This is a genomic window from Paenibacillus amylolyticus (genome assembly GCF_001570725.1).
In the GTDB taxonomy this organism is placed as follows: domain Bacteria; phylum Bacillota; class Bacilli; order Paenibacillales; family Paenibacillaceae; genus Paenibacillus; species Paenibacillus amylolyticus_A.
On sequence record NZ_BCNV01000008.1, the window covers coordinates 1 to 57,671 of the forward strand.

Genomic DNA, 57,671 nt, shown 5'->3' on the forward strand with positions numbered 1-57,671 from the left:
GGGCAGGTTGCCTACGTGTTACTCACCCGTCCGCCGCTAACTATCAGAGAAGCAAGCTTCTCTTCAAGTCCGCTCGACTTGCATGTATTAGGCATGCCGCCAGCGTTCGTCCTGAGCCAGGATCAAACTCTCCAATAAAGTATTGAAAAGAGCGATAAGCTCATTTTGAATCTGACGAGATTAAAAATCTCATTTGTGCTCCAGCCGATTCAAGCCAAGGCTTATTTCTAACTTTCGCGTTCATTCTGCAAGCAGAATGTTTACTCACTCGTTGTTCAGTTTTCAAAGATCAAACTTGTTTTGTTACCGAATGTCGTTCTCTTCAGCAACTCTTATATATTACCATGTCCAAACCAACTTTGCAAGCTCTTTTTTTAAGTTTCTTTCGAAGCTTATTTCATTCGCTTGCCGCACCGTGTAAACCGTGTTTTCTTGGCCGGAATTAGAATATACCATGTACAGATAAGGAACGCAAGTCTTTATTCGAAAAAGATTAATTCTTATAAACTTAGTATCCTATTATTCCTTTTAACAAGTATCTCCTTATAGCCGTCCAAAATCATACATCTGCGCACTTCCTTTGATGAATCGGAGTAATTAACTTACATGCGCAAAAGGTTCCCCGTATACTCCCTATCCAATTATAAAGAAACTCATGTTGTTTAGAGTACAGACTCATCAGGTTATAGAAACTTATTAACCGATGATTTCATTGGATAAACAACCAACACATCATAGATCATTATATTCATTCCTTCTATATAGAAGGAAAACATTTTTGGAATTCTTTTATCCCAAGAAAAGAATACAAAAAAAAAGCGAAAGCTCAGGGTATAATCCCGTTGCTTCCGCTTCTTTCATTTATAAGATAATAAACGTATCTCAGATAACTCTTCGTTACACCTAACGGACTCTTACTCTCCGCCAATAAATACGTATCGACAGATTACGATGATCGCTAAGATCCACATGAGCCAGTGAATTTTCACTTTGCGCTCTGTCACCAAGTTACTGAACACCGCCAGAATCACATAAGATACGATACCAGCAGAGATTCCGTTCGCAATTCCGCCTGTGAAAGGCATCAATACAATGGTAAGGAACGCTGGGAAAGCTTGCAGGAAATCATCCCACTCGATGCTGCGCACTTGACTCATCATAAGCACACCCACAATGATCAATGCCGGAGCCGTTGCAGCGGATGGAACAACTAGCGCAAGTGGCGCGATAAACAGGGCCAAAATGAATAGCAAACCTGTCGTAACGGAAGTCAGTCCTGTACGTCCACCTGCCTCAACGCCTGAAGCACTTTCAACATATGCCGTAATGGTACTTGTACCCAGTGCAGCACCTGCGCTGACACCAACTGCATCGACGAGCATCGCTTTACCGATGGTTTTCTCGCCTTTTTTCTTATCCTTCATAATGCCCATACGTGTTGCAGTACCTACCATCGTACCGAACGTGTCGAACAATTCAACGAAGGTAAAGATGAAGATAATCTCAAACAATCCGAGACTGATAGCACCTTTCAAATCCAGCTGTCCAACCGCCAGATCACTGAAGTTAGGCAACCAGCTTGCGCCTGAAAGACCACTCAGATTCGTAACGCCCATCGGAATACCAATCAGCGTTGTTGCTACGATCCCGATCAATAGAGCGCCTTTGATACGCATAACCATCAATATAGCAATAAGGAGCAAACCAATCAGTGCAAGCAATGCATCATGATGCGTTATAAAGTTCCCTAATGATAGATTAAAACTGCTACCTGGAATCGGCTGACTCAGATCTGCGTCTGGTGCAACATTAACTGTTACAGCCACGAGATTAGCAAGTTTGAAACCGATAATGGTAATAAAGAGACCGATACCTACCGTAATGGCCATTTTGATCGACTGTGGAACTGCTACAAGCAACATTTGCCGAATCTTCGTCACGGTTAAAATAATGAACACGATACCGGAAAGGAATACCGCTCCGAGAGCAGCTTGCCAAGTAATCGCTCCATTCGAACTTAGAACGACAGTCATGAAGTACGCATTCAGCCCCATACCTGGTGCAAGTGCGATCGGAATATTCACGAACAATCCCATAATAATAGTCATTAATCCGGCGCCGACGGCTGTTGCAAAGAATACTGCATTATCCGACATCCCCGCCCCGGCTTGACCCAAGAACAACGTATTCACAAAAAGAATGTACGCCATTGTCATAAAGGTAGTGAGACCCGCAACAATCTCCGTTCTAACGTTTGTTCCGTTTTCTTTTAATTTAAAGAAACGATCCATAATTCACTAACTCCCCCTTAGAGATGTTGAAGCCATATTGAAAAACGACAAATGACCCTGATGAAGATTCTTCACCCAGGGTTCAGCTGACAAGGAGCGGCACGATGCCTTTACTAAGAACAAAAAAAATTCTAATGTGCGGTGATGTCCCCGCAATCATGTAGAATTCATGTGCTTAGCCTTCTCCTCTTCGTAGCCAGATCATTAGGGTGATCTCGTAGAGACTCCCGAGCCAATTCTCGGGATTATACGAATTAGTATGCGCTATTTGTTTGTTTCCCATCACTATTTTAGGAGGGCAGTATGTTTTTGTCAATGAGAAAAACGAATATTAATCTCACCCTTATATAATATCGTTCGTATTATTTAACAGATTGAACCAGTTCAGCGGTTTACAACCCAATTGAATACGCTTTTTTCGACGAGATCTCAAGGGAATATGTTCATTCTGTCAGACTGCAATCAGCAAATTAATATAAAAAACTACCCTGATCAAAGGGCAAGAAGACCTCTGATCAGGGTAGTTTTTGTTTCTGATGCGATTAAGCTATCAGGTGAGTCATGATTTTGGAATAACGATGTCTGGTATTCCGAAATCATATAATGATTAGGTATATGGAGCAAATTGCGACATGTTCCGGAGCTACTTTTTGCCGGATCAGTCCTATGTTAATTACATCTCTGTCTGCGGAGCATTCTGTATCTCTTGCCGTTCCTGATTCGTGTTCGTTGTTACGTCAGAGGATAACTCTTGGTTTCTGGTCTGATCGGAAGAAGCATCCGCTGCCTCTAAGTTCACAAATGGAAAGTCCCCCGAACCGGAAGCCAGGTCTTGCACACCTGAGCCGCATCCTGCCAGCATCACCATCAGAAACGCACTTCCTATGCCCATCTTCCATTTGCTCATATAGTCGGTTTTACGCATACATTCAATTCTCCCTTCAGTAGCCATATAGCCTTTAGTATGTACTTATTGTACAGGCTGGACCTGAAAGGATCATGAAGTGAACTTTAAAATGAGATGAATTTCGAGACTCCAATCAAGTATCAGGTAGAGGCTAATTATTTTGATCTAATGAAAAGTTACTGACTACCTCTACAAACTTAACTATCATTATAAAATTACCGATATAAAACAAGAAAATTACGTATTATGGAGGTTATGAGATGTATTTTGGAAAAAAATTAGTTATGGGAGTGTTGTCTTTTCTATTGATAGCGGGATGTCTTTCTGGCGCTGTCGTAGCAAAGGATTCGAAAGCCAAGGGGTTTTCTATTGATGTAACAAGCAATTCAACCCTAATACCTGGTCAGGGTATTTCGGTGAACGTTGGAATTCTCAACCCTGGCGCCCCTCATGAAAAGGGAGACGTCCAATCAGCGACTATCGTTTTGAGCTATGATGAGAATATTTTTACAACGGATGAAGCTGAAGTACTACGGTTTGACGAAACACTAGGAAAATACATATGGAGAGACGATGCCTTTATCATTCCTACCGACTATTTTGAATCCAAGGATTACACGATCCAAAATCCAGAACCCGCAGATCTTGACCCTAATGACGGTAAACAAGAAATTATTATTTCGATTTCAGCCAAAAATGGTAAATCGATTAGTTCTTCCTCCGGCGAAGCATTTATATCTTTTTATCTAAAAACTAAAGAGGACAGTTTGAATAAACAAACGTCTATTGAAGTTTTACCTGCTATGACTCTCTTGGTAAATCATACTGGAGAAACGATTCAGAGTTATAACACAACACCAGCAAATATCTTCGTTTCTATTCCAAAGAACATTTTCGTTGTTGCAGGGACAATGCGACCTGACTTTCTACCATTCATTTTCAGTTTAAATGATGGCAACGAACTGAATGCACTTGCATACTTTGAAAATGGAGATGCTGTCTATGTAACGGATATGGTCACATGGCATTCAACAAACACAGAAGTATTACAGCCCCATGGAAACGGCAACATTCAAGCTGTAGGCTTAGGAACCGCCTCAGTAAAGGTCACATTCGGTTCTATAACTGGTGAGAAGAAGATTAAAGTTGTAACACCTGCTACTGCCGCCATATTGAATGCAGAGCCTGAGCCATATGCTACCGTAATTAGATCAGATTCCAAGCCAATAGAAGTTCAAATTATTATAAATGGCAAAATAATTGCAGATTCAGGTCGCATCGTTAGTGGGTCAGTATACATTCCTTTACGTGCTATCAGCGAATCCTTCGGTGTTGTCGTAGGCTATGATTCCTCCAAGAAGTTACCAGTGCTCTATGGCAGTCCCCTGACACAGTCCAGAAATATCTCGGGAACTTCATATGTTAAAGCAAAGGATCTCCCGTCTCTTCTTGGCGCAAACATTAAATGGAGCAATGCAACTAAGAAATTGTATATAGAGTATCCTTCCAAACCTTAATACTCAACATAATAGCTTGAGCACAAAAAATACTCTTCTCTATTTGCTGAAATTCACAGATAGAGAAGAGTATTTTAATTATGCATTTAAATTTATATTACCTTCTACTCCCACTCGATCGTTGCAGGTGGTTTGGAAGTTACGTCATAGACGATACGGTTTACGTTATCAACTTCGTTAACAATCCGTACGGAGATTTTCTCCAGCACATCCCAAGGGATACGTGCCCAGTCTGCAGTCATACCGTCGATGGATGTTACGGCACGGATACCTACAGTGTAGGAATACGTACGCGCATCACCCATAACGCCGACACTCTTCATGTTCGGCAGGGCTGTGAAGTATTGCCAGATTTCGCGGTCGAGACCGGCTTTGGCAATTTCTTCACGCAGGATGTAGTCGGAATCACGAACGATGGTAAGTTTCTCTTCAGTAACCTCGCCAAGAACACGGATCGCAAGACCCGGACCAGGGAACGGCTGACGGTGAACAATTTCGTCCGGCAGGCCACACTCGGTACCGACTTTACGTACTTCATCCTTGAACAGCGTGCTCAGTGGCTCGATCAGTTTAAAGTTCATGTCTTCAGGCAGACCGCCCACGTTGTGGTGGGATTTGATCGTCTGTGCAGTCGCTGTACCACTTTCCACGATGTCCGTATACAGTGTACCTTGTGCCAAGAATGCAAAATCATCGAACTGCTTGGACTCTTCGTCAAATACGTAAATAAACTCGTTACCGATGATTTTACGTTTTTGTTCTGGATCATCCACCCCAGCCAGTTTGGACATAAAGCGCTCTTGTGCATCAATTTTGACAACTTTCATGTCAAATTTGCCGACAAACGTCTCCATTACACTTTCTGCTTCGCCTTTACGCAACAGACCGTGGTCGATAAACATACACGTCAGTTGATCACCAATGGCTTTGTGAAGCAATGCAGCTACAACGGAAGAATCTACACCGCCGCTAAGCGCACACAGAACTTTGCTGTCGCCCACTTTTTCACGAATGTCTTTGATCGTGTCATCGATGAATGTCTCCATCGTCCAGTTGCCTTCGCAACCACAGATTTCGAACAGGAAGTTACGAATCATGTCGTTACCGCGAACAGAGTGACGTACCTCCGGATGGAACTGAACAGCATACAATTTACGCTCATCGTCGCTCATGGCAGCGATTGGCGCACTTTCCGTGCCTGCATCCAGTTTGAAACCTGGAGGAAGTGTAACCACGTGGTCACCGTGACTCATCCATACGGTATGTTCGCCTTCAATGCCTTTTGCCAGTGTAGACCCAGCAGCAAACTCAAGGTCTGCTTTACCGTACTCTCGCTTCTCGGAACGTTCTACTTTACCTTCAAGCTGTTGAGCCATAAGCTGCATTCCGTAGCAAATACCGAAGATCGGCAAGCCCAGATCATAAACACCTGGGTCCACGTGTGGAGCGTTCTCAGCGTATACGCTGGACGGACCACCCGAGAATACGATTCCTTTTGGTGCCATTTCTGCGATCTTTTCCGCCGGTGTATTATACGGCAAAAGCTCGCTGTATACGCCAAGATCCCGGATTCTTCTGGCGATTAACTGGTTGTATTGGCCCCCAAAGTCAAGGACAACCACAATCTCATTCTGCTTATTCATAACCGTGCCTCCCTCAATTCAATGAAACTAATTATACGCAACGACAAAACATACCGTCAAGGAAAGGCGAAACTCCTTTTTTCGACATCTCAAAACAAGGGTTACCGAATGTCTCAGAATATGAAATTTCGAATAGAAAGCTTGACAGCAAGATGCTGGTTCAAGTGTATGATCGTGGAAAGACGCCTCGTTCTCAGCATAGTGAGAAAGGCGTCTTATGTATGGCATGCAACGATCAACAAACACTGCACAGTAAACCATAGAATAGATATGCCAGTGGTGAGCATCATCCGTCAACAACCTGCCAAACTGTATGGGAAAGCGATAGCGAGAGATAACTCCACGGCAGGTTGTGTGGCGCCCTTGTTGTAACATCCTTGTGTTACAACGTCTGCAAGCGCTGGGCCAGACGAAGTGCCCGACGCAGGAAGTCCAGACTGTCCGCGCGCAGCGGACGGTCTGGCCCGTACAGCAGCCGTTCCCAGTCGGCTGCAAACCGCGCGATGTCCGCGCCGTCCACGCCTGCGGCCAAAGCCGGTGACGCTGCATATTCACGCAGCGTCATGCCCGGCGGCCGCGGGCCGTACCGGCGCGCGAGCGCGGCCCAGACCGGAGCGGCGGCACCCAGCAGCCGCTCGCGGTCTGGGAAGCTGCTGCGTGGCCACGCCAGCAGCAGCCTGATCCGCAGCGCGGGGCGTAGCCGCCGCATGCGGACTGTGGCAGCGGCGCCCAGCAGGGCCGCTGCCACAAGGGCTGCCGCGAGCCATGGCTCCGCGGCAAGGGCCCGTGCGCGGGCGATCAGCCATGCGCCCGCGTAAGCCACTCCGCCGTTAGTCATCGGCGGAGTCACTTCACCTGCCTGCTGCCCGGCGAGCGCTGCAGCATCTTCGCCCACGCCTTGCGCCATGGTGAAGCCTGGCGTGGCCTCGAACGGCATCCAGCCTGCACCCGGAAAATACACTTCTACCCAGGAATGTGCATCTCCTTGGGAAATGATGTACTGACCGGGTATTTCCGGGTCAGCTACGCCCGAGCCAAAGCCTTTCACCCAACGTGCGGGAATTCCCTCTGCACGCAGCAGCACAATCATGGCTGTCGAGAAATGATTACAATACCCCTGCCGTGTGACGAATAGAAAATCGTCCACAAAATCTGTTCCTCGCGGTGGCATACGGGTATCTAACGTGTATTCCGCATGAGCAGCCAGATAAGTTTTCACGGCTTGCACAGCGTCATAACGCGTATCACTTCCTTGCATGATTTCCTTGGCGAGACTCTTCACTCGACCCGGGAGTGTCGCGGGTAATTGCAGATATGTTCTCCGAATAGAGGCCGGATCTTTCCCTTTATCCGTCTCCCCAAGCTGACGTAACTGTTCAGGCGATGCCACTGGAACCATGATGTCCGCTGTATAATGTTTAACCGTCTTATCATTCCCGGAGCCTGCGAGCCACAACGTTGCGGAATCTCGATTAGACAGCAAAGAGAGCAAGTTCTCCTGATTATCCTTATTCTTATCCTGGAACGATACGTTAACCGGTATGCCCCCGGTAAAAAGTGGATTCGGTCCCTTCCACTCTCGCTGCATCGTAACGGTTTGACGAATGCGACTCCAATAGGTTGGATTCTCCCATCCATCTGTTCGCAGCAATCCGGCCGGACTCGCCATTTCGAAGCTTTGACCAGGATCACTCCAAGTACTACCGTTATAATATGAACGGGTCTCTCCCCGCCAATACGTCACTTCCGGACTTTTCGCCGTAAAAAAGATGGAATTGCCCTGCACCAAAGGTGCTCCCATTGGCGCATCCGCTGTGCTATATCCAGTGACCGCTGTTGCAGCAGGGATACTATTGTTCTGTGTATAACCTGCCCAGCGAGCTAAGCGTTCACCCATCTGTTCCAGGGATATACGTTCCGGTTGAGGTATGGAAGCGAACTGACCAGGTAATGCAGAGCAAAGTACCATACCTGCAGAAGCCACAATGGTTACAACACTCCAACGACCATAGGGACTGCCGCGATAACTCGGGGTAGTTACTCCTCCGTTAAGACGAAGTAGCTGAAGCAGCGCCTGAATAAGAATAATCCATAGGACAGACCTTATCACTGAAGCATATACATCCAGCCCAGCAAAGGATTCAAGCAGAAGCAAATAGAGCACCGTTGCACTGCCAAACAGCATAACGCTACGACGGTGCAATACAAGGGATTGTACCGAAGCCATGAGCATGCTCCAGCCGCACATCATGAACAAACCTCTCGTTTCTGTACTAATCGAATGAAATCGCCAGTTATTCATAAACGTGTCCATATCCGCTGAAAGTATTCCCGGGTATGCAACTGCCCAACGGGCAGGATCACTTCCTCCGTACATCAGACATAGCGCAGCGAGTGCAATGACCAATCGGATCAGTACTCCCGTGACCCAGCCTGTACGAATTAACCCCGCGAGCAGCAAAGCTCCCGTTAATCCCGCCATCACGGACAAGAACCGTTCACTGCCCTGCTGATTCGATGACGTCACAGGATATATCCATTCCAGAGACAGTATGAGTAAAATGGCTGAAATAAAAAATTTGTACAGGACAGGTACTGCAACATGACCTTCATCCTTTACATCGGTAACCATTGTCTGGTTCACAGCTTGATATATAGAATGAGCCGATCCCATATTGGCTTCTACGGACTCCCTGTCTACCGCAGTAGAATTCGGTCGATCGTTTCCATTATGCTCCCACATCCGTTACCTCCGCCTTTCCCATTGAAGATAACGCGCTCTCTGTGACCGAATGGATCGGCACCCCGCTGTGACGAAGCTGCTCCAAACTCAAACTGTCATATCCCAATCCATTCATCGACCTATCGGTTGGTCCTAACTGGGTCGATTCAGTCAGCTGCACCTCTACGCGGTAACCCAACCCAATTGCAGACAAGATCCATTCTGCTAGAACCTGATCCAGCTTACCTGTGAGAACCACAATTCGCGACCCGCTCGCCAGCCCATCCAGCATCTCCGTTCCGAGCGAAATCGAGACAGATTCTGCCTTGGATATTCGTGCCCCCGCAAGCTTGTCCAGTCCATGATTCTCATCATTCGTATGGAATGGTCCCTGTTGCCTGTAATCTTGTGGGTCATAGCTCTTATTGCCACCTTCCATCCACAGATGATAAGGAATGTCATCCCGTTCAGCGGTATGAACCCAGCGGGCAGCTGCACGAACCACACGTTCAAAAGCAGGTGAATCCATGATCCCCGCCTGTTTCACGTCATAACCCGACGCGGCTTCATATACAAGGATGCCCAGCGAAGCTAAATCTGTGGTTTCGGGCAAAAATGTCTGAAGTCGACCCGTTTTGGCTGTACTTTTCCAATGAACACGTCCCAGCGGATCCCCCTGCTGATATTCACGGAATTCAGGACTACGGTTTCCCTGACTGTTTCTTCGTTCAGACAGCGTCCCTTCGAGCATCGCTGCGAATTCTACCGAATCCCCCTTCCCCCAAGCCGTTGCTTGAGGAACAACAATCAAGGGCGTGTCGCCTGTGGTCTCTGCCGAGAGCGTATTCCAGCCAAAGATATCTCCCCAGTACAATCTTCCCGTATCCCATCTATAGACTCCTCTGCGTAAACCAGAACATTCATATTGATAGGTAAATTGACGCCGTGTTCCCGGAAAAATCAATTTGCGATGAACACCTGCAGGTGTGTTCTCACACAGAACGATCCATAACAATGGAATACGGCATTCGAATTCCAGCTCGACCAGAACCCGCACCTGCTCGCCTGCCTCAATCCGGTTCGTGTGCATTTTCCGATGGATGTGAATACGCCGTGGTCTGAACCAATGGAGAAGCAGACCTCCTGTGAACATCAAGAAAGCCATAACGGATAGAAACAACGCCGCTTTCCCTCCATGCCACTGATACAAGGAAGCAAAAGCCACCACCAAGACAGCACTCACAATCCGTTGTCCCAGCGCAGTCATTGCCTGCGTCCCCTTCCCTGTGATGCCATTTGTACAGGTACCGGGACCGATGACAACGCTTCTTCAATGACTTGTACTTGCCCCCAAATCTCCGCTCTGTTCTGGGCCTTTAATTGAATACGATGGGAAAGAACAGGCACAGCCACCTCTTTCACATCATCCGGAATGACATAGCTGCGTCCTTGAAGATAGGCAAATGATTGCGCAGCAGCCATCCAGGCCAATGTTCCACGCGGGCTGATGCCCAGTCTTACCGCCGGAAGGCTGCGAGAGGCCACAGCAACTGCCACCAGATACTGTTTAACAACCGGATCAACATGTACTTGTTTGACTTCACGCTGCATGGCTACGACCTCTTCAGCAAGCAGGACAGGGCGAAGCTCATCAAGCTCTTCTCTACCTTGCATGCGGGTTAACAATTCCAGTTCCTGCTCTGGATCGGGATACCCCAGTCCAATCCTCATAATAAATCGATCCAGCTGCGCTTCAGGCAGACGGTACGTACCCTCGAACTGTAACGGATTCTGTGTAGCCAGCAGAAAGAATGGGCGTGGCAAGGCATAGGTTGTGCCATCAACCGTAATACGTCGTTCCTCCATTGCCTCCAGCAGGGCAGACTGAGTGCGGGGTGAAGCCCGATTTATTTCATCAGCCAGTACGATGTTGGACATGACGGGTCCGGGCCGAAACTTGAATTCAGCTGTATGCGGGTGGTAGATTGAAGTGCCCGTAACATCTGCCGGCATCACATCGGACGTGAACTGAATCCGGCCCATGGAGCAATCCAGCGCAGAAGCAACAGCACGAACCAGCATCGTTTTCCCCGTACCCGGTACATCTTCGAGAAGTACATGGCCTCCACTGAGCATTGCAGTGAGAACATAACGAATCTCTTGTTTTTTGCCAATAATCACACTTTCAACACGCTTCATGACTCTGTTTAGCAATTCAACCGCATGTTCATGTTCCATTCGAATATAAGACATTTCTCCTATTCTCCTTCCGTCCATCAGCATTTCTGAGCCATAGTAATCTATGATTCAGTGTTGCCCGGAAGTAGAGAGAATAGTCCTGCAAGAATGACTTTCTTCAGATCATTTTATACTTATATATGAGGTTCATTGCTGAAATGGATATGGAAGAGCCTGCCTTCACCGACCACTCTGCTTCATTACTCGTTAAGGAATTCACCCTTAATCCCATCTGCTCCAGCAACTCACGTAACGGGACCCAAATGGTCCCCCCCTGACTCTGTACTGCTCCTGTTTCAATTGCCCCCGTCGTTGTCAGTGTTCCACTTACACTGTCTGCATGCATCGTTCTTTCCTTCCATACAGCTGTGGCTGTCCTTGTTTCAGGGTCCCAGCGAATGCTGCCCCCGAATTTTTTCATAAACGTACGCAAAGGCACCATGATTCGCTGACCTTCCATACGGAACTCACCCGGTTGCAAGGTAGCCGCGGCCAATCCCACCTCTACCTTCAGCTTCTTGCTTGCGAGCCACAACGTCGCATTCGCTTCTACATGCTCTGCAATCCAGGACTTTCCTGGTGCCTTGCGCGCCTTATACTTACCATCTGGATGTACACGGAATTGAATCGGTTGATCCGTACTCTTCATGGTGTCAAAACGATATCCGTGATCACGATAATATTTGATAATACCCGGAAGTGCTTTGACCGTTTCAGCATGTGCGCCTCCGTCATGCATCAGAACTATGACCGAACGTGCTCCCGCAGGTACTTTGGTCGAATTGCTGAGGATCTCTTTGGCTGGAACACCTTTACGCTTGGAGTCCCCACTGTCGACGTTCCAGTCCATAACCGTGTAGCCACCCAATTGCAGCAAATCAAAATAACTTTGATCAAAATGCCCGTATGTACCGCCTGGTGCTCGCACCAGATTCGGACGGAAACCGGTTATACGCTCCAGCACTTCCTCTGTCTGCTTGATCTGTTTCCAGAACACTTTAAAATCACTGTATAGCTGTTCGTATTGATGATTGAACGTATGATTGCCCAGTGCATGTCCATCCTCCACAAGTGCCCGGATTAACTCGGGATAACGCTCTGCCTGCTCACCCAATACGAAAAATGTAGCTGGAACCTGCTCCTTGCGTAAAATATCCAATACTTCACGGGTATGGTTACCCGGTCCATCGTCAAAACTCAGATAGACTACCTTATCTTGATTATTCTTTTCTGCCGAGACAAGCTCATCTGAGCCCGAAGCAGAAGAGGCATCAGCCGTGCCTGCATATACAGCAAATGCACATAACAATATAGCAATTCGCACTAGAATGACAGACCATTGTCCAGATAAAAACATATGTATGGATGTTGCGGAGTTTTCCCCTTTTTCCTTGATGCTAAATTCCGGTCTCTGTACCATTTACGAATCGACCTCCACCGTCTCTAGTAATTTGCTGATAGACTTCAGCAGTTTTGTTAGAATTATATGGAGGCTTCATTGAAAAAAGACGCGATTTTGTTTAATAATTTTTCACAATTTGGTATGGAGCGTGATTGATTCTTCGCCTCGGATTAGGTAGCATAATGGACAGGCAGAATGTGCATAAAACACCTTGGAGAGGAATCATGCTCCCACCCCGTCTTCAGGAGAGTGAAATCTATTGGAATTGCTTGAAAAGATCCAACATCTGTTTGGGTCCTACGGATACAGCGTCTTGTTTTTTGGCTTGTTGCTTGAATTCATCGCACTCCCCTTTCCGGGTGAAACAACGATGGCTTACGCAGGGTTCCTCTCCTATAAAGGACATCTCGATTTCGGAATCCTCACCATACTGGCTTTTCTGGGAACGACGATTGGCATGACCATCACATATTTTATTGGAGCCAAAGCAGGTTTGCCCTTCATAACACGTTACGGAAAATGGTTTTTACTGAAGCAGGACAAGCTCGATAAAACACAAAAGTGGTTTGCCAAGTATGGTAATGCCTTGATCTTCATCGGTTATTTCATTCCGGGAGTACGACATTTCACCGGGTATTTCGCAGGCATAGCTGCTGTTCCTTTTCGCAAATTCGCTCTCTACGCCTACTCAGGCGCGTTGTTCTGGGTTGTTTTATTTCTAGGCATTGGTAAAATATTCGGGCCCCAGTGGAATGCCGTATTCCATCTGGCTCATCAATATGCAGCATATATCGTGGGAGGAATCGGCCTATTGCTCATCGTAGCCGTGCTTTACCGTTACCGCAAAGCATGGACAACAAGATCCGTATCAAAGCCTGCCCCTGTTCGACAAAGACAAAAGTGAATTCAAACGAACGTCTATCTATAAGTAAGGAGCCGCGTATCATCGCGGCTCCTTTTTTGCGTTTATCCTAACGGTGTAAGAACTAACCATTCTTTTATGTTTTTGTGATAATCCGAATTCATCCAGGTCATACTAACTTGAAAATATAGGGTGTATAGGGAGGTGAAGGGATGGGCGAATCGAAACTGGACCGTCAGGATCAGAAACAAATCTCTCCGGATCTGCACGAAAATATGGAATATTGCAAACAAGTGATGGGGAACAGCAACGACTTGATGATGCGCCCTCTCCAGTGTCTACATAAATGGCCTGCCGTCATGTTATACATCGATGGATTGGTGGACGTGCAGATTCTGAATCACTCCATCATGGAATCATTATTGCAAAAGCGTGATCTCCCTGAATTCTCTGCAGACGATGAACATCTCAGTTACCTCCAGAATGATATTTTGATCGCCAGTGATGTATTGCTGGTCGATGATATGCATGAAGTAATGAATGCACTTCTTTCGGGTTCGGCCATCTTACTGCTTGAAGGATCTGTACGAGGATTGAAGATTGGGGCAGCAGGCTGGGAAGATCGATCCGTCGGAGAACCTGTCTCTCAAACTGTCGTTCGGGGACCTATGGAGGGCTTCAACGAAAACCTGCGTACCAACACATCATTGATCCGCAAACGAATCCGTAATCCTCATCTTTGGATCGAAGAAAGAGAAATAGGTCGGGTTACCAAAACCCGAGTTGCTGTACTATATCTGGAACATATTGTGGATCAGGAGATTGTAAAAGAACTACGTCGAAGGCTCGATGAGATCGATATCGACAGTATCCTTGAGAGTGGATATATCGAGGAACTGGTACAGGACAAGACGGGAACGATCTTTCCCACGGTCTACAATAGTGAAAGACCTGATACCGTGTCTGCCGCTTTGCTTGAAGGGCGTGTTGCAATCATTGTGGACGGGACACCTTTTGTATTGCTTGTTCCCGCTTTGTTTGTTCATTTCTTTCAGTCTCCAGAAGACTACTATCAACGAGCCGATATCAGTACGCTGATTCGAATGATCCGATATCTAGCCTTTTTTATCGCCCTGCTTGCCCCATCCTTTTATATTGCCATTACCACTTTCCATCAGGAAATGCTGCCTACCAACCTGCTCATCAGTCTGGCAGCCCAGCGTGAAGGTGTTCCTTTTCCCGCCTTCATTGAAGCCATACTTATGGAGCTAACATATGAAATATTGCGGGAAGCAGGCATTCGGATTCCCAAGACAGTGGGTCAAGCCGTATCTATTGTCGGAACGCTTGTTATTGGTCAAGCCGCGGTAGATGCGGGGGTTGTATCCGCTGCAATGGTCATCATCGTATCCATCACTGCGATATCCAGTTATGTCATTCCAGAAAATGGACTTTCTATCTCGGTACGCATTTTGCGGTTCGTATTAATGATCCTGGCCGCTGCCTTTGGATTCTATGGCATCCTGATTGTGCTGTTAATTACCGTGACCCACCTATGCAGCTTGCGTTCATTTGGGGTGTCCTACATGTCTCCTTTTGCACCTTTTATTCAGAAAGATCTCAAAGACACAATCTTTCGTGTACCCTGGTCCCATATGAAAACTCGCCCGCTCTCTACTAACACAACGAATGAAGTCAGACAGTCCACAAAAAAAACGAAGCGGTAATTCGGTAAGGAGTGCACATCCATGAACAGATGCTTACGCTTAATTTTATCCTGTGCCATTCTGCTTCCTCTCCTTACCGGATGCTGGGATCGCCAGGAGTTGAATGAACTTGGTATTATGTTGGGCCTTGGCGTGGACAAAGATGGCGATATGATCAAAGTAAGTGCTCAGGTCGTTGTTCCGAATGAGGTATCTTCCAAGGCGGGCGGAGGGAAAGGGACGCCAGTTACCCAGTATCAAGCATCTGCTACCACTTTGTTTGAAGCGATTCAGAAATTAACGGAGACCAGTCCACGCCGTATATTCATGGCGCATATCCGCGTGCTGGTATTTGGTGAAGAGTATGCCCGCAAGGAAGGCATTTACGATGTTATGGAAGCGTTGATGCGCGAACCTACGGTTCGACCTGATTATTACGTTATGGTGGCAAAGAATACAACGGCCTCCCAAGTACTTGATGTGCTTACACCTTTAGAGAATATTCCTGCGGAGAAGTTGTTTAATTCCCTAGATGTATCCTCCAAGACCTGGTCCCCCACCACTACAGTAACTGGGGATGAATTAATCGAATTCATGTTATCTCCTGGTATTCAGCCTGTTATTACGGGAATAGAGATTCTCGGTAACCAAGAACAAAGTGGTCATAAAGAGAATATAGCCACCATCCGATCACCTGCCCGCCTTAATTCAACGGGGCTGAGTGTATTTAGGAAAGACAAGCTGATTGGCTGGTTAACGGAGGATGAATCTAAAGGCTACAATTACATTCGTGACAATGTGCAATCTACCGTAAGCCACTTGCCTTGTCGCAAGAAGGGCAACGTGACGTTTAAGGCACTCCGCACAACTACGAAGAGAAAAGCCCAAATCGTAAACGGCAAACCTGTAATCAACATTGATATCAAGAATGTCTCTTCCATCGGTGCAGTCGAATGTGACATCAAGATTGGTTCCATGAAAGTTCTCAAAGAGCTTGAAACAGATAGTGAAGAGCGGTTAATTGAACTGATGCAGAAATCCATCAATTCAGTAAGACGCAAGTTCCATGTCGATATATTCGGTTTCGGACAGGAAGTGTACCATGCTGATCCCAAGCTTTTTAAGACGATGGAAAATGACTGGGACAAATATTTTGAAGAACTGGATATCAAGTACAAAGCCAATGTGCAGATTAAACGTGTAGGTACACTGGACGATTCATTTAAAGAACAATTGAAGGAGTGAGAGAAGTTGTGTTGCTAACACTCGCGGTTATCGTCGTAGCAGTCATTATTGGCTGGGTTGATCTGCCTGGCCTCATTCGGCGAAAGGAATGGAGAGAAACTGCCGTATACAGTGTAATGCTTCTTACGGCTACAGTCTTCGGTGTCATAGCGTCTAATTTGTGGGAATTCCCCAGCCCCCTTTATATCATTATGTGGATCTATGACCCCGTGAACCATTTATTAGCACGTTTGACTGGAACTTAGGAGAGGAGGGTGGTACATCATGCTTGAAAAGGGACGGATCGGAACAAGACAATTGTCCACCCTAACATTTATGTTAGTGATTGGAGATATGATGCTGATCTACCCCTCCGTCATCACGTCCTATGCCAAGCAAGATGCCTGGATATGTGCTCTTATTGGTGTTCCACTCGGGATGGCTCTCATGGCCCTGATTATGAAATTGGCCAATATGCATCCCGGGAAAAACCTGGTGCAGATTGCCCGAAGTACGTTGGGTTTTTGGCCTGGTACCCTTTTTTCATGCTTCTACCTGTTCTTCTTCTTGATTGGTACATCGACACATACCCGAGAGGTTGGAGACTTCATGACCTCCCAGATTTTTCAATATACTCCTATTCGAGTCATCATTCTCATGTTTGTTATTGCCATCGGATGGGGGGTATATCATGGCTTGGAGACCATCGCGAGAACAAGTGAATTGCTCATGCCCATCGCTATATTGTTCATCGTGGTACTCGCTTTCTGTCTTCTTCCACAGGTGGACACTAGTAATCTGAAGCCCGTAACGGATACGGGCGTTGTGTCGATAGCTCAGGGAATTCTGGTGAGTATCATCTATCCTGTTGGCGAAACTGTTCCCATTTTGATGATCCTGCCCTACGTTGCAAGAAGCCGCCATCGTATGCGTGACATCATCATTTCAGCAGGGCTGGGCAACCTGATCCTTGCTGTTCTGGTTACGATATCCATGCTCGTACTCGGACCTTTTCTTACCCAACACAATATCTACGCTTCCTTTATTTTGTCTCAGAAGATTAGCATCGGCGGATTCTTCGAACGGATCGAGGTGATCATGGCTTGCTCGTGGCTCATCTCCACCTACTTCAAAGCGATGATCTACTTATATGCATTTATTGTTGGATGCGCAGAACTCTTCAAGCTAAAACAGTTCAAGATGCTCATTCTGCCATCGTCCATGCTCGTATATGGAATGGCCAATCTCGTCGCGCCTAGCCTGACGTTTATCATTATCACCATCGTTCCGTATTGGGTAGATTGGGATACTACGCTAGGTATCATTCTTCCGGGTATGTTGGTTCTAATTCAATTAGTAAAGTCCCGCAGAAAATCCAATCCACAGCCCCAGCCAACAACTGAGGGATAATTCTGGAGGGGGCTTAAAACAGTAATTACCGGAAGGAGTATAGAACATGTTGATGAAAGAAAAACTCACGATTCGGCAGTTCACCCTGCTCACTTTCCTGGTTATGATTGGAGATATGGTTCTCATCTACCCTTCACTCGTTACCGCAGTTGGCAAGCAGGACGCATGGTTTTGTTCTCTAGTTAGTCTACCGATCGGTGTTGGTATCATGTGGGTTTTGTATACACTCCATCGAACACATCCTCAGTTGAGTCTTTTTGAAATCAGTAAAAAAGTACTCGGGACTTGGGCTGGTTCCGTGCTCTCAGTTGCTTACCTATTTTATTTTGCCATAGGTGCAGCCATATGTGTCCGTGAGGTCGGTGACTTCTTGACTACCCAAATTTATCTCAAGACCCCCATTCGGGTCATTATTCTGATGATCATTTGCTCCCTTGCCTGGGGGCTTATCCATGGTTTTCGAACTATCGGGTTGAGCTCCGAACTGTTGACCCCTGTCGTTTTGGTGTTTATTATCTCTCTCTATTTGGGGCTCCTGCCTCAAGCTGAAAGCGCCAATCTGCAGCCGTATTTCAGCACACCCTGGATACATCTTGTGGAGTCCATCTTCCGCGCAGCTTTTACTTCCTTTGGCGAGCTTATCGTTCTTTCCGTGTTTCTCCCGTATGTGAACTCCGGGCCTCATTTCAAACGGGACTTCTTGCTGGCAACCCTCTTTGGAGGATTACTTCTAAGCTTGCTGCTGCTCATCTCGCTCATGGTGATGGGACCTATACTGACGCAACATAGCATTTATATCTCATACGCCCTTTCGCAGAAAATTAATATAGGTAACTTCTTCGAACGAATCGAAGCGTTCATGGCTATCTCCTGGTTAATATCTACTTATTTCAAAAGTTTGCTGTATCTATTTGCTTTTGTTCTGGGAACAGCACAATTATTTCGTTTGAAGACATATAAGCCTCTTATTCTGCCTTCGTCTCTGTTATTATTCGCCCTCGGTGTCCTTATTGCTCCGAATGTTATTTTCTATACCACTACCATCATGCCTGCTTGGGTAGACTGGGATATCACTGTCAGCTTTATTATCCCGCTGTTCCTCCTGCTGGTTCATCGCATTCGCTCCCGCAAAAGGAAGCAAAGCAACTCCCTCTGATTGTATATTTTTTTGAATATCAGATAAAATGCTGAAAAATCCGAATACAAAAAAGGCTGCGTTCACGGCAACTTCCGCGAGCACAGCCTTTTTTTATCGTTGGTGAATATGCTGTCGGGGCAGCCTATATGGCCTTTATAGCCTCAAGTGCAGCCTCGATATGTCCTTTGACCCGAACTTTGTACCAATCCTTGATCAACGTTCCCTCTTCATCAATCAGAAAAGTGGAGCGAACCATCCCCATGTACTCCTTGCCATACATTTTCTTCAGCTGCCATACACCGTATTGCTCGGCTACAACGTGCTCTTCATCCGACAACAAGGTGAACGGCAGTCCATACTTGGCGATAAACTTGTCATGTTGTTTCATCGGATCGGTACTGATTCCGAGAATGACTGTGTTCAGCCCTTCAAATTCAGCATGTCGATCCCGAAAATCACAAGCCTGCTGCGTACAGGACGAAGTCATATCCTTGGGGTAAAAATAAAGCAGCACCCGCTGTCCGCGGTAATCCGAAAGCTTCACCCGTTCTCCGGTACTGGACGGAAGCTCAAAATCCGGTGCCAATTCGCCTATATTTAACGTCATGTCAGTTCCTCCCTAATCTCCCCATGAATTGCTATAGGGCGTTATTATGAACCTGCTCCGCGATACCGCTTCACGCCATAATTCCACAGCAGCAAGCCCATCGAGCCAAACACCAGTCCCATTACAGGTGTAAGCAGCGCCATCCGATGCATCTCGGACCTTTCCAAGAATAAGGCTGCGGGATAGATCCCCACGAAGGCAAACGGAATGATCCAGGTTAACAGCACCTGAATGGCACGGTTATAGATCGTTACCGGGTAGCGTCCGTATCCTTGAATGTTATACATCAACGGCAGAATACCTGTTGGCGCGTCCGAATAAAAGGAAAACGAAGTCAGTGTCGTATAGATGCCGGCATAGATCATTACTGAACTGAGTGCCAAAATAATCAAGGCCGGAATATGCCACCACTCCAGCATAAGTCCCATCTCTGCTCCGCTGAAGATCATGATGATCAAGCCGATAAACGAGCCTACGAGTGCAGGCGGGTCTACATTTTCAAGCAAGATCTGGAACAGATTATGTGCAGGGCGGGTCAGGATCCGATCCATCTCACCTTTGACGATATAGCGCTCACTGAATCCCCACAGATTGATAAAACAACTGAAGATGCCATAGGGCACCATAAAATATCCATAAACAAAGAGCACTTCACTCTCACTCCAGCCGCCCAGGTTATCCGTATGACGGAAAACCACAAAGATAAATATCAGGTTGGTTGCCTGGAACAGCAGATCCGATAGGATCTCCACCCAGAAATCGGCACGGTACGTGAGTCGTGTTTTCATGTAATTCTTCAAATATTCCCAGATCAGACCCATATAGTACATATCTGTTATCCCCCTTGCACGAACAGACGCTTGCGCGCCTTACGCCAGATCAATACCATCGGAAGCAGCAGCACGGCAAACCAGAACACCTGAATACCGAGTACATTCCAGATGGCGGTACCTTCCACTCTTCCAGTGAAAACGGAACCGGGCAGATACGTAATAGCCTGAAAAGGCAATACCTTCATCACCGCAGACATCCAGCCTGGATACAGGCTGATCGGGATGATTAGACCAGAGAACAGATCGACCACGACGCGTTTCATACGCATCATGCCTTCATTGTTTTCCACAAAGAATGCCGCCAGGCCCGTTATCACATTAATCTGGGAATTAATGAGGAAACTGAAGAACAGCATGACGAGAAAACCAATCCAAGCGGACGGTGCCGTAGGCAGTTCAACCGGGAACAGCAGAATGGCGATGAGCATCCCCGGAATCATGAGGAGCAGAAAGCGGAAGATACCTTCGCCAAGACCCTGCATCATTTTGACCATAACGTAATTAATCGGCCTGATGAATTGAATCGCGATGGAGCCATCCCGTATGTCTGCGGCAATCTCTCGATCCAGGTTGTTAAAGTAAAAAGCACGTGCCATCCAGGATACGGCGATATACGTGGTCATCTGCGCTGCCGTGAAGCCGCCAAGTTCACCACTGCTACCGTAAATGGCCTGCCAGGTAAAGTAATACACGCCGATATTCAGCGTATATATCAAAATGCCGGAGTAATAATTCACCCGGTATGCCAGCATCGTTAGAAAACGGATGCGCATAAAATCAATAAATGCACTATTCATCTCAGGATACACCCACCGCTTCTTTCCCTGCTCCCACAATCTCGGGACGCTCGGCGGAACCGGATTGGTATATACTGCGCACAATCTCATCCGTGTTGATCTCGATAATCTGAATATCGGTAATATCGGCTTGTCCAACGACACGTCCGAGTACATCCGAAACGTTCAGTTCCAGCGGAATCCATACGGATGCGGACAATTCATTCTCAACCGTCCAACGTACAGGCAACGCCGCAGTCCATTCCTGCATCTGACTGATGTTGTGAGCTGAACCGAACTTGAAGCGGATCTCCCGTTCTTTGCCCCATTGGGACTTCAGATGATCCAGACCCCCATCATAGATGATGTTGCCTGCATCAAGCATGATAACCCGGGAGCACAAGGCCTCAATGTCCTGCAAATCATGGGTTGTGAGCAAAATAGTCGTTCCATGCTCCTTGTTCATGTCTTTCAGGAAATCCCGAATCTCCGACTTCACGACAATATCCAAGCCAATGGTTGGCTCGTCCAGGAAAACAATACTCGGGTTATGCAACAAGGCTGCCACCAACTCACAGCGCATGCGCTGACCAAGACTGAGCTTACGTACCGGACGGCTTAACAGGTCCTGAAGCTGTAGACGCTCAACCAGTTCATCCAACCTTTTGCGGAAATCAGCCTCTCCTACACGATATACTTTGCGCAATAAATGGAAGGATTCAATAACGCCAATATCCCACCACAATTGACTGCGCTGACCAAAAACAACACCAATATTCTGTACAAACTTCTCCCGTTCCTGATACGGAACATATCCACCAACCGATATTTGCCCTGAAGTAGGCACCAAAATGCCGGTCAACATCTTGATTGTTGTTGATTTACCGGCACCGTTCTCCCCAATATATCCGCATATTTCGCCCTGCGGAATCTGAAATGAAATATCATTTACAGCCAATACCTCCTGGTATTGACGTGCAAACAGGTCTTGGAATGCGCCCTTCAGCCCACCTCGGCTTTTCTGGACGCTAAACGACTTGCGCAAATCTTTGACATCAATCGCCAGCATGATTATACCTCACTTGGATTTTGTTGAAATTGCTTGTAGCCCAAAAAGAAATTATAATGGTATCAGTCAAAATTCAGCAATACCCGAACTCGTTTTTTATTTCATCTCAAATACAAAGGAGAGCTAGCATGACCAGAAAGACGAAGAGAACCATCTGGATTTCTCTTGCCGCCTTCGTGTTATTAGTCGGAGGAGCAGCGGCATACTATTTCGGTTCTATTCTCAATCAGTTGGATGGTTTGGCAAAGGACGGTGACGATTCACCCTTCGCAGGTATCGAAAATGTGGAGAAAGTAAATACGCCTGACCCACCAAAATGGGAAGGCACGGAGACGGTAAACATTCTCGTTATGGGTGTCGATGCACGTGGATTGAAAAAAGGTGAAGTTCCCCGCTCCGACAGCATGATGGTCGTATCGCTTGACCCTCTTACCAAAAAAATTAATCTGTTCTCCATTCTGCGCGACACTTACGTCGATATTGACGGGTATGGCAAGGAGCGGATCAACACAGCCATCACCCATGGCCCTAACGCAGCGATGCAAGCTGCCGGTGACCTGCTTGGCATTCCTGTACAGTATTATGTGTATACGGATTTCCAAGGATTCATCAAATTGGTGGATGCCGTTGGCGGTGTTGATTTTGATGTGGAGAAGGACATGCACTATACAAGTAAAGCAGACAATAACGAATACGATATTGATCTCAAAAAAGGGTATCAGCATCTGGATGGTGAAACGGCTCTCATGTACGTTCGTTTCCGTCATGATGCGATGTCGGATTTCGCTCGTTCCGAGCGTCAGCGCGAATTGCTGAAAGCTGTAACGGCGAAAATGCAATCTACGACAACCATTGCCAAGCTGCCAGCCATTCTGGAACAGGTTAATCCGTATGTAGATACGAATCTGACGCTTTCCGATATGTGGAAGCTCGGTGGACTTGGATACCAGAGCAGCATGAATGGCAGTGAGCAGATTCCGCCAATGAACCTGTTGAAAGAAGAACGTACAGCAGGCGGAGCACAAGTATTGACGGTTACGAATGAAGAGAAACTGAAGCAGCATATTCAGGATATTATCCATCCACCTGCTACAACGGATGATAGTACGACCAGCACCGAAGATAAAACAGCCAGTGGTGACGATCAAAAGTCAGAGCAACCGGCTCAGTAATGTACACATGCAGAGGGCAGCCATTACGCTGCCCTCTCGTTGTGCCCGGCTATATCTTTATGAGAAAATCATCATATCTTTCCGTAGCTTGTATCTTTATTATATTTTGAATGACGAAAGGAAGTTATCTTATGAAACCATCACGTTCCCGTTCCGAACTCCTATACGCAGAAGCACTTGAACATATTGTTGGGGGTGTTAACAGCCCTTCACGCTCGTTTAAAGCCGTTGGTGGTGGTGCACCTGTATTTATGAAAAAAGCCCAAGGGGCCCACTTCTGGGATGTCGATGACAACCGTTATATTGATTATTTGGCCGCTTATGGTCCGATTGTTACAGGACATGCCCACCCGCATATTACACAGGCCATTACGGAAGCAGCAGCAAATGGCGTGCTGTATGGTACCCCGACTGAACTTGAGATCAAGCTCGCCAAAATGCTGAAGGAAGCTATTCCTTCCATGGATAAAGTTCGTTTTGTAAACTCCGGTACGGAAGCAGTTATGACCACGATTCGGGTCGCTCGTGCTTACACCAAACGCAACAAGATCGTAAAATTCGCCGGATGTTACCACGGTCACTCCGATCTGGTGCTTGTAGCTGCCGGTTCAGGACCATCCACACTCGGAATTCCTGACAGTGCGGGAGTTCCAGCCAGTATTGCACAAGAAGTCATTACTGTGCCTTACAATGACCTGGAAGCCCTGAAAGATGCTTTGGAGCGCTGGGGTGATGATGTTGCCGCGGTCATGGTTGAGCCGATCGTTGGTAACTTCGGTATGGTTATGCCGGAGCCTGGCTTCCTGGAAGGTCTCTGTGCCATGACACGTGCTAACGGCTCACTGGTTATCTATGACGAGGTCATTACGGCTTTCCGTTTCCATTACGGTTCTACACAGACATATGCCGGACTCGATAACCATGCGGAGATTGAACCCGATCTGACGGCTCTTGGTAAAATTATTGGTGGCGGCCTCCCAATCGGTGCTTACGGCGGACGCAAACACGTTATGGAGCAAGTTGCTCCGCTTGGGCCGGCTTATCAAGCGGGAACGATGGCTGGTAACCCTGCTTCCATCTCAGCTGGTATCGCATGTCTGGAGGTCCTGCAAGGCGCGGGTGTATACGAAGAGATGGAACGCCTTGCTATCGACCTGACGGCAGGTCTGCAAGCTTCTGCTGACCGGCATGGCATTGCTCTAACGATCAACCGGATTCGTGGTGCATTCTCCACCCACTTCTGTGACCACCCCGTTACGAACTATGATCATGCTCAAGATACGGATGGAGAGCTGTTTGCTTCCTTCTTCCGTCACATGCTGAACCGTGGCATTAACCTCGCTCCGTCCAAATATGAAGCATGGTTCCTGACCACTGCTCATACAGACGAGGATGTTCAAGCTACATTGGAAGCCGCGGAAGCTTCCTTCAAGGCGATGGCTCAGGAATAAATCGGATTATTTCCATTCACATGTAGCCTATAGGCATTATGGTTAATGGATAACAACTCATGGAAAAGGCGTCCTACAAGTGATCAACTTGTGTGGACGCCTTCTGTTATTTACGGACGTTACTTACGGACAACATTTCGATTCTTCATGTTATTTCTGCCTGATCTGCAGTTTCAAAATCTCCTCCCGGATCACCTGCATCCCTTCCTCTATTCGCTGTTTGGGCACATTGGAAATGTTCAAGCGCAGCATTTGATCCTGCTGAGCTTGATATGTTTCTACTGGATAATATCGTTCTGTCGTATCAACGATGACTCCGCGCTTTTGAAGCCGGGAAACCAGAACACGAAGCGGCACATCACCTGCCAAAGGCAATACGGTATGCTCCCCTCCTGTACGAGGGGCGTCCTTAAACGGAGCAAAGTCTGGATACGTATCCAGTTGCTCATGCACCGTGTGCATCCGGGCAGCATAGCGGTTACGAATCACTTTTCTGTGATGAGCAAACATTCCACTGTGCACATAGATCTCCAAAGCAGCTTGAGACAGAACGGACGTGTCGATATCGAGCATTTTTTTGTAAGCACCAAACGATTCAATTAGAGGCGAAGGTAGAACAGCTACACCAATACGCAGACCTGGAAACAAAATTTTGGAGTAACTCTTCAGGTAGATGACCCGACCTTCCGTATCATAGGACCAGAGCGGGTCCTGTTTCGTATTGTCCTCCAAATCGGCCAGATAATCGTCCTCAACAAGATAGACATCGTACCGCTGTGCTAACCGGATCAGTTTCTTTTTCTCAGCAACCGTTAACGATGTGCCAATTGGATTGTGAAACCGCGGCATGACATAGAAAAACTTAATATCTCCCTCAGCAAACTGACCTTCAAGTGATGCCCAGTCTAATCCATCCAGGGCACGTCTCACACCGGCAATCGGCACATTCAATCCACTGAGTAGCGAGGGCATATTGTGATACGTCGGTAGCTCCAACAATACTTTTCTCTTTCCATTGGGAAAAGGCATCAATGCAAGTACAGCCAGCGCCTGCTGCACACCTGATGTGATAAAGAACTGCTCTGTTCTCGCAAACACCTGATAATCCGCAAACTGCTTCTGCAACAGCAGAATAAGCGATGGTAATCCCTGATCTGTACCGTACATGAATAGCTCTGCCTGCTTCTTTTCCATCGCCTGATCCACACAATGACGAAAGTCTGCATAAGGGAACACCCGCGGATCAGGAGCAGCCGAAGCGAAGTCCAGCGCTCCCTGCCAGTCCATATCCTGAGCACCTGTCCCGTTCTGTACAGCATAGTAGCCAGATTGAGGTATGGCGTACACCAAGTGCCGTTGCTCCAGCCACTCATATGCTCGAATCGCTGTACTTACACTGCATTGATATTGTTCTGCTACAACTCGAACTGCTGGCAGTCGAATGCCTTTATCTGCCCACTGGCGACGATCCTGCTGCTGCATCTGTTCCTGAATCCATTGCTTTAATGCTTCGGCAATCACTTCGTATTTTCTCATTGTACCCATCCCTCTCCAACAACTGTACCGATACAGTTCAACCTTTTATCTATTGTAGCACGATGCACCCGGCAGTATATTGAATAAGGCCAGCACATGCCTCGAACCTGACATATTTCAGGATAATAAAAGTTATAACGCTATGACTACTGCATTGGAGGAGCATTCATGAACACAACACACACTCGGGGATACGCTTATATCGCAGCTATTCTATACGCGGCTATTATAGGTCTATCTTTTCTATTTGTTAAAATGACCGTTACTGTTGCACATCCGATTGATGTGCTTGCCCACCGATTCGCCCTGTCGCTGATCGTTGTCAGCATTCCTGTCATTTTTGGCTGGATCAAAATTCGACTTAGCCTTCGTGATCTGTGGCGAATTATTCCGCTGGGGCTACTATCTCCCGTCTTATTTTTTGCCTTTCAAGCCTTTGGGCTCGTATCTTCCAACTCATCGGAAGCCGGTATTATTCAGGCTATGGCCCCTGTATTCACACTCGTTCTCGCTTCAGTTTTCCTGAAGGAACGCACATCCACGATGCAGAAGCTGTTCCTGCTTCTGTCTGTCGCTGGAGTAGTTTTTATTTTCATGATGCAAGGAAATGGCATGTCTGTGGGTAACCTGAAAGGGATTGCATTATTGCTGCTATCCACAGTCTGTTTTGCAGGTTATGGTGTGCTTGCAAGACCATTAACCCAGAAGTACAAACCAATGGAACTAACATGGGTCACATTAATGGTTGGCTGTATTGTATTTAACGCCGCTTCCCTGATCCGACATGCGTCCAGCGGTTCCATGATGGACTACATCAAACCACTTGGAGATGCATCCTATCTGGGTGCACTCGCTTATCTGGCGATACTATCCACCATGATCTCCACCCTGCTCGCGAGCTATGCCCTGACTCATCTGGAGGCTTCCCAAATGAGTGTATTCAGCAATCTGTCCACGCTCATCTCCATCGTAGGGGGCGCATGGATACTGCATGAACCAGTGGGTAGCTACCACTATATTGGTGCATTGTTGATTATCGCTGGTGTGCTTGGCACCAATATGAGCGGTCGCAAACATAGGCTGGTCAGTGGGATCAAAGCGTGATATGGATTAGGTGAAAGAAATTCTTATTGAGGGTACCCGTGAGGCCAGGAAAGCGGCCCGGGAAACGATGTTAGAGGTAAGAGAAGCCATGGGTATACGTTATTTTGACTGACAGTATGAAGCGCTCCAATCACGTTAACACTGCTGAGGACAGTCTATTGGGAAAAGGGGACCCCTCAGCATGAAGCGAACACAGCCTTCTTTCTTACAAGCCATGATGTTGATCATGTTGTCCGTTGGCTTGATCAGCCATGTTCTGATTATTCCTGCCCTTTTGGCTGCGGCCAAAAGGGATTCTTGGATTTCCGTCCTGCTATCGGCCGGACCATTTCTCGTATTTGCCCTAATGCTCGCTTATGTCTCTCGTTTTCTCCAGCATCAAACCCTGCATGAATGGCTAACATCCCGTCTCGGCAAACCCATTGGCCTGTTCTTTCGAGTTGGGAACAGTCTGTTTTTTCTATGCGTCATCTATTTCACCCTGCACGATACGACCACTTGGGCCAAAACGAACTACCTGACAGAGACGCCAATATTGGTCACCAGCATTGCCTTGATGTCGCTCTGTGCCTACGCTGCGTATAAAGGTATTCGCTCGCTGGCATTTACGGCAGGATTGATCCTTCCACTGGTGGTACTGCTGGGCTTCTATGTGGCTATCGTGAATACCCAATACAAGGATTACAGTCGTCTGTTGCCCGTGCTTGAACATGGTTGGCACCCTGTTTTTAAAGGCATGGTTTACAGTCTTTCAGGCATGTTTGAACTGCTGTTCATCTGGTATATCCAGCCTCATCTCACCAAACGAATACGCGTATGGCAGTATCTGATGCTCGCAATCATTATTGTGGGACTGACTGTAGGCCCACTCATTGGGGCGATTGTGGAATTCGATCCTTTTGAGGCTGCCAAAATGCGATATCCCGCCTTTGAAGAATGGCGTATTGCCTCCTTGGGCAAATACATTGCCCAAACCGACTTCTTTTCCATCTACCAGTGGCTCGCAGGGTCGTTCACCCGAATTAGTCTGGCCATGTATATTGTAATAGAAATATGGAATATTAAGAATTCTACCAGAAGGCTCATCAGTTGTATCTCGTTAGGTGTCTTCTTTATTCTAACCATGTTGTTCCCTATGGATGATATGACCTTTGAAAAGCTTCTGGTCGAATACATATTCCCGTTCAATCTCGTGTATCTGAGCGGACTTGCGATTATCGCAACGACAGTTGCCTTTATCCATTCACGCCATCAGAGGAGGAAACATCATGGAGCATCAAGCGATTGACACCACGTCCCATGAAACACTGCTTGCCTCTTTGAAAGAGCAGTTCAATCCATGTGCAGATGTAGTAATTCAGACTTTTCCTGTTAAAGACGAATCCGATCAGCCTGTGATTCTGCTGTATTGCGACGGTCTCGTCGACGGTAAACAAATTAACCAATTTATTATTCCCCGTCTGGAACAGCATTCCCTGATCATTGAGGAATCCCATCCGAAAGAACTGGGATTAACATTAAATCCACTGGATGACCTCACAGATACTAATAAGCTTAATATGTTGATATTTAGCGGACAACTACTGATCATTTTCGGCAATGGCGTTCAGTCCTGCAGTCTGGATATTGCTGATATCCCTGGACGCAGTCCAGAAGAATCAGCCATTGAGACATCAGTTAAAGGGCCGCGCGATGGATTTACCGAAGAACTCACCACGAACATTGCCCTTATTCGCAAACGAATGAAAAGCTCTTCGATGTGTTATGAGAAATACGTCAAAGGCAGTCGTACCCAGACAGCCATTGGCCTTTTATATGTAAAAGATATAATCAATCCAGACATTCTGAAAGAAGCACGACATAATCTGGATCAGATTGAGATTGATGGCATTCTGGGTACCTCGATCATGGAAAGGGCTGTAATGGGAGGCGTTCGGAGTATCTTTCCGCTTACAGATAATACCGAGCGTCCTGATTTTGTTGTTGATTCCTTGTTAAATGGACGTTTTGCCGTTCTCATTGATGGTTCTCCTGTAGCGGTCATCGCCCCAACTACACTTTTCAATCAGTTGAAATCTCCGGAAGACGAAAGTACACCCTTTTTCATCGTTACCTTTGAACGAATCTTGCGCATATCCGGACTGCTGATTGCCTGTTTCTTCCCAGCCTTCTATATCGGCTTGACCAGTTTCAATGTGGAACAGATCCCGCTGCCTCTTTTGGCTACGATTGCTGGTACTCGGATGGGCCTGCCCATGCCAGTGACGCTGGAAGCATTTCTGATGATTTTTATGTTCGAGCTATTTAACGAAGCCGGTCGCAGGTTGCCCCGTGCATTAGGCCAGACCGTGAGTGTGGTAGGCGGACTTATCATTGGGGATGCGGCTATTCGTGCAGGGATTACATCTCCCACCATCATAGTCACGGTAGCGATCTCATCCATCTCCAGTTATATTCTCGTGAACACCGTGCTGAGCGGGGCTACTGCCCATATCAGGATCTGGATGCTTCTCATCTCATCCGTCCTTGGATTATTCGGATTTATGATTGGACTATTCGCCCTGTTGGTGCACCTTGTATCCTTGGAGTGTTATGGCGTATCCTATCTGGCTCCCGTATCTCCCTACATTCCCGGAGATTTCACTCAGGCCGTATCCATGCCGCCTTCCATGAAAAGAACCAAACGTCCAGCAGCACTTCATACCCAAGATTCCACTCGTCGGAGAAAAGGGCCATGATCAGATGTACGTCCATGATTAGCCTACTTGTGGGGTGCTTGATCCTGCTAACGGGGTGCTGGGATTCCAAAGAGGTGCAAAGTATTAACTTCATCACGGCCATTGGAATAGATTACGTGGACAACCAGTACATTGCTTATGCCCAACTGATTGACTTCTCCAGTATTGCAAAACAGGAAACGCCAACTTCCCGGGAGACAAGGGATATCTGGACTGGACGTGGCGAAGGGACAACTCTGAGCATGGCTATTAACGACTTGTATGAAACGTCACAGCAGCAAACGCTCTGGACTCATGTTAAAGCTATTGTTTTATCCAAAAAAGCGCTAGATGGTCGACTGGAGGATATCTTTAATACACTTCTTCATTCAGGTCAACTAAGATATACACCCTGGATCTACGCTACAGAGCATAACATTCCGGATATACTCTCTCCCTCTGCATTGTTGAACCAATCCGCTCAAACCATTGAGTTATTTGAGCCCATGAGGCTATACAAACAGCATTCCGGTTACGAACCTATCCGGCTTCACCAGCTTCTCGATGGACTACGGGAGCCGGCTTCCGTCGTTCTTTTACCCTCGGTTTCAACGAGGAATGAGACCTGGTTCAACGGCGATAAAACTCCCCCCCTTGTTAGAATGGATGGGTTTTATGTCATTTCCAAAGGCACAAGTCAGGGTAGAGTTGCAGGAGCAGACGCAGATGGTACACGATACGTAAATTATAAGAGCGTACATCAGTACCCACTATACGTATATGGGAATGGTGGGAAAACTCCTGACTTAACCCTGATGCTTCGTCATCCCAAGACGAGAATCACGGCGAGAAAACAAGGAAATGGCGTCACATTCGATCTGGTTACCTCGGTCAAAAGCTCCATCACCGAAGATCACGGGGCTCCTCGGTCTCCACATGCCATGGAACAGGAAGCGGAGAAACAAATCGAATCCCAAATCCGAGATACGTTCGAAAAAACCAAGTCACGCAAGATCGATTCATACGGTCTGGCGGAACACCTCTATCGCCACAATCTTCCATTATGGCAACAAGAGGTCTCCCAACGTGCTGACCCACTGGAGCGTTTCAAGCTCGGTAAAGTAGAGGTTCATGTGGATATCCTTAATGCAAGCACGTATAAATACAGTAAGTGATTGTAATGAAAGAAGACCCGTACACCTGCAATAAATGCAAGGTTACGGGTCTTCTTTTTTGTCTTAAATTTTTATACCAAGTGGCCATGTTATTCCAATGGATACGCCATGACACTCATCAATGCCAATTCAGGCTGGGTCGTATCCAAGCGACTGTACTGGATGATGACGGGGATGTTGCTCGAAACAGTGATCGCATAAGGTACGCCTGCCGGAATAGACTGCTCACCGGAGCGAAGCGATGCAGTACGAATATGCTTTGTTCTTCTCGCTGGCACTTCAGCTATAATATCTTCAAGTGGATCTCTGTCTTCATAATAGATCGTGATGTGCAACTCCGCATCTGTTGCACCTGTGTTTAATACGCAGATGCTCTCATGACTCTCCAGTGTGCCGCTACTCTCCGGCGGGATATAGCCATCCGGAATCACCCAATAGGTGTGACCTGCAGCTGTTGGAGCCGTCTTATGGGCTGAAGTATCTTGTTTGGTCGGGTCCAATGTCATTTGAGTATATCCTCCAATAATTAAATTAAAAACGTGGGGGCGCCTCGCGGGGCAGTCGCTTCGGCGGGCGGATCGGGCTGCGGGCCACTGTTGGCTCGGGATTTCTATTCATTCCCCTCAGTAGGGGAAATCCCGCTCCAAAGGCGGACGCTTCGCTCCCTCTACCCGATTCCGCCCTCCTCCGCTGCAACGCTCGCCGGAATGATTTAAAACATTATTGCCGCCGCTACTCGCTGGGCAACTTTGCTAGCTCGTTACTTCGTTTAACTCGCTTAATAATTAAAGACATGAACCTACCGCAGATACATCTGCAACGGTTGCAATTGCAACTCGCGGATGGCTTCTGCCACCTGCTGTGCAAGGCGGGAGGCGCCGCGCTCCTGAAAGTGTGTGTTATCCTCCACGCCTGACGGGAAGTTCACATATTCGCCTGGCAGCACCCACATAAAGTCGTCCTTCGTCCCTTCCACTCCTGCCTGCTCGAACAGAAGACGGCTGCGCTCCGCCAGGTCGATCAGCGGAACATCTTCCTCTTCCGCCAGCTCACGCACGGCGATAATGTAATCGCCGTGTGTATCGGTCAATGTACCGTCGTCCGCGAAATAGCGCCGATGCACTGGGGTCACGAGCACTGGACGAGCCTTGGCTTCGCGGGCAGCGTCGATATACTTTTTCAAATATTCCTTATATGTTGTGAATGGGTCGGTCCCACGTTCAGGGTCCGGCTTCTCATCGTTATGTCCAAATTGAATAAACAAAAAATCTTCGGGCTTGATCCGCTCCATAATAGCACTGAGTCTGCCTTCATTGATAAAACTGCGGGAACTTCGGCCTGACTGAGCATGATTATCCACTGCCACATCATGTTTGAACTGTGCAGGCAACAGCTGGCCCCACCCGCAATAAGGATATCCACTCTCCGGCTGATCTGTTACGGTTGAATCGCCGGCAAGGAATACAGTCATGGTCTGATTCGCAAGGGTAATCTCTAACGCATTGATTCTTGGCGCAGGACCGGAGAATGACAGACGAAGTCTGCCGCCGCGAACAACCACCGAGAATCGAACCTCTGCACATTGCCCAGGAAGTGTACGAATGGTTGGCAGTACAAGCCTGCCCTCACCTGCTTTCACGCGGGTCACTGTCTCAGCCAATTCATCACCTGCAACAAGTAAAACTTGATAGGTTCCATCGGGAACATCCACGATGAAGGATGCTTTGAGCGGAATACAGAAGCTCGAACGCAATCGGGCAGACATGGTTGTCTGCCCCGGATTGTTATGATGTTGTCTCGTGGAATTCGGCTCATCGTCATCTCGGATGCGTTGTTTCTCATACACCAGAGAACCTGCTTCGAATCCATATCCTCCACGTTCCCCATATGCGGTGGTTGCATTTACTTTCAGATAATCCCCTGCCTCATCTGCTCTTCCCGAGTCCGGTCCAAAGTTAAACTTCCAGCTGGTCACGGACACTGCCTGGCCCTCTGCCGCTGCCTCCATGGCAACGGCCTGACTCTGACTACCCTGGGCTTTATTCAAAAGCGATAACCTCCTTGGTTAACTTTCGTAAACGTTCATTCGGGCGAAGATACGAAGATACATTGAATCTTGCTTATCCTTTCAATCCGCTAGTGCTCATCCCTTGAACAATTTGTTTCTGGAAGATGAAGAACACCGCTACAACCGGAACCAGACTGACGATGGACATGGCGAACATCGCGCCCCAGTTGGAGGCAGACTCACTATCCAGGAACATTTTCAGCGCCATGGATACGGTATATTTTTCAGGCGAGTTCAGGTACAATACCGGACCGAGCAGATCCTCCCATCTCCAGTAGAAGGAGAAGATGGCTGCAGTCGCCAGAGAAGATTTGATCAGCGGCATAATAATCTGAATATACAATCTGAACTTGTTACATCCGTCGATGGTTGCAGCCTCATCCAGCTCCTTCGGAATCGTTCGAATGAACTGTACCATCAGGAAGATGAAGAATGGCATTCCGAAGAATGTAGGGACAACGATTGGCAGAATGGTATTTAGCCAGCCTAGCTTCGTAAAGATAATGTATTGAGGAACCAATACCACGTCATGTGGCAACATCAGTGTTAACATCATTAAGGAGAACCAGAATGTACGTCCCTTGAAATTAAGTCTGGCAAATCCGAAAGCGATTAGCGATGACGATATCACAGCACCGATGGTGGAAATAACTACGATAACAAGTGAATTGGTGATGTAATCCATGAACGGTCTTCCAGCGGTTCCTTTCCAACCATCCACATAGTTACTCCATATCCACTCCGTAGGGAACAGGGTATCCGCAGTGACGAATATCGTGCGGCTTTCCTTGAATGAACTGAAGAGCATCCAAAGTACGGGATACAACATCAGGAGGGCAAGCGCTGCAACGAACAGGTGATAAATGGGCCATTTTACATTTCTCCAAACCATCGTTACTTCCCTCCTTCAGATTCGTAGAACACCCAGTACTTGGATGTCAGGAATACGGCTACCGTGAGTATACCGATCATGATCAGCATGATCCAAGCCATGGCCGAAGCATAACCCATGTTGTTAAACATAAATGCCTGACGGAACAGATATAGAGAGTACAGCATGGTACCATCCATTGGGCCGCCTTCTCCTTTGGAGATAATGTAGGCTGGTACGAATGTCATGAATGCACCAATCGTTTGCATAATCATATTGAATAGAACGATTGGGCTAAGTAGCGGTAAGGTAATGCTGAAAAATTTCCGAATAGGATTCGCACCATCTACACCTGCTGCCTCGTACATCTCAGTGGGGATATTTTTGAGACCAGCCAGGAAGATCAGCATGGACGAACCGAACTGCCACACAGACAGTGAGATAAGCATAACCAGGGACGCATTCGGGTCACCAAACCAGCTGATAGGCCCGATCCCAATTGCTGTTAAAGCGCTGTTGATAACACCCTCATTACTAAAGAGGTTACGCCACATAATGGATACGGCTACACTACCACCGATAATGGATGGCAGGTAATACAGTGTCCGGTACGTTCCAATCATACGAGAGCCAGTGTTCAGGACCATCGCTACGAAGAGGGCAAAGATCAATCTTAACGGTACCCCAATGAATACATACAGAAACGTCACTCTGACCGAATTCCAGTATTTCGGGTCATCAAAAAACATTTTGGTGTAGTTATCGAGCCCAATCCACCGCGGAGAAGTGAACAAGTTATAACTCGTGAACGACATATATAAGGAAACAAACATGGGGATGAGCGTGAAACCCAGGAATCCAATAATAAACGGGCTGATGAACGCATATCCGGTTAAGTTTCTACGTAGCGATGAATACTGCCTCAATGGAACGAACCTCCTTCATGGATCAGCTTGCTGCCTCAATCTTTGCTTCGGGTTATCTGGACGGGGAAAGGCCCTCGCATTCGCGAGTAGCCCCTTTCCCGACCATCCCAGTGGTGGGACGAGCAAGCTATCATTCAACTGTTATTTATTGTTCGCAAGTACAGATTCAGCGTTCTTGCGGAATGTTTCTGCTGCCTGTTCGGGTGTAATTTTGCCGAAGTTCAACTCTTCAACCACATCTGCCAGAGAAGAGATTACTTCAGGTGAACCAACCGGTGGCGGAGGGCTCATTGGTGAAGCTTTAGGCTCCATGGCTGCCACGAATTCAAAGACCTGTTTCGTTGCATCACTCAGCTCAGGTGCGATGGCTTCTTTGATTGCTCCCGAGATTGGCACACCGCGCTCACCTTTGATCAGTTTGTTGGCTTCCACGTCATTCACCCAGAAATCGATGAATTTAGCCGCTTCTTCCTTCACTTTGGAGTTGGACGTTACACCCCAGTACATACTTGGTTGCATATAAAGTCCTTTTTCCATATCCGGTCCTGGCATTGGCGCGATATCGAGTGGACGGTTCGCTACCTGTTGCAAGGCTACGAACTGGTTGGACCATTGCCATACGCCAATTCCTTTTTCCTTCACCAGATCCGATTCCTCAATAATGCCTTTGGTTTGGTTAGCTACGTCCGGCGTAGGTGCTGCGCCCTGCTCGATCATGCGGCGCATAAGTCCGAAGAACTCCACAAACAATTTGTCATCATCATAGCCAAGCCCTGTTCCTTCTGCATTGTATAGCGACAATCCTTTGGTACGCAGGAAGTAGTGGAAGAAAATATCCGGAGCTACTCCTCCATCCAAATACAGGCCTTTATCTGCGGTTTGTTTACCCAATGCCTCGTACGACTCCCAAGTCATATTCTCAGGGATTGCATCCACGCCTGCTGTTTTAAGCAACGCAGGATCATACTGGAAGCCCAGAACGTTAACACCGGCAGGTACACCGTATTGTTTACCGTTAATTACACCTGTGCTGATAACATTCTCAGACACATCGTCCACTTTGATCTGGTTGCCCAGATAAGGCGCTAGGTCCTCAAGCTGACCATTCTGTGCATATTGGCTGATGTAGGAAATATCCATCTGAACGATATCAGGCAACTGATTTGCCGCTGCTTGTGGTGCGAGCTTTTTCCAGTAGTCATCAAATGAAGCATATTCCACGTCGATTTTGACATTCGGGTTTTTCGATTTGTACAGGTCGATGACCTTCTGTGTATATTCATGTCGTGCATCGGAGCCCCACCAAGCGATCCGCAAGGTAACCGATCCATCCGAAGAACCCTGTTCGCTTCCCCCACCTGAACTACACGCCGCTGTAAAAACGAGCAATGCAGCCATCATCAGGAATATTGCCTTTTTCACCATGCCAATCTCCCCTTTTATGTTGATATGGTTGTGTGAACGAGTTATCCTCTCATTTCTGATAACGCTTTCACAAACTTGTTAATGTCATTTTCGCAAATGTACGACCATAGTTGAATACACAAAACCGTCTTGTTGGTTCAAAAAACAGAGGAGGACAACAGTCCCCCTCTCGGCGCTGTTCGTCCTCCCCAGACATGAATCACATGATTGGTAGTCCATTGTTATATGCCGATCCTACGGAATTCCGTAGGAGTCATACCGGTCCACTTTTTGAACACCTGACTGAAATATTGCGAATTCCCGCCGAACCCGAACAATTCAGCAAGCTCGAATACTTTCACATCCCCGCCTCTACGAATATGGTCACATGCACGTTCAATGCGCAGGCGATTCACGTAGTTGGAGAAATTCTCGCCTGTGACTTTTTTGAAAATCTTGCCCAGGTAATCCGGATTCATATAGAGCATCTGATGGGCGACTCCATTGAGCGAGAGATCTGCCTCTCCAAAATGACGATCTACGATATCCATCATCTTCTCCACAGCTGAAGACTGGCGGCTGATATGGTTTTTGTAATAACCGGAAGTTAATCGGGAGGCACTGCTTGCAACAAAAGACTTCAAACCAGATAACGTATCGATATGAGGTAGTTCTGCCATGCGCTGGGTAAATTCTGTTGCCTCCTCCGGCGGACAGACATGAACCATCGCCGAGTAAAGCTGCACTACATAAGAGCGAGTCACCTCAATTTCCAGTTGCTGACGCGATAATAGATCAAACAGACGATCTACCTCTGCCGCTGTTTCCTCGGTATTGCCAGATTTAATCAATTGACACAGTTGCTCCGCATCCTGCTCTACATGCACCCCGTCGTATTCTCCGGCCAGTACCAGATCATTCTTCGTGATCAGCTTGCCTTCACCGATAAAGAAGCGATGGTTCAGATACTGCAATGCCTCACGAAACAACCGCCGGGACTGGATCATTCGATCTGCTTCACTCAGCGCAGCGGTCACTTCCAATTTATATAGTCGGGTAAACGCAGCCCGAACTTCTTCAATGCTCTCCTTCAGTCCAGCCGGATCAGCAGAATCCGCGAGCAGAATCAAGAGTTTGCCTTCGATGGTTGTGCTTAACAGTACATGTGGGAGCAGGTCACTGGCAATGTTTTTGATCGCAAATAAGTGACTGTAATCATGTTCATCCACAATTCGGAACAGCAGCAACCGAACCGCGTTCTCTTCAAGCTCCAGATCGAATAGCTCCTGATAATACTCCAAATCAACTGGCCCATAGGTGCGGTTGGTCATGAACTCCAGCAAAAATTGCTCCTTCACATGCGGAAGCACCCGTTGCAGCCGCTGTTTCATCTCACCGGCAACATGCTCCTTCACCTGGGCATCCTGATGTTCCTGCAACAGTTCAGTCAGCGCATCATGGATCTGATTCTCGTTACAGGGCTTGAGCAAATAATGCTTCACACCATATTGCATCGCTCTGCGGGCATATTCGAACTCCTTATAGCCAGATAACATAATGAAACGTACTCCCGGATATGCTTCGGATGCCTTCTCTATGAGTCCGAGACCATCCAGACCCGGCATGGAAATATCCGTAATGATAATATCGGGTCTCGACTGTCCGATTTTGTCCAATGCTTCGATCCCATTCCTCGCCGTTCCCACCAATTCCGTACCTGCCGCGGCCCAATCGACCACTTGGGAAATCCCCTCCAGAATGACACGTTCATCATCTACGAGCATCACTTTGTACATCGTCATCGTCCTCTCTAATCCAAGGTATGCTGATCGATACTACAGTTCCTGATCCGGGCTTGCTGCTCATCACCATTCCACCTTCATCACCGAAGGTCAGTCTGATTCGTTCCTGGATGTTAGATAACCCAATGCCCTGTCCTCTTGTCTGAATACGTCCTTCGTGTAGTTGTTCCAGGAATTCCGGTGTCATCCCCGGACCATCGTCCTCGACTTCAATGATCACCTTATCTCCCTCTGCTCTCGCCCGGATCCGAATCCGGCAAGGGTCAATGCTTGGCTCGAGTGCATAGTGAATGGCGTTCTCCACCAACGGCTGTAATGTTAGCTTCGGAATTCGGGCCGTCCCTACCTCTGGGGCAATCTCCATATCAAAATCCAGTCTTTCCTCAAAACGAGTGCGCTGAATCGTCACGTAACTGCGGACAATATCCAGCTCTCTTTCCAGCGTGATCCACTTCTCGGACATGTTCACAGAACTACGCAGTAGAAAACCGAGTGCCTCAACCATTTCCGAGATCTGACGTTGTTTCTGTACTTTGGCCAGCCAGTTGATGGATTCAAGCGTGTTGTATAGAAAATGTGGATTAATCTGCGCCTGAAGCGCTTTCAACTCAGTCTCACGAATCACCAGTTGCTTCGCATAATTCTCATCAATCAATTCACGTATTCGTTGAAGCATCATCTTAAATGTACGATGCAGCAGTCCGACCTCATTCTGTGGAGATATCGGAACATTGCCGAGGGCTGCCTCCTCCAGTTTATCCAGATCGCCTTTTTCGATATTACGCATTTTCTTGATCAACTGGGCAATCGGGTGTGTAATACTGCGAGAGAATCTTGCTCCAATGATAAGCGCTGCGAGAAAAATCATGATAAAGATAACCGTGACCAACTGTTTGACAAACTGGATCTGTTTAAACATCTGGTCAAACGGGGTTGTGTACAAATAGGTCCAATCCGTATAGGAAGAATGGGCACGGGCAACAAAGTGTCTTCCCTGCTCCAACATGGCAATTCCGTAGGGCTGAGTGCGCTTTAATTCAGACTCAAGCTCGGCTTCACTTACCGACGATTCTGTTGGATAGATCACTTCTTTTCCATCCGTAATGAGTAGTTGAGAGTCCTCAGCCGGTTCTTGCATCTGATCCTGTACAATTCGGTCCAGACGCACGCGGATGATCAATGTACCGAGGTCTTCCAATGTGAATGCTCCACCAACAAAGGATTTCACCTGTCGGACGGACAAAAGTCGGGACTGTTTATCCCCGCTGGTGTGCCAGGCATTGGAGCCGGAATATTGCTGTCCCAGTGCAACCAGTTCCTTTTGCTTTGACTCCGAAATTCCCTCCCGATTGCCTGCGGCCATAACATTATTATCATTATCGATAAATAGCATGGAATAGACGTATTTTTCGGAACCCGCGTAAGCGACTAATCTGTTGGTAATCTTTTTGCGCAATCCATTTTTCTCGTAACCCGTTTCGACCTTTTTCAGTTGAAGCAAATATTGCTGGAGCGGCTCGTCCGACATCACCTTGAAGGAGAGATTGGAAATCTCACGCAGTTGATTCTCAATGCCTACCGAAGACATATTGAGGACTTGCGAGGATTTCTCATAGATCTGCCGATCATAGATACTGAACACATATCGGAGTACGGACGCATAAAACGTAAAGCTGATTAACATCAAAAGTCCGATGAGAAGAATCGTTTTGTGATGAATTGGCAGTGTTGTGAAAGCGTTCTTAATTTTACTCATCCTAAGCGCTCCTTTGGCTTGCGAAGGGTGCTGTCGTGCTATGGGTTAGTTATTTTATTGTCAGTTATTTTCATATTTACACATCCATGGTCATCTGACAAGATATATTTATGCAACATTTTAGGTCACTAGAGAAGGTATACACCTATGTAAGGAACTCTCATAGAACGTAAAACAGCCAGAACGCCTTGAACGGATCAAGGAATTCTGGCTATTAAATAACATGCTATGTTAGAACACGAAATGCATATTACGGATTAACAAACACGGTTTTCAGCTTCGCTACATATTGCACGTCAAAGCCAAGGCCTTCAGCTACCATAGCAAGGGGTACATATGTTTTGGACTCTTTGCCTACCTTGTTCAGGAATGCAGGTGTATCCACGGTAACGGATGCTCCGTTGACCTGCACAGCATTGGCACCAATTTTCACGGCAACCTTCCGGTCTCCGTATGTAATAGTTGCGGTTGAGGTTTTGTTATCCCAAACCGTAGTAGCACCGACAGCGTTCACGATGTCTTGGATTGCCACAAAGTTTTTGCCGTTACGGATAATCGGTTTGTACGGTGTATTCAATGTTTTGCCACTCACAATAATGTTCATCGGCTCACCTGTCGCAGGTGCAGTCAGCTTGGTGTAGTCGCCCCAGATCGTTTTGGCAAATACTTCGGCAATGGCTGCATATCCGAATTTATTCGGGTGGAAATCACGATTTTTGATCATATGTGTCATGGTGCCTTCGCCGCCAACAAATTCTTTAGCCACGTGTGCCACTTTGACATCGGTACCCTGAGCAGTGAATTGCGCTGCGATACCATCAATGGTTTGTGTGAAGCCTTGGGATGCCTCCATGAGTTTAGCGTACAATGCCTTGCCTGCTACTTCTGGCATCGGTTGATACTGATCAGCAATGACAATTTTAGCTGTCGGGTTAATCTCATGGATATCATTAATCGTTGCACTAACATTGGCTGTATATGTGGCGAGCAATTCTTTTACTTTCTCTTGTAGTTCCTGATCACTCAGTTTGTCTGCTGTACCGAGCAACTCCGATACATCATTTCCCCCGATGGTAATTGCAATCAAGTTCGCCTGTACTATACTCTCGCGAATAGCAGCCGTATTGGCCCCAATCTGTCCCGCTCTTGGATCGGGAAGACTTGGTTGAATGGCTTCAGAAGTCAGCGTTTTGCCATCCTTAATTGCAGTAGTGAAATTTTTCAGGCCACTGGTTTTTAATCCTGCAATCCCGTAGTTGTCCACCTGTGTACGTCCATGCAGTAACCCCTGCTCTTGCAAACGTTCTACATAACCATAAGGCAGCTCTTTGGTGTTGGGCTCATAACCTACGGTTATGGAGTCTCCCAAGGTAACAATGCGGAACTCCTTCGTTACAGCTACTGCATCTTTCTTGGCAGTCAGTGATGCCTCGTTTGTACCCGCCGGCAATACGCCTGTTTTGGCGTCTGCAGCATGTGCAGGCAGTGCAGACGATGTGAAGAGCAGCATCCCTGCCAGCATACTGGCTGTTAAACCTGCAGCTGTATTTTCCCATATACGTTTACGCTTCATTCGGGGTAACACTCCTTTTCGTGAATCTATAATAATTTACACTAATATACGTGTTCAAAAAGGTCGGTTTTCAGTACCGAGAAGATGGGATGAAGCTAGAAATGGAGTAGCGGAGCGTAGGAAAACTACGTGAGCAACGGACATTTCGGCTGAATTCCATATTCGATGCTGATGATGCCGTTAGGCATCCTTCGTAATCAAAAGCGGACTTTTTGAACAACCTCACTAATATATAGTACATTGGTCATTCCAATGACATCAGTTCGTGTTACTCTATTCTATCATTTTAAAGTAGTCGTTGTCCTCTCTGCTGAGAACACACATGAAATAACAGACTCCCTGATGGGGAGCCTGTTATTGACTAAGTTCAGATATGACGTTCAGTGATTAATTAAGATTGCGGCTTATTCGAGTCTTCCGAATTCGAATGATCCGTGTCGCTCGCCGGTTTGTTTCCGGTAGCTCGCTCCAGATAGCGATCATAACGATCGTCCAATTCGCGTGCCATCTTCCGGTACTTTAACGTTTCCTCGACGATTGGATCACGTTCCGTCTGAATCCGCACTTCATATTTGGGAGGAATCAGCTGGCGTTCCCGCTGATCGGTGTCGCCGGACTCTTCCATGTCCCCTTCAGTCAGCATATCACTGAGCCGTCGTTCCAGTTCTTTGGATTCATCCATTGTTTTCGCTCCTTATAATCAATTTCACTCTAACCCAGTAGCTTTCGCTTCCTTCAGCACATCCGTCAGTGCATCATGGATTTTGCCATTGCTGGCAACGACATGGTTCACAGAAAGTTGATAAGGCGTTCCGATAGTATCGGTTACCTTACCGCCAGATTCTTCAACCAGCAGCGCACCTGCAGCAATATCCCACGGTTTCAATCCAACCTCAGTGTAGGCGCTGAGACGTCCTGCGGCAACATACGCCAGATGCAGGGCCGCAGATCCGCCCGCACGCAAGTTGCGAACCTGCGGAGCAAGAGCCTGTACAGCCGCCATATTCAGTGGCAACGCAAAGGTTGTATCTGCCGGGAAGCCAACAGCAATCAGGCTTTGAGCCAGTTCCTTTTCACCAGATACAAGCATCCGGTTTCCGTGGACATAAGCTCCTTTCCCTTTTTCCGCAACAAACAGTTCATCACGGGAAGGATCGTAGATCACGCCAACAATGACTTCACCATTGTGAGCCAAGGCGATGGACACCGAATAAAACGGGAATCCATGTACAAAGTTCGTCGTCCCATCCACAGGATCAACAATCCAGAGGAACTCTTCTTCCTCTGCTTCTTTCAGTGCTTTTGCCGAAGCTTCCGGTCCCGGTTCGACGCCTTCTTCTCCCAGAATGGCATGGTGGGGAAAATGCGTGAGAATCAGGCGGCGGATCATCTGCTCCGCTCCTTTATCCACTTCGGTCACCAGATCCTGGGGTGAATATTTCGTTCCAGGTTCGGTTACCGTCCCAAGACGGCTTTTGATCCATTCGCCAGCTTTGGAAGCTGCATTAATGGCAACGGCAGTATAGCTTTTGCTTGTCACGACATAAGGTATCTTTTCCTTCTCATTCAAAGCGTTCACTCTACTTTCTATATCAATCTACGAAAAGTTGAAATACTTGTTAAAAGTATACGCCCCACAGGTCGTAAAGTTTCTCGTTGCCCAGGCCCCTTTTGGCACTACGGATGAATGATGACGGTAGACTCGTCCACCCACTCCACACCCTCTTCGTGATAGAATGCTAGCTTCTGCATCAGTTGCACAAGTGCCTCATCTTTGCGTTTGGCTTCAATCATCACGTCAAGCCTCGGGGTATCTGCCGCGATGTGACGCAAGAAGTCGAGCAAAGGCTCTACCTCCACGCCATCGGCATGACCTCGCAGATCCTTTTCACTCTTCGGACTGGAGACATGGATTTTGGGTGGCAATGGCTGATCAGCCAGTGAATCGGCCTGGGCAAGCGGTGAGTGCCAGGTTTTCAGGATATCAGGCCACAGATCCCATGGCCGTTCTCCTTCGTTGTTCACCCACTGGTGATGAATATCCAGTACCATGGGCAATCCCAAGCGCTGGCACACAGCAAGTGTCTCGGGCGCGTTGAACGTTTTGTCATCATTTTCGAGTGTCAGTCGCTCCTGGATGTCCCGATCCAGCTTCAAAAAGTGTTCTTCAAAACGAAGCGCCGCCGAAGGCTTGTCCCCGTATGCACCACCAATATGTATATTGTTCTTGGCAGTCGCATTCAGACCCATAGCATCCAGCATCCGAACATGATGACGAAGGTCGCGAATTGAGTTGTGCAAAACTTGCTCACGGGGTGTACTAAGTACGGTAAAATGATCCGGATGAAAGGACACACGCATATGATTTGCCTTCACAAAATCACCAATGGCCGCAAAGTCCTGCTTCAGTGCCGGGAACGGGTCCCAGTCATTCAAGTCTTCGTGTGTCGCCAGTGGAATCAATTTGGATGAAAAGCGATATACATGAATATGACTCCCCTTGTTGTGCCGGAGCAATCGTAGTGTATTATGCAGGTTCTCGGCTGCAATCCGTTCGAGCTTGCGGATGGCTGCTTCCCTGTCATCGATTTTGTTGAAACTGGACATGGTCATGGTCCGGGAAGGTGAGGCATTCTCAACAAGCACGGACATTGCCACATAACCAAAACGTACGAGCATGAATTTCTTCCTCTCTGTTAGGGCGGAAAACCCACACGGCATATTTAGCCGTCAGGATGTACCGTCACTGTATATAACCAAGTTTTACCCTAAAAGAGTGACCATAATCGTATTTTCGCAAATCAGCTCTTCCGCCCCACACTCACAATCACAACAACTATTCCTGTGCCTGCTCTCCAAAGAACATCTCGTCCGCAAGTGCGGTCTGGATGCGTGATTCTTCCTCGGTCAGTTTGCGGATCAATTGCATCTCTACCTCGGTTACTTCTTGGCCCTGGAAGTTGATCTCTGCAATGGAAACCACGATCTTCACGATGGCTACAGCCACGTTATCTGGTGTATAAGCAATGACTTTCTGGCCGGTAGGAAATACCCGGAAGCCCTGTTTAACCATTTTGCCGCGACCGTATTCAAGCAGTTCGAACAGCTCCTGCTCACTCTTGAATTTGCATACGGAATTGAATTCAGTCTGAAATCCCATGCATACCCCTCCTGATCTTGTCGTCTTCGTCTACGCCTGTACACCGTTCTCGTAATTCAGTGCCTGCTTGCGGTTGTAACGCTCCAGTGCCAGTTCAATCATGCGATCCAGCAGCTCAGCATAAGATACACCTGTCTCGCGCCACAGCAGTGGATACATGCTGTACGGTGTGAACCCAGGCATGGTGTTGACTTCATTAATAAGTAATGCGCCGTCCGTTTTCCGAATGAAGAAGTCTGCACGGGAAATGCCGTTACCTTCAATCGCACGGAAAGCCTGCAATGCGGCTTCGCGAATGCGATCTGCTGCCTCAGGGTCCAGTGGTGCCGGAATCAGCATCTGAGATTGACCATCAATATACTTGGCTGCATAGTCATAATATTCACCGGAGGATACAATCTCCCCAGGAACGGAAGCCATAGGCTCGTCATTGCCGAGGACGCTAACCTCAACCTCGCGTGCTTCAACGAACTCCTCAATGACGACCTTCGTATCGTACCGAAGTGCGAACTCGACAGCTGTTTTCAACTCATCGCGGTTACGCGCTTTGGAGATGCCTACGCTGGAGCCCAGATTTGCCGGTTTGATAAAACAAGGATACCCCAGCTGATCTTCGACCTGTACGATCATTTCGTGCTCGGTCTGTTTCCATTGTGTCGCATTAAAATACGTAAAGGCACATTGGTCAATGCCAGCCTGTGCAAACAGCTTCTTCATGACCACTTTATCCATGCCACCAGCTGAAGCGAGTACACCTGCACCTACATATGGCATATCCGCCATCTCGAACATGCCCTGAATGGTACCATCTTCACCAAATGTACCATGCAGCAGAGGGAACATAACGTCCAGCGCTTCCGCTCCGCCATACAAACGGCCAAACAGTGCGTTTAGCGCATCCTGAGTTCCACCTGCCGATTGCTCCAGCTTCAAATCTTCAATCTGCGCGAACGGCGCATGCATGACAGGTCCTTTTTTCCACGTCCCCTGCTTGGAGATATAAAAAGGAACCAGTTCATACTTCTCATAATCAAATGCGTTCGTTACAGCAAACGCCGTCTGCAGCGACACCTCGTGCTCGCCCGATTTTCCGCCGTACACGACGCCTACTTTTAATTTATCCATACTCATGCGTAACCTCCGATTATCTGTGCCTGATGCTGTCATCCTTGCATGCTCAGCACCCTTGTTATTCTGCTTGCGTTACATGGTCTTATTTTACACGGAACTGGATGTCTGCGTCACCGCATCCCGAAAATCTTTCGTCATTAAAACTCGTCTGCAATATGAAAAAGCCGGTATACCGTCCGCTCCGTCCAAGCGTAAGAATCCCGGTAATCCCAATATCGGTGACGGCTGCTAACCGTATGTGCGTTAACCAGCGGCATACCACCCGCATCAAATGCGGTTACAACGGTGCTATGCTGAAATCGCCCATCTCCATCCCAATCATAGAGAATAACATCTCCCAGCATCAGCTGCTCAGGACGATCCACAACTGTTGCAGTCAGACCCCAGCTGCTGCCTGATAAATAACGCTCCAGACTATTGGAGACCGCCCAGCTGTAACTCCACATTTCGGAGCCATTTACATACCCTTTATACCACCAACCAGCTTCTCTTCTACCAGTATAGTGGATGGGTGCGCCCCCTGCAAAGAGACATTGGGACACGTAATTGGTGCAATCCACATCAAATTCCTCAAATGCCGGATTCCCCGCATTCCACCATCGATCCGCATAGGCAACCGCCAGATCCCTGCGATATGCCTGCTGACGTGAGCTTCTGCCTTGACCCAAAACTTCCCGATTCAGCAGCGGCCGGTTCATCGCCTGTACAAAATCGGCCTGTTGAAACGGACGTCCTTCCCCAGCGGGGCGACGCTCCGGCACTTCCCGCTCGACCCGTCCAATGATCCATCCACCACTCTGCCGCAGAAAGGTTAACCGCTCCCGCTCAATCCGGTCCTCCCGGTGTGTGATCCCACTCTTCTCGTAGAACAGTCTGCTGTACAATTGTACATCCACCACCGCTTCTTCCTGTCCATCCATTAGCGTGCGCACAAGCTTGGCGCTGGTCTCACTGCGAAGAGGCACGGCGCGCCGCTTACGGTACCATTCGTCCAGCCTTGCCATACGCTCTCCCCGTTCCACCACGAAGTCAGGATCAGTAACGATCCGTTCGCTGGTCTGTGGACGGTAGTCGATCTCACAGCGATTGTACTGGTTCACGTAAGTATATAAGGCACTCTTCCATTCCCGTTCCAAGCCTATGTCCCCCTTTGGCATGAGTTCTGTCTGGAATATTTCATTGCATATATAAACTCCTACTATTCATATGAGAGGGTCTTCAGATGTATGTACATAGCTCGGGATGAAGACTCAAAATTCGGCAAATACAGGTACATGATATTTCTTATTCCTTCTTGATTCACGAAAACGCCTTCATTGGTTCAAAAGCTTGATTGAACAGGTAAAAAGCCCTTTACGTACGGAGGTGAAAACGGTATACTTAAAACTAAAGTTATGATTATGAAATTACGTTTCACCTGATGAAACTAACGAACGAGAACACGGAACGATGAAGGCCTGTTCTTCACCTAAATGAACGTTTTCTTCATCTCACCGACACATCCCAAGGAGGTACATGTATGTCAGCAAAGAATCATTTCTCCGCCGCTCGCAGTCTTGAGGTTGGAGGCAAGTCTTACCGCTACTACAGTCTCGATGCTCTTCAGGAAGGCGGCCACGGCGATCTTTCCAGGCTCCCTTTCTCCATTAAAGTGTTGCTTGAAGCAGCAATTCGTCAATTCGACGGACGTGCCATTACCGAAGAACACGTAAAACAACTGACCGGCTGGGCAGATGGCCGTGACAATAACAAGGAAATTCCATTCATCCCTGCACGTATCGTTCTGCAGGATTTCACCGGGGTACCGGTTGTCGTTGACCTCGCTGCAATGCGTGATACCGTGAAAAAAGCAGGCGGCGACCCGAAACAGATCAACCCGCTCGTACCCGTCGATCTCGTTATCGACCACTCCGTTATGGTTGATGCTTTCGGTACCAACGATGCACTTGATTACAATATCCAAGTCGAGTTCGAGCGTAATGAAGAGCGGTATCGCTTCTTGCGTTGGGCACAAACGGCATTCAACAACTTCCGTGCAGTTCCACCATCCACAGGTATCGTTCACCAGGTTAACCTGGAGTATCTGGCTTCCGTGGCAGCAACGAAAACGGTGGACGGCGAGACCGTTGTATTCCCGGATTCCCTCGTAGGTACAGACTCCCACACCACCATGATCAACGGACTTGGCGTTGTTGGTTGGGGTGTTGGTGGAATCGAGGCCGAAGCAGGCATGCTGGGTCAACCGCTTTATTTTGTAACACCGGACGTTATCGGTTTCAAACTGACAGGCAGCCTGAGCGAAGGCGCAACAGCAACGGATCTGGCACTCACCGTTACCCAATTGCTTCGTAAAAAAGGCGTTGTTGGTAAATTCGTTGAGTTCTACGGACCAGGTCTTGCCAACATCGGTCTGGCTGACCGTGCGACAGTTGCCAACATGGCACCAGAGTACGGAGCTACCATCGGCTTCTTCCCTGTCGATAGTGAAACGTTGAACTATCTGCGCAGCACTGGTCGTCCTGACGAGCAGGTTGAATTGGTTGAAGCTTACTACAAAGCTCAAGGCATGTTCCGTACTTCCAGCACCGTTGATCCTGAATTCACAGATGTGATTGAACTGGATCTCGGCTCTGTTGTACCAAGTCTTGCAGGACCAAAACGTCCACAGGATCGCATCGAGCTGACACAAATGAAAGAAAGCTTCAACAGCATCATCCGTACACCTGTAGATAAAGGCGGCTACGGTCTGAGCGATGAGAAAATCGAACAAACCGTACCTGTGAAGCACCCGAACGGTTCCTCTAGTGAACTGAAAGCAGGCGCTGTTGTGATCGCGGCGATCACAAGTTGTACGAATACTTCGAATCCGAGTGTTATGGTCGGAGCGGGACTGCTGGCGAAAAAAGCAGTTGAACGCGGCTTGACCAAACCAGGATATGTGAAAAGCAGTCTGACACCAGGTTCCCTTGTTGTTACCGAGTATCTGGAAAAAGCAGGCCTGATCACGTATCTCGACAAACTCGGATTCAACGTTGCCGGCTACGGTTGTGCAACATGCATCGGTAACTCCGGTCCACTGCCGGACGAAGTGAGCGAAGCTATTGCTGAGAACGATATGACCGTAGCGGCTGTATTGTCCGGTAACCGTAACTTCGAAGGCCGTGTGCATGCACAAGTTAAAGCCAACTACCTGGCATCTCCACCACTCGTTGTGGCATATGCACTTGCAGGTACAGTGAATATTGACTTTGAAACCGATCCAATTGGTTATGATACGAACAATGAGCCTGTATTCCTGAAAGACCTCTGGCCTAGCTCCGAGGAAATCAAGGATACCATCGCTAGTTCCCTGAACGCTCAGATGTTCCGCAACAAGTACGAGAACGTATTTACAGCTAATGAGCGTTGGAATGCAATCTCTGTACCGGAAGGCGAATTGTACGAGTGGGATCCGAACTCCACGTACATTCAGAACCCTCCGTTCTTCCAAGAGCTTGGCGACAAATTGAACGATATCGCAGATATCCGTTCTGCACGCGTGATGGCATTGCTTGCGGATTCCGTAACAACGGACCATATCTCGCCAGCAGGTAATATTGCCGTATCCAGCCCGGCTGGACTGTACTTGAAAGAGCATGGCGTAGAGCGCAAAGACTTTAACTCCTACGGTTCACGCCGTGGTAACCATGAAGTAATGATGCGTGGTACGTTCGCCAACATTCGTATTCGTAACCAGGTGGCTCCGGGCACCGAGGGCGGTATTACGAAGTACCTGCCAACGGACGAAGAAATGTCCATCTACGATGCTTCCATGAAGTATCAGGATGAAGGACAGAACCTGATCGTTATCGCAGGTAAAGAGTATGGTACAGGAAGCTCCCGTGACTGGGCGGCAAAAGGAACATTCCTGCTCGGCGTCAAAGCCGTTATCGCAGAAAGCTTCGAGCGGATTCACCGCAGTAACCTGGTCGGCATGGGCGTAATGCCATTGCAATTCCAGGAAGGTCACGGCTGGTCCAGCCTTGGTCTGAACGGACGTGAAACTTATGACATTACTGGCCTCAGCAATGATGTGAAGCCAGGACAAGAGTTGAAAGTAACCGTAACTCGTGAGGACGGTACACAGTTCGACTTCCCTGTCATTGCTCGTCTGGACAGCATGGTTGACGTGGATTACTACCATAATGGCGGTATCCTGCAGACCGTATTGCGTCAAATGATGAAAAAAGCTTAATGACATGAATCATTAATGTGATGAAGTCATACAGAAAAGCTCCCCGCCACGTGCACTCAGCACGTAATGGGGAGCTTTTTTGGCTTTACTTTATACAATCAGGATATTAAAATTCAACCTCCTTCTAATGTCCAATGTGATGTGAGGCTTGATCTAACAGTTGAATCGTACCCATAATCAGAAACAGACATGACATGATAATGAGCGAGCCGCCAACCCATCGCGACATGATTACTCGCTCCGTAATCTGTTTCTCCGAAGCATCCGTTATACTGTGTGGATACACGAGAAACATTAACCCTGCGCTAATGAACAGTACAGCCATGATAATCAACGTAATCCCTCCTTACACATGACTTTCCTTAGAATTTAACTTCTTCGTCGTCACGCGGGATTCTCCTCCCACCAACACCTTTTTCAGGCCGATGACCATGGTGAAAATGATATATCCAATCAAGCCGCCGAGGGTATTGAGCATCAGATCATCCACATCGAATATGCCCATGCCCGTCACTAACTGTGTCACTTCATAGCCCAGACTGAGCAGCAGAGACAGCAAGAGTACCTTTACGCCAGAGAATAACTTGTTGCCCGTTAACACAGGAATGAAGAGGCCCAGTGGGATAAAAGCCAGTATATTGCCTACCAGATGGATTGCGGTACCTGGACGATGTAAAGACAGGCTGTTCCAGTCTCGTGATATTTCCTGAAATGGAGTCAGGTTGACGGTTCGCGTATGGACCAGATCCGGTTGTTGCAAGAACGCCATCAGTCGATCCTTCACAATGCCAAAATCGACTGGACTTCCTTTGAACAGGATCAGCTTCGTCAACAGATATAAATAGATAATGAAAACGGCAATCCAAAGGATGTAATGTTTGCTTTTCTTCTGGTTGTTATGCTTCATGTTGTTCTGCCTCCCTTGCGTTGCCCTGTTATTTCTTTACGGTGACAATGACGCCATCCATGTTATCACCCGATATTTCAGTGTGGCCTTGCTCAGGTATGTAAACGGTCGTATCTTGGGTGGCCCTATAATAGCGGATATGGTATTCTTCACCCTCTACTTCCACAGTAATGTTCTCTTTCTCTTTTAGCAAATCCAGATACTGTTCCAGCACCAGATTATTCTTATACATGACAGCACTGTGCGGCAGCCCTACATATCGAAAATGCCATGGTTCATACTGTATACCCGTGATACGCACTTTATCCTTCGGGTAACGCAAAATAAATCCGTATTTCCATGCATTCTTCTCCAGCCATGCACCCTCTGGCGCTTCATTCATGGCAGCCAAGCTGGAACCGATATCCAGGGATAACCCGAGATTGTGCTCACTGTGTCCCGCAGGAAGTGCATAGTCTGAACCCTTTTCCCGATATAACTCATCCTGCTTTTCAAAGTCCCTGTACCCGCTGCTGACGAGAAAATATCGGACTCCCTCTTCGCCTGCTGCTTCAACCATCCTCTGAAACTCATGCGCCACCTGTCGTGATAACATGATTTTCTGATCCAGTATCCCATATCCACGAAGCAGATCATCCTCATGTGCCACATATACAATATCGGATTTAACCCCTTCCGGGTGAACGGGGTACTGCTTATCAACCAGTAACAAGTTTCCCTTATGTACCTGATCCTGAATATTTCCCGTGACGGATACCGTATAACCTGCAGGATTTTCACGTGTATTCTGAATTTCGATGGGCAGCTCATTTTTCTGCTGAATCCATCCCGGTGATTGCGTAACGATATATCCGATCAAAATAATACATATCAAAAAGCCCCACTTCTTCATGCTTGTTCCTCCTTTTACCTCATACATCAAGGATAGACAACACAAGTTAAAGAAAAAGCAGGGCAATTTTAAAGTTTTTCTTAAATTTGACGTCGAATCTTATTGGAATACGGGCAAACGAACTTCGAATAACGTCCGTACCACATCGCTCTGGGCCGAAATCGTACCGTCATGCTGCTCAACTATATTGCGAGCGATAAACAGGCCGAGGCCTGTCCCACCCTCCTGAGGGGTCCTGGCACGATCTCCGGTGTAATACATATCGAAGATGTGCGGTAATTCCTCCGGACGAATATGTCCCCCATAGTTAATCACCTGAATGATGATCTGTTCTGCATCCCGATATCCGTTAATATCCACGTACATGCCATCCTTGCCGTGTCGTGCAGCGTTAATTAGCAGATTCTCGAACACACGTGCCAGCAACTCGCCATCACCAGAGACCGTAAGGTCCGTGTCTATTTTTAATCGGGCGACTAATTGGTTCTTTTCAAATACAGGATAGAGTTCTTCGTTCATTTGCTTCAGCAGCTCACTAAGATCCAGCTGTGTCTTGTTTATAGGCAACATGCCATAATTCATGCGAGTAATTTCAAACAAATCATCAATCAGTTTCTCCAGACGCTGTGACTTCGTAAATGCAATCGACGTAAAGTGCTTGACCTGCTCCTCCGTCAGCTGATCATCCTTCATAAGCAGATCCAAATATCCAAGCACAGAGGTCAGCGGAGTTCGCAGGTCATGCGCCAGATTGACAACTAGCTGGTCTTTACTATTTTCAGCAAAATCCCCTCGTTCCACCGCTTCCCTCAGCTTCTCACTTGCCAGATTCACATCCTCCGCAATCGTACCTAACTCGTCCTTCGAGGAGATCTGCACACGATGCTGAAAGTCTCCATTCGCTAAATGGTTAATTCCTGCGGAAATCTCTTTGAAATACGTGACATAAGGTCTCGTAAACAAGTAGAAAAATAAAATCGCAAGCGGGATAAAGAGCAGCATAAAGACATATATGTCACCAATACTTCTCATGATATTACGATATTCCGCCAACGGATCTTCTCTCCTGACCCCTGCATAATACATCTGCAACAGCCTGTACACGATAAATGTTACGACGCCAGAAGACAACATGCTCAGACCGAGCAGCATAATCATGGTTGTCCGAAAACTTCTTCGTTTAGTCATTAAACGTGTACCCCACACCCCAGATGGTTTTGATAAACTTGTTCTTGTTCACATCTTCTCCCAGCTTTTTGCGCAAGGTGCGAATATGGACCATCACCGTGTTCCCACTCTCGTAATAGGCTTCTCCCCACACCTGTTCAAAAATGCTTTCCGCACTGAACACCTGCTTGGGGTGACTCGCGAGTAGATACAGAATGTCGAACTCCTTCGGTGTTAGTTCCACTGGTTTGCCGTAGAGTGTAACGCGATGTTGATCCGGCGTGATGATGAGCCCGCCCTTCTCCAGAATGGAGCGCTGAACAGGCGCAGACTGGCTGAATTGCAGAGAACGACGTAACTGAGAGTTGACCCGGGCAACAAGCTCCATCGGATTGAACGGTTTGGTCATATAATCGTCCGCGCCCATCACGAGTCCCGTAATTTTGTCCATATCTGACGTTTTGGCACTCAGGAAAATGATTGGCAAATGATGCTGTTCCCGAATTTTACGGGTCACCTCATACCCGTCCATGCCAGGCATCATAATGTCCAGAATCGCCAAATCTATCGCTTGGGTCTGAACAGCTTGTACCGCCGCCTTCCCGTCAAAGGCCTTAACGATGTGATATCCTTCTTTTTGTAAATGTAAAGCAACCAGATCAGCGATCTCAACTTCATCGTCTGCGATCAGAATCGTAATTCGCTTCATTGCTTATTCCACTCCTATGTGTGATGCTGGGCATTATAACATATTTGAATCCAACAGATAAACCAATGAAAGGAATCCATAGATATGAAACTGGAACGTTTATTAGCCATTGTAGTTCTGCTGATCAATCGTGGACGAGTACAAGCCAAAGACTTGGCAGATACGTTCGAAGTATCGATTCGGACCATCTATCGAGACATCGACACATTGGGCCAAGCTGGCATTCCGGTGGTGACGTATCAGGGGGCAAGCGGAGGTATTGGTCTGGCAGAGGGCTACCGTCTGGATCGAAACGTGTTAACAGACAAGGACCTCGCTTCCATCGTCACAGCGCTGCGCAGTGTATCCACCTCTCATGCCAATGCGGCACGTGAGCTTCTGGTGGAAAAACTCAGCAGTATCGTGCCTGAAGCCAAAAATGACGATTTTCAGGCCAACACCAATCGTTTCATCGTTGATTATTCGACTTGGACGCATCCCGAAGCCCTGCAAATCAAGCTTCAGCTTATCGAGCAGGGCATGGATCAATTACGGCCTGTCACCTTTACCTACTGCAGTGCGGAAGGGACACAGACTCACCGAACTGCCGACCCTCATACCATCGTGCTCAAGAAGCATTCCTGGTACCTATATGCCTTTTGCCACGAGCGGAATCAATTTCGCATGTTCAAACTCGTACGCATGCAAAATGTCACACTTGCTGATGAGCCCTTCGAACGTAAAGTAATCAACCCACAGGACAGACCCTGGCAGCAGGAATGGACCCGCCCGGGCAATCAGGCTGGGTTAACCTTGAAATTCCATGCTCGCGTCCGTCATATTGCGGAAGAATGGTTTGGGATCGAGAACGTCATCCCTGATGGGACTGGATATTATATCAGCCAGGTTGCTTTTCCCGAGGATGCTTGGTTATATGGGTTCATTCTGGGCTTCGGCGCAGATGTTGAGGTATTGGAACCTCAGCATATTCGGGACGAGATCTGCCGTATCGCCGGGCAAATTGTACAAAATTATATACCTCCGACTCAAACCTGACAGACAGCTGTCCAGTTCCTCCCCGTATACTTCAGATATATTCAATTTGTACATATACAAGGAGGAACCAATCATGAACGTCACTGTATGTCAAAGCTGCGGCATGCCGCTCACAACCCCTGCCCAATTCGGAACGGAAGCAGATGGAAGCACAACCCGTGAGTACTGTATCTATTGTTACAAAGAGGGCCAGTTCGAGCAGCCCGGTATTTCACTCGAAGGGATGACAGAGATGTGCACTGCCATTCTGAAGGACGAGGGCATGGATGAAGAATCGGCTCGTTCGATGCTGCGTAACCAGCTTCCTTTTTTGAAACGTTGGCGGACGAATACAACGGATCAGCATGCAGAATCTCTGGTTGAAAACTCTACCACTTCTGCTATACCGGGTCAGGTTACAATCCATCCCTTGTTATCTGCCCAGCCCATTCGTTATGTCACGCTCCCAGGCAAACGTCTTGCTGGCCTATCCGCCCGCACAACCAATGCCATTGAGATCAGTGGCACAGGCTGTATTCAGGGACTCTGGAACAATTATTTTGCCTCAGAGCACCTCCCTGCACCTGAAGCTACTCGCTATGGCTGTTACGCGGATTACACGGATGGCATTACCGGAGAGTACACCATACTAGTGGGGCATGAGGTCAGCTCCGATGAAACATTACCTGAAGGATTCAATGATATTCTGCTCCCTCCTGCGACTTACGCCGTATTCACTTCCAGAAAAGGACCGATGGCAGAGGTTGTTGGCGAAGCATGGGGAGCCGTGTGGGCATGGGATAAACAAAGCGATCGTACGTTCACAGGAGATTTCGAGTTGTATGATGAACGCAGTCTGAATCCTGAAAGTGTACAAGTCGATATATACATTGCCGTTCGCCAAAGTAGATAAAGACAATACTATGCATCTCAAACAGGGTAAAAGCATCCTCACATCCTTCTTCATATCACACAAGCTGCCGGGTTCGCTCGGCGGTTTTTTTTGATGTTTAACCCATGATACAACCGCCTATAGTACCAAGTTAGTTAGCACGTAACCTACCTATTCAACCAGACAATATGCCTCATATGCGGGTACCATTGACTTCCTTAAAATTGGGACTATTCACATAACAACCAATTCGATCCTCCCATATCAAGCCTCTCAAATCAGGTCCTTTCCTCCTGAATTTCCCTAAAAACGTTTACATCTCCTTAAAACCGGGTAAAATCACTACAATCCAATTGGAATTACATTCTAAAGTCATCTATTTCGTCTAACAAGTCATATGTACCTATATGCGCACCTGGCAACATCACCAGTCGAAATACATAATTCAAAAAATGCATCAAAGGAGGAACCAAGATGATCCGCATGCCTATTCAGCAAATGATCCCGTACCACCACCAATATCCGCGCAACACGGCGACCACTGCTCCTAAAAAGGAGAATGAGAACACTCAAGGTCTATCCTTTCATGAAATTTTACAGCAAAAAATGGCGAAGAAGAATGCTTCTCCTTCCCTTCGATAAAATGGACACCTGACCGTATTCGAGTCCGGTTATCAACCGTCTTTCCGCAGCTTGGCGGAATGGCGGTTATTGGCGTTGAGCAATAAACGACTGTACAGCTCTCAGTCATGTTTCTATAATGGTTTAAATATCTACGAGATCCATGACATATACGAACTGTAAAAGGGGACTTATCACATGATCACCATTGGTTGTTTTCACGCTCATTATTCCAACATCGCATTGATTGAAGAGACGCTTGCTCATTATGATATAGAATTGGTCCATTACGTCGATCCAGGTCTGGACCGTCTTAAACATGACACTGACTTTTCCGATGCCGTTATTCATGAGAAGGTAGCCCAGACGCTCCAATGGATCGCTGAGTGTCATGCCGATGCCATTCTGGTCACTTGCACCCTATTTGCGACAGTATTGGAGCAGGAAGCCAAACAGGTCCCCGTGCCGGTGATTGGCATAGATGATCCGCTATTGAAGGAAATGCAGAAAGTACCGGGAGAGTTCACCATCGTGTTCACCAACCCGGCAACCGTTGAAGGAACGATGGCACGGGTGAATCAGGCGTTACAGCAACAGCATGAGGATGAGAGTGGGCAATTACACGTTGCCAAGGTATCTCAGACGGAAGCGGTGTGCATCCCTGGGACATTTGAGTTGATTATGCGTGGAGATCAGAAAGAGTACCTCGAAGCGGTACGTGAAGGCTTACAACAGATTGCTGAACAGTATCCCGGTAAAAGGCTAGTCGCAGCCCAGCTTTCTATGGCTCCCGCTGCTGCACAGGTCACAATAGATCGCGGTATTCCAATCCATAGCCCGCTGGCATTGCTTGCGGCGTATTTGGAGAAGATTTTGGGATTGGCTCGACAGTAGATGCATCAAACAATTAATTGATACAAATTGGATGTGCTCCTGTGATCTAGTTAAGAGTTAGTAGAGTAAATATAAGTATGTTTAATTTATTATTTACATAAATACATATTAATCCTAATTTTTAAAATAATAATTAAATATACATAATTT

General features: G+C 47.5%; 49 protein-coding genes, 1 rRNA gene and 1 riboswitch. Of the genes, 18 read left to right on the forward strand and 32 right to left on the reverse strand.

What is annotated here, in order from left to right; all coding sequences use genetic code 11:
- The 3 genes from PAHA3_RS25990 to PAHA3_RS26000 all read right to left on the reverse strand — a co-directional run.
- Positions 1-138: ribosomal RNA gene (locus tag PAHA3_RS25990) — 16S ribosomal RNA — on the reverse strand; the annotation flags it as partial.
- Positions 139-914: 776 nt separating this feature from the next.
- On the reverse strand, positions 915-2,291 hold the full coding sequence (locus tag PAHA3_RS25995; RefSeq protein WP_062837576.1) for an NCS2 family permease: 1,377 nt from the start codon (positions 2,289-2,291) through the stop codon (positions 915-917).
- Positions 2,292-2,464: 173 nt separating this feature from the next.
- Positions 2,465-2,564: riboswitch (purine riboswitch) on the reverse strand.
- A 400-nt stretch (positions 2,565-2,964) separates the two neighbouring features.
- On the reverse strand, positions 2,965-3,216 hold the full coding sequence (locus PAHA3_RS26000; protein WP_062837577.1) for a hypothetical protein: 252 nt from the start codon (positions 3,214-3,216) through the stop codon (positions 2,965-2,967).
- A gap of 242 nt (positions 3,217-3,458) precedes the next feature.
- On the opposite strand from PAHA3_RS26000, the gene PAHA3_RS26005 reads away from it, so the two are divergent.
- Complete coding sequence (locus tag PAHA3_RS26005) at positions 3,459-4,715, forward strand: hypothetical protein (protein ID WP_062837578.1); 1,257 nt, start codon at positions 3,459-3,461, stop codon at positions 4,713-4,715.
- 104 nt (positions 4,716-4,819) lie between these two features.
- Here PAHA3_RS26005 and guaA read toward each other — a convergent pair whose 3' ends face one another.
- The 5 genes from guaA to PAHA3_RS26030 form a co-directional block, all read right to left on the reverse strand.
- Positions 4,820-6,358 (reverse strand): glutamine-hydrolyzing GMP synthase, encoded by a 1,539-nt coding sequence (gene guaA, locus PAHA3_RS26010; protein ID WP_062837579.1) that lies wholly within the window; start codon positions 6,356-6,358, stop codon positions 4,820-4,822.
- Between the two features lie 382 nt (positions 6,359-6,740).
- A complete protein-coding gene (locus PAHA3_RS26015; RefSeq protein WP_062837580.1) occupies positions 6,741-9,101 on the reverse strand; it encodes a DUF4129 domain-containing transglutaminase family protein in 2,361 nt (786 codons plus the stop codon).
- The gene (locus tag PAHA3_RS26020) at positions 9,088-10,347 is read right to left on the reverse strand and encodes a DUF58 domain-containing protein (RefSeq protein ID WP_062837581.1); all 1,260 of its coding nucleotides are present in this window, start codon (positions 10,345-10,347) and stop codon (positions 9,088-9,090) included. Before PAHA3_RS26020 ends, PAHA3_RS26015 begins: the two co-directional genes overlap by 14 nt.
- On the reverse strand, positions 10,344-11,333 hold the full coding sequence (locus tag PAHA3_RS26025) for an AAA family ATPase (RefSeq protein WP_062837582.1): 990 nt from the start codon (positions 11,331-11,333) through the stop codon (positions 10,344-10,346). Before PAHA3_RS26025 ends, PAHA3_RS26020 begins: the two co-directional genes overlap by 4 nt.
- A 103-nt stretch (positions 11,334-11,436) precedes the next feature.
- On the reverse strand, positions 11,437-12,738 hold the full coding sequence (locus PAHA3_RS26030) for a polysaccharide deacetylase (RefSeq protein ID WP_062837583.1): 1,302 nt from the start codon (positions 12,736-12,738) through the stop codon (positions 11,437-11,439).
- A gap of 241 nt (positions 12,739-12,979) precedes the next feature.
- Between PAHA3_RS26030 and PAHA3_RS26035 the strand changes: the two genes are divergently transcribed.
- From PAHA3_RS26035 to PAHA3_RS26060, 6 genes are all read left to right on the forward strand, one after another.
- Positions 12,980-13,624 carry a DedA family protein gene (locus PAHA3_RS26035; protein WP_062837584.1) on the forward strand — a complete coding sequence of 215 codons (645 nt, stop codon included), beginning with the start codon at positions 12,980-12,982 and terminating at the stop codon, positions 13,622-13,624.
- A 170-nt stretch (positions 13,625-13,794) separates the two neighbouring features.
- The gene (locus PAHA3_RS26040) at positions 13,795-15,309 is read left to right on the forward strand and encodes a spore germination protein (RefSeq protein ID WP_062837585.1); all 1,515 of its coding nucleotides are present in this window, start codon (positions 13,795-13,797) and stop codon (positions 15,307-15,309) included.
- A 21-nt stretch (positions 15,310-15,330) separates the two neighbouring features.
- The gene (locus tag PAHA3_RS26045; RefSeq protein ID WP_062837586.1) at positions 15,331-16,533 is read left to right on the forward strand and encodes a Ger(x)C family spore germination protein; all 1,203 of its coding nucleotides are present in this window, start codon (positions 15,331-15,333) and stop codon (positions 16,531-16,533) included.
- 8 nt (positions 16,534-16,541) lie between these two features.
- Positions 16,542-16,778, forward strand: coding sequence for a hypothetical protein (locus PAHA3_RS26050; RefSeq protein WP_062837587.1), 237 nt, complete (start codon positions 16,542-16,544; stop codon positions 16,776-16,778).
- A 19-nt stretch (positions 16,779-16,797) separates the two neighbouring features.
- The gene (locus PAHA3_RS26055; protein WP_062837588.1) at positions 16,798-17,922 is read left to right on the forward strand and encodes a GerAB/ArcD/ProY family transporter; all 1,125 of its coding nucleotides are present in this window, start codon (positions 16,798-16,800) and stop codon (positions 17,920-17,922) included.
- A gap of 46 nt (positions 17,923-17,968) precedes the next feature.
- A complete protein-coding gene (locus PAHA3_RS26060) occupies positions 17,969-19,078 on the forward strand; it encodes a GerAB/ArcD/ProY family transporter (protein ID WP_062837589.1) in 1,110 nt (369 codons plus the stop codon).
- Positions 19,079-19,202: 124 nt separating this feature from the next.
- On the opposite strand, the gene bcp is transcribed toward PAHA3_RS26060, so the two are convergent.
- The 4 genes from bcp to PAHA3_RS26080 are packed head-to-tail and all read right to left on the reverse strand — an operon-like array spanning position 19,203 to position 22,345.
- A complete protein-coding gene (gene bcp, locus PAHA3_RS26065) occupies positions 19,203-19,667 on the reverse strand; it encodes a thioredoxin-dependent thiol peroxidase (protein ID WP_062837590.1) in 465 nt (154 codons plus the stop codon).
- A gap of 44 nt (positions 19,668-19,711) precedes the next feature.
- Positions 19,712-20,497 carry an ABC transporter permease gene (locus PAHA3_RS26070; protein WP_062837591.1) on the reverse strand — a complete coding sequence of 262 codons (786 nt, stop codon included), beginning with the start codon at positions 20,495-20,497 and terminating at the stop codon, positions 19,712-19,714.
- A 5-nt stretch (positions 20,498-20,502) separates the two neighbouring features.
- Positions 20,503-21,297: an ABC transporter permease gene (locus PAHA3_RS26075; protein WP_062837592.1), complete on the reverse strand. Its 795-nt coding sequence runs from the start codon at positions 21,295-21,297 to the stop codon at positions 20,503-20,505.
- A gap of 1 nt (position 21,298) precedes the next feature.
- Positions 21,299-22,345 (reverse strand): ABC transporter ATP-binding protein, encoded by a 1,047-nt coding sequence (locus tag PAHA3_RS26080; protein WP_062837593.1) that lies wholly within the window; start codon positions 22,343-22,345, stop codon positions 21,299-21,301.
- Positions 22,346-22,473: 128 nt separating this feature from the next.
- Here PAHA3_RS26080 and PAHA3_RS26085 point away from each other — a divergent pair, with 128 nt between their 5' ends.
- Positions 22,474-23,517, forward strand: coding sequence for an LCP family protein (locus tag PAHA3_RS26085; protein WP_062837594.1), 1,044 nt, complete (start codon positions 22,474-22,476; stop codon positions 23,515-23,517).
- Positions 23,518-23,648: 131 nt separating this feature from the next.
- Entirely contained in the window at positions 23,649-24,968 is a 1,320-nt protein-coding gene (locus PAHA3_RS26090) for a glutamate-1-semialdehyde 2,1-aminomutase (RefSeq protein WP_062837595.1), read from the forward strand.
- 150 nt (positions 24,969-25,118) lie between these two features.
- Here PAHA3_RS26090 and PAHA3_RS26095 read toward each other — a convergent pair whose 3' ends face one another.
- Positions 25,119-26,513, reverse strand: a complete 1,395-nt coding sequence (locus PAHA3_RS26095) for an aminotransferase-like domain-containing protein (RefSeq protein ID WP_062837596.1) — start codon at positions 26,511-26,513, stop codon at positions 25,119-25,121.
- A 159-nt stretch (positions 26,514-26,672) separates the two neighbouring features.
- On the opposite strand from PAHA3_RS26095, the gene PAHA3_RS26100 reads away from it, so the two are divergent.
- From PAHA3_RS26100 to PAHA3_RS26115, 4 genes are all read left to right on the forward strand, one after another.
- A complete protein-coding gene (locus PAHA3_RS26100; protein WP_062837597.1) occupies positions 26,673-27,608 on the forward strand; it encodes a DMT family transporter in 936 nt (311 codons plus the stop codon).
- A 181-nt stretch (positions 27,609-27,789) separates the two neighbouring features.
- The gene (locus tag PAHA3_RS26105) at positions 27,790-28,896 is read left to right on the forward strand and encodes a GerAB/ArcD/ProY family transporter (RefSeq protein WP_062837598.1); all 1,107 of its coding nucleotides are present in this window, start codon (positions 27,790-27,792) and stop codon (positions 28,894-28,896) included.
- Entirely contained in the window at positions 28,877-30,346 is a 1,470-nt protein-coding gene (locus PAHA3_RS26110; RefSeq protein WP_062837599.1) for a spore germination protein, read from the forward strand. Before PAHA3_RS26105 ends, PAHA3_RS26110 begins: the two co-directional genes overlap by 20 nt.
- A complete protein-coding gene (locus PAHA3_RS26115) occupies positions 30,343-31,500 on the forward strand; it encodes a Ger(x)C family spore germination protein (protein WP_062837600.1) in 1,158 nt (385 codons plus the stop codon). Before PAHA3_RS26110 ends, PAHA3_RS26115 begins: the two co-directional genes overlap by 4 nt.
- 89 nt (positions 31,501-31,589) lie before the next feature.
- On the opposite strand, the gene PAHA3_RS26120 is transcribed toward PAHA3_RS26115, so the two are convergent.
- From PAHA3_RS26120 to PAHA3_RS26185, 14 genes are all read right to left on the reverse strand, one after another.
- The gene (locus PAHA3_RS26120) at positions 31,590-32,006 is read right to left on the reverse strand and encodes a sensory rhodopsin transducer (RefSeq protein WP_062837601.1); all 417 of its coding nucleotides are present in this window, start codon (positions 32,004-32,006) and stop codon (positions 31,590-31,592) included.
- A 293-nt stretch (positions 32,007-32,299) separates the two neighbouring features.
- Positions 32,300-33,508 (reverse strand): rhamnogalacturonan acetylesterase, encoded by a 1,209-nt coding sequence (locus tag PAHA3_RS26125; protein ID WP_062837668.1) that lies wholly within the window; start codon positions 33,506-33,508, stop codon positions 32,300-32,302.
- Positions 33,509-33,620: 112 nt separating this feature from the next.
- Positions 33,621-34,460, reverse strand: coding sequence for a carbohydrate ABC transporter permease (locus PAHA3_RS26130; protein WP_062837602.1), 840 nt, complete (start codon positions 34,458-34,460; stop codon positions 33,621-33,623).
- Positions 34,461-34,462: 2 nt separating this feature from the next.
- Complete coding sequence (locus PAHA3_RS26135; RefSeq protein ID WP_062837603.1) at positions 34,463-35,365, reverse strand: carbohydrate ABC transporter permease; 903 nt, start codon at positions 35,363-35,365, stop codon at positions 34,463-34,465.
- A gap of 141 nt (positions 35,366-35,506) precedes the next feature.
- Complete coding sequence (locus PAHA3_RS26140; protein WP_062837604.1) at positions 35,507-36,790, reverse strand: ABC transporter substrate-binding protein; 1,284 nt, start codon at positions 36,788-36,790, stop codon at positions 35,507-35,509.
- A gap of 221 nt (positions 36,791-37,011) precedes the next feature.
- Entirely contained in the window at positions 37,012-38,565 is a 1,554-nt protein-coding gene (locus tag PAHA3_RS26145; RefSeq protein WP_062837605.1) for a response regulator, read from the reverse strand.
- Positions 38,540-40,327 carry a cache domain-containing sensor histidine kinase gene (locus PAHA3_RS26150; protein ID WP_062837606.1) on the reverse strand — a complete coding sequence of 596 codons (1,788 nt, stop codon included), beginning with the start codon at positions 40,325-40,327 and terminating at the stop codon, positions 38,540-38,542. Before PAHA3_RS26150 ends, PAHA3_RS26145 begins: the two co-directional genes overlap by 26 nt.
- Before the next feature lie 250 nt (positions 40,328-40,577).
- Positions 40,578-41,900 carry a stalk domain-containing protein gene (locus tag PAHA3_RS26155; protein WP_062837607.1) on the reverse strand — a complete coding sequence of 441 codons (1,323 nt, stop codon included), beginning with the start codon at positions 41,898-41,900 and terminating at the stop codon, positions 40,578-40,580.
- A 391-nt stretch (positions 41,901-42,291) separates the two neighbouring features.
- The gene (locus PAHA3_RS26160) at positions 42,292-42,582 is read right to left on the reverse strand and encodes a hypothetical protein (protein WP_062837608.1); all 291 of its coding nucleotides are present in this window, start codon (positions 42,580-42,582) and stop codon (positions 42,292-42,294) included.
- 24 nt (positions 42,583-42,606) lie between these two features.
- Complete coding sequence (locus tag PAHA3_RS26165) at positions 42,607-43,470, reverse strand: inositol monophosphatase family protein (RefSeq protein ID WP_371327966.1); 864 nt, start codon at positions 43,468-43,470, stop codon at positions 42,607-42,609.
- 107 nt (positions 43,471-43,577) lie between these two features.
- Positions 43,578-44,579: a UV DNA damage repair endonuclease UvsE gene (uvsE, locus tag PAHA3_RS26170; protein WP_062837610.1), complete on the reverse strand. Its 1,002-nt coding sequence runs from the start codon at positions 44,577-44,579 to the stop codon at positions 43,578-43,580.
- A 157-nt stretch (positions 44,580-44,736) separates the two neighbouring features.
- Complete coding sequence (locus PAHA3_RS26175; protein ID WP_062837611.1) at positions 44,737-45,060, reverse strand: hypothetical protein; 324 nt, start codon at positions 45,058-45,060, stop codon at positions 44,737-44,739.
- A gap of 30 nt (positions 45,061-45,090) precedes the next feature.
- Positions 45,091-46,191 (reverse strand): D-alanine--D-alanine ligase, encoded by a 1,101-nt coding sequence (locus PAHA3_RS26180; protein ID WP_062837612.1) that lies wholly within the window; start codon positions 46,189-46,191, stop codon positions 45,091-45,093.
- Positions 46,192-46,328: 137 nt separating this feature from the next.
- Positions 46,329-47,327 carry an amidase domain-containing protein gene (locus PAHA3_RS26185; protein ID WP_371327967.1) on the reverse strand — a complete coding sequence of 333 codons (999 nt, stop codon included), beginning with the start codon at positions 47,325-47,327 and terminating at the stop codon, positions 46,329-46,331.
- A 383-nt stretch (positions 47,328-47,710) separates the two neighbouring features.
- On the opposite strand from PAHA3_RS26185, the gene acnA reads away from it, so the two are divergent.
- On the forward strand, positions 47,711-50,425 hold the full coding sequence (gene acnA, locus PAHA3_RS26190; protein ID WP_062837613.1) for an aconitate hydratase AcnA: 2,715 nt from the start codon (positions 47,711-47,713) through the stop codon (positions 50,423-50,425).
- 124 nt (positions 50,426-50,549) lie between these two features.
- Here the strand turns inward: acnA and PAHA3_RS26195 are convergent, their stop codons facing one another.
- From PAHA3_RS26195 to PAHA3_RS26215, 5 genes are all read right to left on the reverse strand, one after another.
- Positions 50,550-50,759, reverse strand: coding sequence for a hypothetical protein (locus PAHA3_RS26195; protein WP_062837614.1), 210 nt, complete (start codon positions 50,757-50,759; stop codon positions 50,550-50,552).
- Positions 50,760-50,771: 12 nt separating this feature from the next.
- Complete coding sequence (locus PAHA3_RS26200) at positions 50,772-51,332, reverse strand: VanZ family protein (protein WP_062837615.1); 561 nt, start codon at positions 51,330-51,332, stop codon at positions 50,772-50,774.
- A 28-nt stretch (positions 51,333-51,360) separates the two neighbouring features.
- A complete protein-coding gene (locus PAHA3_RS26205) occupies positions 51,361-52,224 on the reverse strand; it encodes a M15 family metallopeptidase (RefSeq protein WP_062837616.1) in 864 nt (287 codons plus the stop codon).
- A gap of 99 nt (positions 52,225-52,323) precedes the next feature.
- Positions 52,324-53,412: a HAMP domain-containing sensor histidine kinase gene (locus PAHA3_RS26210; RefSeq protein WP_062837617.1), complete on the reverse strand. Its 1,089-nt coding sequence runs from the start codon at positions 53,410-53,412 to the stop codon at positions 52,324-52,326.
- Positions 53,405-54,100, reverse strand: coding sequence for a response regulator transcription factor (locus tag PAHA3_RS26215; RefSeq protein ID WP_062837618.1), 696 nt, complete (start codon positions 54,098-54,100; stop codon positions 53,405-53,407). Before PAHA3_RS26215 ends, PAHA3_RS26210 begins: the two co-directional genes overlap by 8 nt.
- Positions 54,101-54,184: 84 nt before the next feature.
- Here PAHA3_RS26215 and PAHA3_RS26220 point away from each other — a divergent pair, with 84 nt between their 5' ends.
- The 4 genes from PAHA3_RS26220 to PAHA3_RS26230 all read left to right on the forward strand — a co-directional run bounded on the left by PAHA3_RS26220 (position 54,185) and on the right by PAHA3_RS26230 (position 57,521).
- Positions 54,185-55,135, forward strand: a complete 951-nt coding sequence (locus tag PAHA3_RS26220) for a helix-turn-helix transcriptional regulator (protein WP_062837619.1) — start codon at positions 54,185-54,187, stop codon at positions 55,133-55,135.
- A gap of 73 nt (positions 55,136-55,208) precedes the next feature.
- Positions 55,209-56,027, forward strand: coding sequence for a zinc ribbon domain-containing protein (locus tag PAHA3_RS26225; RefSeq protein WP_062837620.1), 819 nt, complete (start codon positions 55,209-55,211; stop codon positions 56,025-56,027).
- A gap of 453 nt (positions 56,028-56,480) precedes the next feature.
- Positions 56,481-56,648, forward strand: a complete 168-nt coding sequence (locus PAHA3_RS30665; RefSeq protein ID WP_017690769.1) for a hypothetical protein — start codon at positions 56,481-56,483, stop codon at positions 56,646-56,648.
- Positions 56,649-56,825: 177 nt separating this feature from the next.
- On the forward strand, positions 56,826-57,521 hold the full coding sequence (locus PAHA3_RS26230) for an aspartate/glutamate racemase family protein (protein ID WP_062837621.1): 696 nt from the start codon (positions 56,826-56,828) through the stop codon (positions 57,519-57,521).
- Positions 57,522-57,671: the final 150 nt, after the last annotated feature.

Bases quoted from the DNA above. Each gene is read 5' to 3' on its own strand.
- PAHA3_RS26145 (WP_062837605.1), bottom strand. From the start codon at position 38,565: ATGTACAAAGTGATGCTCGTAGATGATGAACGTGTCATTCTGGAGGGG.
- PAHA3_RS26230 (WP_062837621.1), top strand. From the start codon at position 56,826: ATGATCACCATTGGTTGTTTTCACGCTCATTATTCCAACATCGCATTG.
- PAHA3_RS26120 (WP_062837601.1), bottom strand. From the start codon at position 32,006: ATGACATTGGACCCGACCAAACAAGATACTTCAGCCCATAAGACGGCT.
- PAHA3_RS26110 (WP_062837599.1), top strand. From the start codon at position 28,877: ATGGAGCATCAAGCGATTGACACCACGTCCCATGAAACACTGCTTGCC.
- PAHA3_RS26105 (WP_062837598.1), top strand. From the start codon at position 27,790: ATGAAGCGAACACAGCCTTCTTTCTTACAAGCCATGATGTTGATCATG.
- PAHA3_RS26075 (WP_062837592.1), bottom strand. From the start codon at position 21,297: ATGAATAGTGCATTTATTGATTTTATGCGCATCCGTTTTCTAACGATG.
- PAHA3_RS26090 (WP_062837595.1), top strand. From the start codon at position 23,649: ATGAAACCATCACGTTCCCGTTCCGAACTCCTATACGCAGAAGCACTT.
- PAHA3_RS26030 (WP_062837583.1), bottom strand. From the start codon at position 12,738: ATGGTACAGAGACCGGAATTTAGCATCAAGGAAAAAGGGGAAAACTCC.
- guaA (WP_062837579.1), bottom strand. From the start codon at position 6,358: ATGAATAAGCAGAATGAGATTGTGGTTGTCCTTGACTTTGGGGGCCAA.
- acnA (WP_062837613.1), top strand. From the start codon at position 47,711: ATGTCAGCAAAGAATCATTTCTCCGCCGCTCGCAGTCTTGAGGTTGGA.
- PAHA3_RS26140 (WP_062837604.1), bottom strand. From the start codon at position 36,790: ATGGTGAAAAAGGCAATATTCCTGATGATGGCTGCATTGCTCGTTTTT.
- PAHA3_RS26220 (WP_062837619.1), top strand. From the start codon at position 54,185: ATGAAACTGGAACGTTTATTAGCCATTGTAGTTCTGCTGATCAATCGT.
- PAHA3_RS26000 (WP_062837577.1), bottom strand. From the start codon at position 3,216: ATGCGTAAAACCGACTATATGAGCAAATGGAAGATGGGCATAGGAAGT.
- uvsE (WP_062837610.1), bottom strand. From the start codon at position 44,579: ATGCTCGTACGTTTTGGTTATGTGGCAATGTCCGTGCTTGTTGAGAAT.
- PAHA3_RS26150 (WP_062837606.1), bottom strand. From the start codon at position 40,327: ATGAGTAAAATTAAGAACGCTTTCACAACACTGCCAATTCATCACAAA.
- PAHA3_RS26215 (WP_062837618.1), bottom strand. From the start codon at position 54,100: ATGAAGCGAATTACGATTCTGATCGCAGACGATGAAGTTGAGATCGCT.
- PAHA3_RS26005 (WP_062837578.1), top strand. From the start codon at position 3,459: ATGTATTTTGGAAAAAAATTAGTTATGGGAGTGTTGTCTTTTCTATTG.
- PAHA3_RS26200 (WP_062837615.1), bottom strand. From the start codon at position 51,332: ATGAAGCATAACAACCAGAAGAAAAGCAAACATTACATCCTTTGGATT.
- PAHA3_RS26025 (WP_062837582.1), bottom strand. From the start codon at position 11,333: ATGTCTTATATTCGAATGGAACATGAACATGCGGTTGAATTGCTAAAC.
- PAHA3_RS26130 (WP_062837602.1), bottom strand. From the start codon at position 34,460: ATGGTTTGGAGAAATGTAAAATGGCCCATTTATCACCTGTTCGTTGCA.
- PAHA3_RS26175 (WP_062837611.1), bottom strand. From the start codon at position 45,060: ATGGGATTTCAGACTGAATTCAATTCCGTATGCAAATTCAAGAGTGAG.
- PAHA3_RS26085 (WP_062837594.1), top strand. From the start codon at position 22,474: ATGACCAGAAAGACGAAGAGAACCATCTGGATTTCTCTTGCCGCCTTC.
- PAHA3_RS26060 (WP_062837589.1), top strand. From the start codon at position 17,969: ATGTTGATGAAAGAAAAACTCACGATTCGGCAGTTCACCCTGCTCACT.
- PAHA3_RS25995 (WP_062837576.1), bottom strand. From the start codon at position 2,291: ATGGATCGTTTCTTTAAATTAAAAGAAAACGGAACAAACGTTAGAACG.
- PAHA3_RS26125 (WP_062837668.1), bottom strand. From the start codon at position 33,508: ATGGAGGCAGCGGCAGAGGGCCAGGCAGTGTCCGTGACCAGCTGGAAG.
- PAHA3_RS26015 (WP_062837580.1), bottom strand. From the start codon at position 9,101: ATGTGGGAGCATAATGGAAACGATCGACCGAATTCTACTGCGGTAGAC.
- PAHA3_RS30665 (WP_017690769.1), top strand. From the start codon at position 56,481: ATGATCCGCATGCCTATTCAGCAAATGATCCCGTACCACCACCAATAT.
- PAHA3_RS26210 (WP_062837617.1), bottom strand. From the start codon at position 53,412: ATGACTAAACGAAGAAGTTTTCGGACAACCATGATTATGCTGCTCGGT.
- PAHA3_RS26100 (WP_062837597.1), top strand. From the start codon at position 26,673: ATGAACACAACACACACTCGGGGATACGCTTATATCGCAGCTATTCTA.
- PAHA3_RS26225 (WP_062837620.1), top strand. From the start codon at position 55,209: ATGAACGTCACTGTATGTCAAAGCTGCGGCATGCCGCTCACAACCCCT.
- PAHA3_RS26040 (WP_062837585.1), top strand. From the start codon at position 13,795: ATGGGCGAATCGAAACTGGACCGTCAGGATCAGAAACAAATCTCTCCG.
- PAHA3_RS26095 (WP_062837596.1), bottom strand. From the start codon at position 26,513: ATGGGTACAATGAGAAAATACGAAGTGATTGCCGAAGCATTAAAGCAA.
- PAHA3_RS26020 (WP_062837581.1), bottom strand. From the start codon at position 10,347: ATGACTGCGCTGGGACAACGGATTGTGAGTGCTGTCTTGGTGGTGGCT.
- PAHA3_RS26160 (WP_062837608.1), bottom strand. From the start codon at position 42,582: ATGGATGAATCCAAAGAACTGGAACGACGGCTCAGTGATATGCTGACT.
- PAHA3_RS26115 (WP_062837600.1), top strand. From the start codon at position 30,343: ATGATCAGATGTACGTCCATGATTAGCCTACTTGTGGGGTGCTTGATC.
- PAHA3_RS26045 (WP_062837586.1), top strand. From the start codon at position 15,331: ATGAACAGATGCTTACGCTTAATTTTATCCTGTGCCATTCTGCTTCCT.
- bcp (WP_062837590.1), bottom strand. From the start codon at position 19,667: ATGACGTTAAATATAGGCGAATTGGCACCGGATTTTGAGCTTCCGTCC.
- PAHA3_RS26180 (WP_062837612.1), bottom strand. From the start codon at position 46,191: ATGAGTATGGATAAATTAAAAGTAGGCGTCGTGTACGGCGGAAAATCG.
- PAHA3_RS26055 (WP_062837588.1), top strand. From the start codon at position 16,798: ATGCTTGAAAAGGGACGGATCGGAACAAGACAATTGTCCACCCTAACA.
- PAHA3_RS26080 (WP_062837593.1), bottom strand. From the start codon at position 22,345: ATGCTGGCGATTGATGTCAAAGATTTGCGCAAGTCGTTTAGCGTCCAG.
- PAHA3_RS26070 (WP_062837591.1), bottom strand. From the start codon at position 20,497: ATGTACTATATGGGTCTGATCTGGGAATATTTGAAGAATTACATGAAA.
- PAHA3_RS26155 (WP_062837607.1), bottom strand. From the start codon at position 41,900: ATGAAGCGTAAACGTATATGGGAAAATACAGCTGCAGGTTTAACAGCC.
- PAHA3_RS26205 (WP_062837616.1), bottom strand. From the start codon at position 52,224: ATGAAGAAGTGGGGCTTTTTGATATGTATTATTTTGATCGGATATATC.